Origin of the sequence: Novosphingobium hassiacum, assembly GCF_014196055.1 — a bacterium.
Lineage (GTDB): Bacteria > Pseudomonadota > Alphaproteobacteria > Sphingomonadales > Sphingomonadaceae > Novosphingobium > Novosphingobium hassiacum.
On sequence record NZ_JACICY010000012.1, the window covers coordinates 1 to 55,603 of the forward strand.

Genomic DNA, 55,603 nt, shown 5'->3' on the forward strand with positions numbered 1-55,603 from the left:
CTGGTCAGTACGGATCTGAGTTCGGAGATCAGTTCGCAATCGGTATTCGGCATTGACGGCTCCTCTGCTGGTCAAACGACAGCAGAGGTTCGTCGAGAAATAATGCGGAGCAAAGTCTGTCGCAAACTGGCGATATCTTGCGGATTTGAGGCGCTAAAACTGCGTTCCTTCACATTATCGTCACCTCGTGATTAATGAAGATCCTGCGCGGGGACAAGACCGCCATCCTGCACGCGGCCGCCAAGGCCGAGCAGGCGGTCAAGTGGCTGCGCCAGTTCGATCCGGCGCTCGGTTCGACCCTGCCCAGCGAACTCAAGGAGGCGGCCTGACGGCGGCCGGGAAGCGGAGGCACTACGATCGCTCGCACGGCGAACGGGAAGGGGAGGGGGTGGGAGCCCGGTGCGCCAGGGGGCGCAAAGGGAGACTTCACCGATGAACTACGATCTCGACTTCCGCTATCGCCGTGCCCTGCAGCCTGATGGCCTCGCCACCATTGCCACCGCCACCCAGGCCGTGGTCGATGCCATGCAGGACGCACGCAACGCCGGTATCGATCCGGCACGCGATCCCGCGACCATCCTGCTCGCGCGCCACGTCGGCCGCATCGCGCTCGGCCACGCGCCCGATGAAACCTTTGCCGAAGACCTGCCGCTGCGCCGGCAGTGCCTCGCTAAAATCGACGAACTGAAATCGAAGCCCGCTCTCGTGGCACTCGCGCGGCGCGGAATCGGCTACGATCCCGAAGCCAAGCGCGCCTTCCACCGCGAAGCACGCTCGGCTCTGCGGGTCGCGGCGCGCCACCTTGGGCTGGAGCCCGACCAGTTCGACCTGCGCAGCAACTTCGCCGGTCCTGCCGTCTCGGGCGAGATCACGCTCCACGGCGACGAGATCTACGTCCAGGTCTCGATCCCCTGCGTCCGCCCGGGCCGCGAGGTGATGTTCCGCCGATGCAAGGGCCGTCAGGATTACCTGGGGATGAGCAATCACTTCTGCGACATCGCCGTCCTTGCTGCACCGCAGAGCTTCCGCGCGCTCGTCGTTCGCGAGACCGGCCTTTCCATCAATCCGCGCCAACAGGCGCTCGTCTAGGAGGCAAGCCCATGGGTTGGCTATTCATGTCCCGCGGCGGCATGGCCCCGTTTGCCACGCCGAAAGCCTATCTCGACAACCAGTGCACCTATCCGCCGGAGCCCGAGAAGGGCCGGGAAACCGGCCTGCGCGTCCTGAAGTCGACCGTTCGTTCGGGCGCCTACTACGCCGCTTGCCAGAGCTATGACCACGAACGTCCGCGCGAGACTTTCGCGATTATCTGCCTCGTTAAGTGGAACCCCGGCGCGCGCAGCGGAGAAGAGTTCGGTTACAAAGACATGAGCGAGACGATGGGCCCCTATAGCTACGACTGCCCGGCCTCGATCCTCGATCTGCTCGGGCCACCCGGCAACGAATATGCCGCCCAGTGGCGGGAGCACTGCCGCCAGCGCCTCGCGTTGACTTCACGCCGCAAGCCGGCGCCGGGTGACATGCTGGTGCTCGCCGAGCCGCTGACGTTTACCGATGGGCACAGCGAAAGGAATTTTCGGGTGGTCCAGTCGGGCAGGAAGACCATCCTGCGCCGCGTTGGCGACGGGGTCGGCGTGAAGATCAGCAAGCTGATGAGCCGTGCCTGGACGATCGTTCCGCCCCCGGCGGCACCGTCGGCGCTGTGACCCGGCATCAAGTGAGCAGCGCCATGACCGAACCCGCCCCTCCTGCGCGCTCGTCCAAGCGCGCGCGCCTCTGCAGCATCGAAAACGCCAACCGGATTGCAACCAAAGTCGCCGAGCATGTCCAGAGCGATACCGCCGTGGTGAAGACCGGAAACCCGCTGCAGCCGTTCCGCGTGGTCCTGGCGAGCAAGGCGGCACCGGGACGCACCGTCTCGCGGGTCCTCACCTGCAATGACGATGACCCTTGAAGTTCAGTAAGCCTCAGGGCCCCGCTCGACGAACCACGATCGCCCCAATTCGAAATCGGGGCTGGCCGACACGAGCGGGCCATCCGGAGCTTCGGCGACATAAGGCGAAACCAGATCCTTGCGTCGAACGCGTGAGCGGCTGAGCCAGGCTGCGATGCGCCCGCGCGCCTTGAGGAGCGTTAGTAACCAATCCATCGCCTCGGCCATCTCGACCACGCCGCGCCCAGCGAGGCAGTAGTAGATCGCCCGCTGGAAATCGTCACACTGGGTGCTGAGGATCCCGGCGAGCTTTGCACGCCCGCCGGGCGCATTTTCATGCACGAGTGAAACCGCTTCGCGCAATTCTCGCACCGACAGGTAAGCATCGTCCACGCTGACCCCGATGCATAGCGCCGCGATCGCCCGTCGCACCGGCTGCAGGTTCATGTCGCATGAGGCATCGCGAAGCACGATGTCGAGATCGAAACGGTCGAGGTGGCTGGAAGCGGGCATAGAGAGATCCTTTCCGAAAGAACGTATCGTGAACGCTCAAGCGCCGTCAACTGGTGGGCGGAGGGGAGGGGGAGCGCATCGGTTGATCACTGAAAAGGAGAGTTTGATGCAACAGCTTGCCCCGGCGGCCACTGGTAATACCGATCGAACCGCTGAGCTTGCGGCGCTCAACGATGCTGCTCGCACGGGGTCGCTTGCGACCTCGAAAACCGTGTTCACGCGTGCGCTTGCAGATATTCTTGCAGGTGAAGACCCCGACCCGGGCACGCGGCAGCTCAACCTGATGATGGGCCAGAGTTCCCTGCGTCGGCTCATCAACGAGACGCCGATCGATCCGGGCAACGATCCGCATGGCGAGCGCGACTTCGGTGTGGTTGAATTTGAGGGTCACAAGATCTTCTGGAAGGTCGACGTCTACGCCAACGATGGAACGCGCTCCTGGGGCTCGGAAACACCATGGGACGCTCAGCTAAGCTTTCGGATCGTGACGATCATGCTGGCGAGTGATTGGTGACGTGATGAGCCGATATTCATTGAAACCACTGCCTAACCGTACTGATTTGTTCGAGGTGGCGGTCGGATGGGATCCGGGCCTGAGCACCTACTTTGCCATAGTGTTTGGCGCTCCAGAGATTGCCTGCGAGCCCAAAGTGTTGCTCTGGCGTGGACGGTCGTACTGCGAGATCTACGGAGTCGCGGAACTGCTCGACATTGTGCGGGAGTTTGCCGAAGTGGCTCCAGGATTGCAATGCCGATTGGATGCCGACCGAAGCGCCGAGCCCACTAGCTAAGGTAACCCGCTTGCCATTCGCTAGTAGGAGACCCACAGCGACAGGAGAGCTTTACTGCCCTGCCAGTCTGTTCCGACCCTAACGAAGCCCGAACGCGCAAGGTTGTTGCACATGGTATTGTTGTCGGTCGTGGCAAAGAGGGGGCCATCGATTGCTTCGGTACTCGCCTTGACTAGATCGCCGGAGAGCCTTTGGCCGCGCCAATCGCTATGGACGACGACATACCCAAGTTCCGGCGCATCCTCAAATCCGTCGATCGATGCGCCGGCATTCGCAAACCGGCTTTCGCGATAGTGTCGCAGCGGTGTCTTAAGAGCGCCGACGCCAACGATGCGTCCTCCCTCAGCTTCGCGCAATAGGGTTGTAATTCTGGTCCGACGAAGTCTCTGTAGGATGTCCTCGAGGCTGCCTTGAATGGCGCCGCCTGATTTGACGAGTTCCGCGACGGCACGCTTGTCGGAAAGACTCAAGTCAGCAAATCTGCCGGACCAAACTGCGAGCCGGTTCCCGAATTCGGGCCCTCCGCTCATCACTTGGTCGGCCGATAGTAAATAGCGTAGAGCATGGCTACACTTAGCGAGCGTCTTGCGGCAGGCATAGGTTTTAAAGCACAGCGGGCGGCAATTCCGTGGGGCAACACTGGATTTCTAGCAGTTCTGGCGTTTCCGAGCCTCGCCGACGATAGCAGTTGATGGGGGCCTCCGATTGAGTTCCGGATGACGCGTAATCAATCGGACGCTACACAGATCGTCAAAATTGGGGGGAGATGCAATTGTCTGATTCGGATGCCGATTTGCCGGATGCGTCACCCGTACGCGCACTTCACTTGTTAACTACTGACCTGCTTCTTGCAGAACTGGTTTCCGGACGTCCAATCGCCACAGATGAAGGTCACCGGCTGGCGCTTGAGAGCGATGCCGCCCGCGGCGTACTGTCCTGGTATCGCGGTGCACGGGCCAAGTGGGCGGGGAATGTCATGACGCCCGACTGCGAAGCAATCATAACCAGTATCAGCGCAACTCCAGCCCAGGTGCCACCCCCAGCCGTTGCCGTTGATCGGGAGCGCCGGGTTCTCCGGCTTGCAAAGATCGTCGCTCACAGATTTGCCGGCCTCCACGCATACGGGTCGGCAGACGAGCCGAGCACGGATTTCGTGTTCGAACCAAACAGCCCTATCACTGTCTTCGAAGGCTGGAACGGGTCGGGCAAGACCAGCCTAATGAATTCGGTGATCTGGTGCCTCACCGGAAAACTGCTTCGGCCGCAGCGATTGCCCGAAAGCGGTGACGCCGAATTCGACTGCGAGATCGATCGTGGGGCGACAGATGCCTCGCAGCACAAGATCAGTGCGGTGACACCGCTGCCGAGCGCTCAGCACTGGACACCTGCGGCTGCCGCCAAAACTGTCCCTGCTGACACCTGGGTTGAGCTGACCTTTGAATTGGAGGACGGGACGCGCCTTCCGCCAATCCGAAGGACGCAGTCACGAAGGACAAACGGCAAGCTAGAAGAGGTCGGGCCTAGTGCGGTTGATCTGGGCCTTGATCCGATCGCTTTCAACCTCGGCACTACCATGCCCGGTCTGCTGCCCTACCTGCAGGTCGGCAACCCATCGGAATTGGGGTTGGCTGTGGCTAAGCTGACAGGTCTTTCCGAACTAGTAGCTCTTGCGAAGCACGCCACGCGTGCCAGAGCAAAGATTGCGGGAGACATTACCCAAGAGCGCAAAACCGAGCTCGAGCGGATCGAGGCAGACTATCGGCAGCATCGCAGCGATCTCGAGCAGCGTGTTTCGGAATTCCCGGAAATGGCGCCTGTTACTGCTCTCCCAGTGATTACTGACGAGCCAGCAGAGTTCATCACGCTAGGACAGCATTTTGAGGACCTGAAGGCCAGCGGCCTCGCGCATGCTAGAGACGTGCTCGGCGATACGTTTGATGCCTCGGAAGCAGCGCAGCGGCAGAGCTTGGAGCAATGCATCGCACCTGCGCTGGAACAGGTTCGCCGGTTGTCACAGCTGCCATCGATGGAACGGCTGGGCGCTCTCAAACTGGAGACCAATGCCCGCCAAGAGGTGGATTCCCTCATTGATCGTCTGTTCGAGGAAGCGGCGACACTTGAGGAACTATCGGCGAACCCGGTGCTGGAGCGCCGAACCCAGCTTTACGCGCGCGTCACAGACTGGATGCGCGAGCATGGGAAGGCGCATGATGATCATTGCGCTGTTTGCCAACATTCCCTCGCAGGCGTAGTCGATGCTGAGACAGGTGGTCTGGTCTCCGAGCATCTTCGTCAGGTTGCTGAGGACAGTGAAATCCTGTCCAAGACCGTCACCCAATGGGCGGAGGCCTGGACCGGCAAACTAGCCCGGGATCTGCCCGATGCACTTCGACGTGACCTGCAAAAGGATCTGCCAGAGGCTCCCAGTGCGATTTTGCGAGCCGCCTTACTGGACGACCTTTTCAGCACCGAAGGCTTCACAGGTGTCCTCGCCTCGCTGCGGCGCAAGGTGGAAGCGCTAACCGACCAAGCGATGATGGGCCTGCCTGCGTTCACGGAACCGGCGCAACGGGTTCTGCCCAGCCGGGTTAGCGCCCATGCGGAAAAGCTGAGCAAGACATTGAACCGTTTGATCCGGGCGTTGGCATTTGTCGATTGGATGGCGATCCATCGCGACGAACTTGTTGCTGCGCTTGAAGAGGTTCGCGGCAAAACCGATGGTGGCGATGGTCAGGCGACGGGCCTCAGAGAACAGCTGACGCGCCTCGATGCCATAGTCAAAGGCGTCGCGCCCATCAACGCGGCCATCGACCTGTCGAAACGCATGAGCACCGCTCAGGCCGCGCACAAGCGCAAGCTGAAAGCGATTGAAGATTGCGGGACCGCCGCAGCGGCGCTTGACGAGATTATCCCCGTCGGCGGTCTTGCCACCGCGCAGGTTGAAGGTTTGCAGGCCCGTCTGCATGATCGGGCGGAGTATTGGCGAAACGCGATTTACCAGAACGCGACAACCCTATCCCCCAAACCGCACCGAACCGGGATGACACCCCAAGGCACTATCGCAATCCAGGTCGGGCGTGATGGTGTTCATGCACCAGCACAGCATGTGTCGAACGCCTCTGCTCTGAGGGCGTCACTATTGGGCTTCTATCTCGCGTTCCGTGAACATGTCCTTAGGACAGATGGCGGCCTCTCACTTATGATCCTTGATGATCCCCAAGATCTTCTCGACTATGACAATCGTGCTCGCCTAGCGCGGGCGTTGGACCAGCTGGCAGCGGATGGCGCACAGATTCTGACGACTACATATGACAGGAGCTTTGGCCGTATCCTCGTGGCCGAGGCACGAGGCAGCAATCGCGTAGAGCACCGTGCTGTTCATCCGGTGCACGCATCTCGCGGTACCCTAGAGACGTCCCTGGCTATCGAAGATTTGGATCGGAAGCGAAACGAGTTCGTCTCAAATGTTGATTCGGCGCCTCATGCTCAGGACTACGCCAATCAAGCTCGTATTTTTCTTGAGGCACGCCTCGGGGACTTGTTCGACGACCCAGCCTATCCAGCGTTTTCCGCTCCAACCGACGCGCCAACTTTGATGCCACTAGTGGGACGGCTGCGCTCGCTGGTCACGGCTCGCGGCAATGAGCTTTTCCGTAGCCCCGTACTATCGCGATTCTGCGATGACCCTGCATTAGCTGACGGCGCTGAGCCGCGGCGGGTACTTAACCAGGCACACCACCGCGATGCCAATGCTTTGACCTACGTTGATGTACAGAACGTCGATTCAGACTTGAAGCGGCTGCGCTCGGGAGTTGAACGCGTTCACGAGGAATTCCGACGCTATCGCTGGCGGGAGCCGCTTCAGGAGGCTGTTCCAGACAATGTTGTACCTCTGACTGTCGTCTCGGCACCCGCGTTCAATGTCCCCATCGTTCAGGACATTGCAGCATTCAGCCGCCACGTACCGAGCGGCGGCAGCCAAGATGATAGTCTGGAGATGCTCTCCAGCCAGTGGTTCGATGACAAGTCACTATTCTACGTTCGCAGAGACACGATGGGCTTCACAATTCCTGCCGGATCCATCGCGATCGTGGAGGCCGCGCCTTCGTCTCCGGCCGATCATGACCTAGTTATCGGTCGACGCGGAACGCAGGCTTTCGCTCGTAGGCTTTTACGCCCACGTAACGGCGAAGGATACTCCTTGGCTGCTGAAGCGACCGACCCTCGCAGTGGCCGACCGACACTGGCCTTCGACAATCACGAGCTCGATCTGCACCGTGTCGTGGGAGCTCTCTTCGTTCAAGTTCCGCCGCCAGCTGGGCGGGAAGAGGCGGTTCTACTCGAAGGACATCCCGCCCTCGGACGTGTTGAGGTCGCGTACCGCGTCAGAGAAGACAGCGCCGTTCCACGGGTGATGCCCGGTCAGATTATCCTCGGTGGCGCGGTTCTGACCCCAGATCAACTCGATGCCATGGAAGGTGAGATGGTCGCGGTAACACTGGAGGATGGCGACAGCATTCTGAAGCGGATCGGTGCACCGCTGTCGAGAAGTATGCCATATTTGCGGCAGTTCGAAACTATCGGTGGCCTTGGAGCCTCTGTAGTTCTTGCAACCGAACGGGTCGAAGGGGCACCGGACCTGCCGATGATGCTAAACGCCCGCCTAGTACTGGGAGTCGTCTACATCACGTAGGGGATCAAAACCTGCGCTTCACTCAAATCTTCTCGACAATATAGGGTTGGTTCTGACCTTTTGTGTTTGGCTCAATTGGGGACCATGCCCGCGAGCTCACGGATCAGCTTGGTCATCGGTTCACGAAGAGGTTCGTGTCGCCGGATCCAAAGCCGACGTAGGAGTTCTTCCGGCACATAAGCATCGTATTTCTCAACTACGAGATTTTCCACGAACCGACCCAAGTCTTCTATCGGAGGGCAACCATCGAGCGATGCTATCACATCAACAGCGTCATCGATTGGACAACCGGTCAAAGTGATTCCGACATCGAATGTCTCGCAGGCGAAGCCCATTGACGTGAGCAGCACGGCGAGCAGAGCATTTGCTGATGTACCTCGCCAAGTAAGGACGTGCGTCGCGGAGCCCGCATCGATGAAGTGGGATTTCTGTAGAACGAGCTGGGCGAAGGCCGCGCGGCCCGCTGCCAAGAATTCTTTGGCATTGTCGTCGAGATAGTCTGGGAGTTCATGGCTCAGAAAAACAGCCAGCATTTCCGCTGCGAGGCGGTCATGGACAGGCTCTTGACCGAGGCGATCGAACTTTGGAACACGCCCCGCGCTATGTGCTACGACTTCAACAACCTTCGCTCTGTCATCCACATCGGTTGCCCGCCAACGACGTCCCGCAAACCCAATTATTGATCCGACAACAAGCGCGTTGACGATCGGCAGCGTTCCAAGTGTTCGTCCGGTATGGACAAGGCGCCATTCCTCGTCAGTCGCGAAGTTGGCATAAAATTCTCGCGATGCAGTTAGCCTTTCACCTTCTGCGCCGAGCATTAGCGAACCGTCGGGTGCTTGCTCAATCAATGCCGCATCGCCATTGCCCATTCCTCGGAGCAGGTCGACGAAATCGGTCTTCGTGAGTGTTGTGAATGGTCCTTGTCGGCATAAGGTCAGGTACAGTTTCCCGGCGCTGAGGGCACCCAACTGGACGATCAATGACAGAATCTGGTGGACACTGACCGAGAGCAGTGCCGGGTCGGTTTCAGGGGGCTCAACGAACTTCGATCGAAGCAGGTTCAGAGCGGCCACGGCCTGGATTACGGGAAAGTGCAATTTGTCCAGCGGATCTGCGTCCGCAGCTGGATATGGTTCACGCAAATAATTTCGGAAGATCGCGCTGGATCCCTCACGCCGACCTGACCGGCCTAGCCGTTGCCGTAATGATGCGAGCGAGCGCGGCGCGCCAAGCTGCGACACTGCAACGACCGAACCTATATCGATACCGAGTTCCAACGTGGTTGTCGCAACTGCCGTAGTTGGCAGGCGTCCGTCCTTCAATCGCAGCTCGAGTTCCTCTCGCAAGCCTTTGCTCAAACTGCCATGATGAGGGAAGAACTCGTTTGGCACATGCGCATTCTCGCTGATCATGCGGAGGCGGTCGGCTAAGGTTTCGACATTGGCCCGAGAACCGGCAAAGAAGAGGTTGTTGCTCCCACGTAGAGCTTCAAATGCGTGTTGAGCGATCTTAGCCAATGCGGATCCAGCGAGCGGATCATCAATCATCACATCACCGCTAGGATCGCCTTCGGGTGGTTCCACATAAGTCCGGACTTGCACCTTAAGCGGTGGGGCGCCGCCTGCAACTGCAAGGATTTGCGCTGGCTTTGGCGCGGTTCCGCTCAACCATCGCGCGGCAAATTCGAGATCGCCTATTGTAGCCGACAATCCCACTCGCCGTGGTCGCCGATCATTGAGTAACTCGATCCGATTGAGCAAGCTCGACAGGTGCAGACCTCTTGGTCCCTGAAGAAAGGAATGAAGTTCGTCGATGATGATTGCATCGAGCACGCCGAAAAGCGCTTCCGCAGTTGCTGGGCGCCGCAACAGCATCGCCTCGATCGATTCTGGGGTAATCAGCACCACGCCGGCGGGCGCCTTCATGACCTTGGTCTTGGGGCCTTGCGGAGCGTCGCCGTGCCAGCGAACAAGTGGTAATTCGATCTTATCGCACAGATCCTCAAGACGGCGGAACTGATCGTTGATCAATGCCTTGAGCGGTGCGACGTAAAGAATGGCGACACCAGGCTGCTCACGCGTCGCTGAAGAGCCGAGGAGCGGCAAGAAGGCAGCTTCGGTTTTGCCGGCAGCAGTCGCGGCTGAAATCAGGACGTCCTCGTCGCTGCCACAGATTGCAGCAATTGCCTGCTCTTGCACATCTCGCAAACGAGACCAGCCCTGCTGTCTGACCCAGCGCTGGATCTGCGGATGAAGCAGATCGAACCCGGAACCGCCTTCAGAGCTCGAACGTGGCAAGCTGATCATCGCCGTCAATTGCAGTGGCAACGTCTTCGCCAGGATCGTCATCCACCGAAACACTTCCGATCAACGTTCGCCAATCGAGACCAGGGTTCTGCTCCAAGATTGCAAGGAGCTGGACGAAAGCCTTGATGGTGTTGCGGGGCGTCCGGAAATAGGCTTCGCCAATGCGTTGGCTGCAATGCGCCATGAATGCGTCGAGTGCTTCATCCGGTACGAGATGGTTCGCCGGGTCACCTAAAGCAAAGATCGCACGGATGTTGCCTAACAGGATCAAAAATTCTTCAGGCGAAAGATTCTGCAAACGCACAACTGGTCCGCTCAAGTCCACTAACCCGGGTGTGGCAAACTGGTTCTCTGCAAGACGGGATTGCAGGGCCTCATAGCTGTAGAGCCCGCGACGGCTGTCCATGAGGAATTCAGGCGTGCCACCAAAAACGAAGCCAAGCCCTTCGGAATTGCCCTGAAGCATATCGTTGACCATGCGCAGGATCTGCTCAAAATTTTGGTTTCGTGCTTGGGAGCTCTGCAATTTATAGATGTTGACCATCTCGTCGAACACGACAAGCAATCCGGTGTAGCCAGCGAGACGAGTGAAGCAAGCAAGGAGCTTCAAGCTGTCGTAAACATCGGCGTCGTCGATGATTGATCGCACCCCTAGAGCTTGCCGCGCCTCGGTTTTCGTCGGAAACTCAGCGCGCAGCCAACGCAGTGCCGAATTCTTCAAGGCCTCGTTACCATCCTCACTGCCCTGCCAGTAACTCTTGAGCACATGTGCAAAATCGTGACCGCCCACCAGCTCTTGGATCGAAGCGAGCCGTTCATCGATGACCTGTTCCACGGGCCGTTTTTCGGTGTGCGCCACCTTCACGCAGTCGCTAATGAAGCGTTCGACAACGCTGGGTAGTGCGCCGCCATCCGGTTTGGTCCGTGTCGCCATGTTGCGGATCGCTTCAGCATAAAGTCCGCGCGCCTGACCGCCGGTCGCGTGAATGCGACGATCGGGAGCTAGGTCGGCGTGAATGGTAACGCACCGACGTTCCAGCGCGATGAGCCGCACGAGGCTCAGGAAGAAGGTTTTACCGGCACCGTATTCGCCGATGACGAACCTGCATGATGAACCGCCGTCGGCAATCCGGTCTATGTCCTTGATCAGAGCTCCAACCTCAAGCATCCGCCCGACCTGAATGTGCTGCAAGCCCACCCGCGGGACAACGCCAGCAGCGAGTGCTTGGACTATTGTGTCGCGGTCGCGAGGCCGAATTGGTGTTCGCTCGGTCATGCGTAAGCCATGCTCCTGATTTTCTCGATAAGGTGCGGTTGAATCGAAACGATATCTTCGCATTCGATCGCGATGTCGTCGAGGGCGTCAAAAGCCCAATCGTTTATGGTTTCAATGGCTCCGTCGGGAAGCAGCCGTTGTGTACGACAAAGGGCCTCAAAAGTTTCGGCTTCAACCGGTTGTTCCGCGAGCTGCAGAAGTACGTGCGAGTGTGCGGCATCAAGGCCAGGCAGGCTCCGTTCATCTGGCTGAGTTTGGGCCGCAGGTTGTGTCGAGACCACTTCCTCTTCACGGAAAATGTTCGACAGCATGCTCGCAACAGCGGTTGTCTCCTGCCGAAGCCGCTCCAATCTCTCGCCATCAACAGCGTGCGTCGGTTTGTTGGTGCTTGCGCGTTGCGATCGAGGGCTGTCTACTCCCGCGTGCAGCCTCGCATAAACCTCGTCCTGTGACTTCCCAAGTGACTTGTAGAGCCCTTCCAGAAAGCGGACTTCGGAAGGCAATACGCGTTGATCAGCAAGGATTGCGCGAACGGCAGTGGTCAACACCCGGTCTTTCTCAGCCTCAGGCAGCGCAAGCAGCCGAGTGGTCGCAGCGCGCATTTTTGAAGGATTCGATGCCAACGCCTGTGCGTGAGCGCGCAATCTATGATGGTCGCTCGAATCCAGCCCTGCAATTTGTGCGACGTCTTCGAGGATCACGCTCATTTCCGCGTCGACGACCTGGTCGTCTGCCTTTGCAGCTAGAACCGCAATTTCGACCATCGTGCGGGCCGAACGGTACTCATCACGGTCTTGATGCGCCTTCATCGGCTTAGCCATTTCGAACAGGCACAACATTGTGTCGTCGCTTAGAGTGGGGGCTGGGCCAAATCGCTTGTCTGGTTCGAAGCCGATATGCATTGCATCTAGGATTTCTGGCAGGCGCTTGGACAAGAACGCCCTTCGATCTTCGGCCAGCGGCCCTGGTTTCCCTGCCAGCACTTCCAATACTTCACCAAGAGGCTTCTGCGCCAAACCGTCTTTGCTCGTTCCGTCAAATAGGCGAGTTCGCGCTGCCGTGAGGATTGTCTTGGCGCTATCATCCAGCGCCTCAGCTGGACAAAGTGCAGCAGCGAGCAAGGTCGCACGCTCTTCTGGATTTCGGCCTAGGAACCGGCTGAGCGGGTCGAGTGCCTCAGTGCATTCCGTCAGCAAAGCTTCCAGCTTGGTTACAGGCCCTGCGATAGCTCCAATATCAGGCAAGTCCTCTATATCGGCTTGAGCGTTGAACTCGCTGCTTGCTGCTCGATAATTGAATTGCAGACGCGTTTTACCTCCGCGGACCTTGATGCCGTCGGGGAACCGTTCGGTGAAGCGATAGCGCCACAACGCGCAGAACTGATCAAAGCAGCGACTAACGGCGGTTCGCGGATAGAGCTGCGGATGCGTCAAAGCCCAGCACAAAGCGTCATCGGGGTCTATTGCTACCCCGTCACGGACTTTGCGCCCAAGCCGCACCCGGATGCCAATGGGGATTTCCCAACCTCGCCGCATGTCGAGCGAGATTGCATTGTCCATGGGTGCAATGTTGAAGACCAGTTCGCCGGCCTCAATCAGCGCGCCGCAATAATTGCGGAATGAGTGGTTGTCGCCATAGAGATCAAGCAGGCGTCGCGCTTCCGCAAGGATCGCGTGTGCATCCTTCTCGCTCTTCTCCGCGATCAAGCGACGCTCGAGCCCATAGAAATAGACGAAAACGTACCCCATGGGTGCGTTTGGCGCGCACCGCCCGGAAGCCAGCCATTCTAGATATGCTCGACGTGCTGAGGGCGTTAATTCGCTATAGTTCGGCCAGTAACCCAGAGTGGTCCCCAGCGAGTCTGGATCGGACGCGACCGACAGCGTCGGATCCACAAGTGCTCGATGGTTCAACCGTCGATCGGCTTTCCCGTAGTAAAGGAGCTCACCTTGGAATTTGATCCCTGCCACCTCCACCGCGGTTGGCTCGGAGATCCAATGCGCAGCTGGTGCAGGAGCGAATGGCTTGGCGAGCTTCGCGATGAAGCTTTGAGACGTTTCCCTTCTCGGGGCGGGCAATGACTGAGGCTTCGCCGTCGAGACTGGCCGATGGCCGTAACCAACGGCCGCCATTCGCGCATCGTCTAGCTTGGTATGGGCATACCCACGAACATAAAACTGACCATCCCTACCCAGTTTGATGCCAGGTTCGATTTCAGCCCAGCTCTCTTTGGGGCCGCTGTACGCTACGGGTTGGGGAGAATTGTTGGAAAAGCCGACGGTTGCCTCGTTTGAGCTAATGGCCTGTGAAGATGCGACTGCTCCTCGGCGCCGTTGCGCATAATTCTCAGCCTGTGCCCTAGTAATGAATGTATAGCCACCGGACATGAAGCGACCATCCGAGGTTGGAGTGACATCGTATTTGTCAGCCCTAGTACTCATCGAAGGGACGCGATTTTCTGAGGCCTGCTCCTCTGAGGCTGGATCTGCCCGCCCTTCGATAGCAGCGTTTCTCCGCTCGCCATCGTTCTCTTCAATTGATCGCCGCGAAAAACGTCGATCCTCGGTGACGCCGAACTGGTAGGCTTCCCGGTAACTGCCGAATGCCACTCCAACACATTCGAAGCTCCCGTCCGGCAAACGCAGCACACCATTCTGGTCGCGGGCTGGCCGCTCGTGCAGAGCTTGAAGGTCATCTTCGGACGACATGCCGACCGGGCCGGACGCTGAATTGGCCGCCTCGGGTGTTTCGCCATATCGGTTCCTCCCCTGTTCGCCCCGCAGCGCCATGAGTCCAAGAGAAATGGCCAATAAGGCCATCCCCACCAGCGGTTGGATGAAAAGCGCTGCATAGCCAGCGATGTTGATCGAAACGAGCCAACCACTTCTACCTTGGTCATGTAGGCGGCGCACCTGCAGTGCAAACCATGGCACTGCTGTAACTGCCCACCAGAAAACGTATGCCAGCGCCCAAGTCGGAGTTGCTTTGGAGCCTGATTCCGCGCTGAGGCCGGTAAGAAGGACCGTGGTGACAAATACAGCAACCGAAAGTGCAAAGAACCACCAAAACTCGCGCGCGCTCGCACGTCCGGAAAAGTCCGAGTACTTTCGAAAAGGTGTTAACGCGTTGTGCATGCAGCTGAAATTCACCTATGCTGCGGCAATGTCAAACATCACTGCAATCTTGACTCAATGACACTTCCATTCACGCCTTTTCGAACGCTGAAGCCATTGGGAACAGCCTGCTGAACCAGCGGCACATGTGAAATCAATCCGACGGATCGGCGGTCACCCACGATGTCTTGCAGGACCTGCAGAACCTGATCCAGCGTGCCAGCGTCGTTCTCGGTATCCAAACTGCCGAAGCCTTCATCGATGAAGATTGTGTCGAGCCTTATGGCTCCGTGGGTCATTTCAACAACATCAGAAAGGCCAAGCGCCAGAGAGAGCGCTGCGATGAACGTTTCGCCCCCCGACAGCGTTATGATCTCACGTGCCCGGCCCGTTTGGATATCGTGAACGCGCACATCGAGGCCGCGCTTCGATCGCCCGCCGACACTCACAGTGTCCCGCTCGAACCGATATCGACCACCGGTCATCGGATCGAGTCTCAGATTTGCGGCTTCCAGGACTTGGTCGAACATGGCGCCGATGGCAAACGTCTCAAGGGTGGTCCGCAACTCGTTTTGCCCATCGAAGGCTTCGGCCAGACCGCGCAACGAGCCGGACGATTGCTCGAGGCTCTGCAGGTTCTTCAATTCGTCGGCCAAACTGGTCTGCAGCTCCAGAAGCGAGCGATGCTTCTGCTGTGCTTCGGCGCTATGCCTTGAGGCATCGTTAGCCGTTGCCTGCGCTTGATTGCAGCTGAGCCGGAACGGCTCCATAGCGGGTCGCTGCGCACTGCCGACCGCATTCCTTGCCGCTATTTGCCGTCCCCGCGCTGCCGCCAGATCCTTGTCGAATTCGACAATCGACCCTTCCAGCTCCCCGATCAAATCGATGTCGGGAATGGCAGCGCGATAAGCATCTTCGGAAATCCCGAGCTCGATCAGTCGCGACTCGAATTCAGCCTGCTTCCTTTCGACTGCATCCGCACAATCGTTGAGCGAAGCCGAGGCGTTCTGAAGGACGGCCTCGGCCTTGATCCGAGCGGCCTGGGAACTCTGTTGTTGCTCCAGGGCGTCAGCGATCGCTTTTTTGCGCCGATCGAGATCGGCTCTTGCGGCGTCAATTGCGGCCTGCAGCACCGTAGCGTCGCGCAGCGTCTCCGGAACGGAAGCGATGCGATCAGCATAACCTTGGCGGGACAAGGCTTCGGCAGTCGTTGCGTCGCCCAAAGTGGAATTGGCTTGCTGAAGCTTGGTCGCGGCTGTCAGCTTGCGATCACGCAGTTCGTCCACCTCCTTTGCGAGGAGGGTCACATCGGCGACGCCGCCAAGCTTTTCGATTGCGGCGAGGGCATGCTGATACTCGGTGTCGATCTCGCTGATGCCGCGCTGCGGCACCACAAGATCTGATACTGTCGCCTGGCGCGCCTCCAGCGTTGCCTTGGTCGAACTGGCGCGCGATTGAGCCTCGCGATCAATTTTCGCGGCAGCGATGGAAGCGGACTGCGCCCCTCGCCATGCTTTCTCCAGAAGGCCCGCATCACCTGTCCCGTGAGCAGGTTGAGGATGATCGCTGCCGCCGCAGACCGGGCAAGGCACACCGTCTTCCAGCCGCTCGGCAAGAACGCTCGCCTGGGCGGAAATGTAGTCGCTTTCGCGCGCGGCTTCCTCTTCACCGGCGTGATGATATCGGGTTTGCGCGTCCAATGCCGCAGCTGCTGCAGCGTCGTACTCAGCCTGCGCCTTCTCCAGTGCCTGGGTGGCACTAAGATGTGCATGCGCGCCATCAAGTTCGATCTTCAGCTTATCGCGCCGCCCGATCAAACCCTGCCGCTCAAGAGCATCGCGTTGCGCAGCAGCAAAGGCGGCGGACTTTTCCTCGAAGGTCCGCTCGGCCTGCTGTTGATCCAAGGCGGCCTGGTCATGCCCCTGCTTCGCACTGTCCAAAGCGCCCAGAGCCTTTTCATGCTCCGTGAGGCGCTCGGCTGAATCGACCAACACTTGCTTGTGGCGGCCCATTTCGTCGACCTTGCGCGCCAAGGTCTCGATTTCATGTTCCTGGGACCGCAGGTCGGCCAGCAAAGCAATCGCAGCCGATGCTGCGTCGCGGGCATGAACTTCTGCGTCGCTGGCGCTGGCCTTGGCGGTTACGGCCGCAGCATGGCGCTTACGAGCGTCCGTCAGACTACTGTCGAGATCTGCCATGCGTCGTGCCAGCTCCGCACGGGACTTACGCGCGCGGACGGCATCGAATTCAAGAAGCTTGCCTTCCAGCTGTTCCAGCGCAGCGCCAGCGGCTTCCACTTCTACAAACAGTTTTTCTTGGGAAACCGCTGCTGCAAAGGCATTGTTTGCCAAGGTGAGCACCGCCGATGTCTCGGCGACAGCCAACTGGCTGAGTTCGTATTGCTCAAGCGCGGACGCAATCCCGGCGCGGAGTTCATCCGAGCTGGCAAAGCCTTCTGCCGCGAGACGCTGCCCGTTCAAACGATAGCCGTCTTCGATCTCGCGCCGGATATCAGCAGCGTCCACTTTGAGTTTTTCCGTTAACTTCCGGTACAGTGACACGTCGAACAGTTCGCGCAGGATCTCGAGCCGGTCCTTGCTGTTAGAAACGAGGAACCTTTCAAAGCGGCCTTGCGGGAGCAGCACGATCTGACGAAACTGCTGAGCGCCGTAGCCGAGTAGCTCCTCAACAAGCCGCGCGACATCGCCGACCTTGCGCTCGGCGAGCGGGACGCCGCAGCAGTCGGGGCTCACATCGTCGATTGCGACTGATGACACGTCGAAGAGCCAGGCTGCATGCGGCTGCATGGTTTGCCCTTCCCCTCTGGTCTTCGGGCGGGGCTGGTCGGGGCACCGCCGGACGTAATAGCGCTTGGTACCAAGCTCGAACTGCAGGGTTACTTCGGTCAACAGATCGTCGGGTGCAAAGTCCGAACGCATCGTGCCGATGCCCTGTTCTTCCTTCGCACCTTCGCCGAACAGGGCAAAGGCGATCGCGCTGAAGATCGACGACTTGCCCGATCCCGTCGGTCCGTAGATCCCGAAAAGACCAGCGTCCGTGGCTTCGCGGAAATCGATGCTCTCGGTGCCGCCGTACGGTCCAAAAGCACTCAAGGTCAGCTTGATCGGCCTCATTGACCTACCTCCGTCGTCGCGAACGCATTGAGCGCGGAGGCTACGATTCCCGATTCTGCTTCAGACAGCGGGTCGCCCCGAACAATATCAAGGAATGTCGAGGCAAGTGCGTGCGGATCGTCTATCGCCGCTCGTTGCTCCTCCAGGCGCTGCGCAACGGGCCGCTCATTCCGTTCATAGGCGAGCTGGACCGCATTGGGGTAGAGTGCCCGGATTCGTTTCATCGGGTCGATTTGCGGGGTTTCGTCCGTCAGAACCACACGGACGAGATCGTTGGACATCTCGGTAGCAGCCAGCAGTTCCAGAAGCCTGCCACGGATCGTTCGCACATGCCGCAGCGGTTTGATGGGGAATTCGGTGACCTCGACGCTTCCGTCAGGTGCAAGGTCGATAAGGCTGACGGACTTCTCCTGGCCTTCTTCATCGAACCCGAAAGCCAGCGGCGCGCCTGAATAGCGAACATGATTGAGTCCTACCGATTGCGGACGGTGCAGGTGCCCCAGCGCAACATAGTTCGCCCCGTCGAATGCGGCCGAAGATACAGTTTCAATCCCGCCGACCATCCGCATGAGCGGGCGCTCGCTCTCGCTCGTGGCGGCACCATCTACGAATGCATGGGCAACCACGACCCAGCGCATTCCATCGGCAACGTGTTTGCGCGCGCTGGCGAGCTGGGCACGAATAACATCGGCCGGGCATGCAATGTCCTCGTCTTCGAAGCACAGCCGCGCCGCATATTCGAAAGCGAACGGTAGAGCGGAAATCGCTACCGGGCCATGAGCGTCGGATAGCACCAACGGCCTTTCATCCTCATCCAATGGACCTCGCACGATGGCTTCGCCGTCGGTTGCAAGCACACCCAATGCTCCGATCTGCGCCGCTGAGTCGTGATTGCCCGCAATCAACACGATGGCGGCGGACGACGTTGCTCTTACCGTTCTCAGAAATTCGGAGAGTCTCTTCAGCGCGTTCTGGGGCGGGTTGGCCCTGTCGAAGATGTCGCCCGCGACAATGAAAACGTCTGGCTGATGATCATCGATTATCGACAGGATCTGGACGAGTGCGTGATCATGGTCGTCCTCCAGCGCGACCCCGTGGAATTGGCGGCCCAGATGCCAGTCACTTGTGTGCAAAATGCGCATTCGCAGAACCTCGAATCTCAATACGTATAAAATTTATATAGACAGTCGGTACCGAGTCAAGTAGCGTTTGCCTCAATGAACGATCCCACCCTCAAGCCTGCGATGTTCGCCCGTCTGGTCTATCTTGACCAATGTCTGACATGGCGCGGGCAAGTGAATCGCAAGGACTTGATCGAACGATTTGGGATATCCTCGCCACAGGCAGCGATCGACTTCCGGCAGTATCTGGAACGGGTAGCCGAACCAAAGCCCAGGTATGATACGGTCCGCAAATGCTACGTTGCTGACAGCGAACACCGTGGGTTGCCGATCACGCATGAAGCCGGCTCACCGGATGAGCTTGTGAGAAGCGCTGCATCCGATGGCTTCTCTTTGCTGCCATCGCCCGTTCGGCAGTGCCCGCCAATTGTAATGCGCTATCTCTATCAGGCGCTCGAGCAGCGGTTGAAGATCGAGATCGACTATGTCTCGATGTCCAGTGGGCTCCGCCAGAACCAATGGATCGCACCTGCGCACTTCGCGTCGGATGGAGAGCGGCTGCACGTCCGGGCTTGGAGTTTCCATCACCAGGAGTGGCGCGACTACCTTCCCGTCCGGGTGTCTCCGGAGAGCAGTTTTTCAGTTTCGCCAGTCGGCCAAGAACTTCCGCGAGATGCGGACTGGGAAGACCTGGTTGATATCCGTCTCAGACCAAGGATCGACCTGACGGATGAGCAAAAGGCTGCAGTCCGCCTTGAGTATGGCTTTACTGAAGAAGTTCTGAGCTTTCAGATTCGCAGATCGCTGGAGTTCTACATTGAGCGGCGCTGGGGCCTCAATCGACCCGGCGCCAGACTGGAGCGTTGCTAACGCTTGACCAAAGCTGACTTCGGATTGAACTGACGAGGCGCAAGGGCGACTTATTCTCATGCAAGGCAGAAACCCTCTCGGCTACGCCGACCACCGGCCATTCACAGGCTTTTCCGACGAACTCGTTTACGGGATTAGGCGTGACGGCGGTACAGTGCATATATCGGAGGTCGTGCGGGGCCTGCTTTGCGATTGTCTGTGCCCGGCATGCGATCAAGTTTTGGTCGCCAAGAAGGGTCCGAAACAGCTCCATCACTTCGCTCATCACAACAAGGGAATTGCTTGCAGCCACGTAGCGGAGACCAATGCGCATATATGGGCCAAACAGGTTCTTGAGCGCGAGAAGCGACTCACCATTCCTCCGATTGTTGCCGAACATGGCGGACATACGGAGATTGTAAGCCCAGCCAAAGTCTATGTTTTCGCTCATGCCAGGTTGGAAAAGCGGCTCGATACAATCGTGCCGGATGTGGTTCTTTTCACAGAAGACGGCACACAACTGATCGTCGAAGTCCGCGTCACTCATGCCTGTGAAGAGGCTAAACTCACTAAACTAAAAAACGATGGCCTTTCGTCCATTGAAATAGACCTAAGACGGTTTCGAACATCGACTGATCAAACAGCGGTTGAAGAGGCTCTGCTCACAAGTGCGCCGCGCGAGTGGCTCATGAACGCAAAGCAGGCGTTATTCAACACGCGTTTGCGTGATCAACTCGCGGCCGAGGCGGCGAGAAAGGCAAAGGAAGCCGAGGATCGTGCCAAGCGCATGGCGGCGGCCGAAGCTGATAAGGCTCGGCGCGAGCACGAAGCGGTTGCCCGCTCTGCGGATCGCCTCATTCGAGCTGTCCGAGAAAACAGGCGCAATTTGCGCCGCGTGCCGGAACAGATGGAAGCGCTGCTCAACGAATTTTATGACGTACCATGGTCGCAGGCCCCGACGGTTGGCTTCACGGTTCATCCACTGGCCTGGCAAGCGGAGATAGTGACGGCGTTCCTGACCTATCCAAACGCGCTAGACTATCAATGGGCGGATCATATTTCGACTGGCGTCGCGCTGACCAAGATCAGTCATCTCCTCATCCCAGCATTCCGCGACAGGATTTCGGAGCAAGTGCGCAGAAAATTGCGCGACGAGTTGCCTGGTCACTATGTCCCAGACGAGGCGGTCGAGAGGTTTCTTGATGGCTTGGCTGGCGCGGGCTATCTGTGGCCAACACGAGATGGCGAATTCTGCGTTGCCCAGGAATATGCTGATCGGCTGTCCGAACGCGAGCGTCGCCGCCAAGCCTCCCAACGTCGATGCGATGACGTGAAGCAGCGTGTAGCCGTCGTTCTCGCTCGCTTGCCCAAAGTAGAGCAAGCCGAATTTGATCTCGAAAATTGGTTCACGACCCATCTCAGATCGCAGAATGGCGAACCCCGAGCGCTCTGTTGGCTCGGGGACGAATCTTTCCGCAATTTCGAGCGGGCCCTCAAGCGCGTCGAACTATTAAGTGAAGGTGGACCGGTAACGGAGGAATTACTCGGGCTTCCGCTACCGGGTGAGGTGACCCGCGCGCAAATCCGCGAGCGCGACAAACTCGTCCGTGCGGCTTCGCAGCGGCGTTCGAGCTTGGCCGATGCGGCCCAGGCGGAGTTGGGCGAGGAAGCAGATGCATGGCTTTCAAGCGCATCGCAAGACGATGAAGAATTGACTTGGATCGATCAGGCTGGGCTTGATGATTTGTCGTATCAGCGGGTCCGCGGAGCGCTGGCAGCGGCCTCGGCTAAGCGACAAGCAGCCATTCGTGCGCGGAATGAAGCATCATCGCGAAGAATTGCCCTGCGCGAGGCTGCCGGGAAGATCTATGATCAGGATCATCTCGAAGTGTTTTTGCGCGCATCGCACCCGAGGCTTGGCAAGTCACCATTAGACCACTGCGTGGACCAGCGAACGCTTCAAGAATGCTTGGCGCTCCTGCCGCGCATTCGGCGTGCAAGGCTGCGTTAGCATCGCGCAGTGCAGCAATCCTTAGCTTCTGCGGGCGGAGCCCGCAGCTTCGGCCTGACGGCCGGGAGGGAAGGGGGGTGGGAAGAGAGTGATCGGACAAGGGGTTCGGTCGCAATCAATCCTACCAGGAGACAGTCCATGAACATTGGTGAAATCCGCAAGAACGCCAACGGCCAGCTGATCGGCTCTGTCGAAACGCTCACCATCACGCGCACCATCGGCCTGCGGCCGGTGACCTCCAGCAACCAGCGCGCGCCCAAGTTCGAAATCGTCGCACTCAACGACCAGCGTCGCTGGGTGATCGTCGGCGCGCTCTTCGAACTCTCCTCGAACTCGACCGGCGAGAGCTTCTACCAGGGCAAGATCGACGATCCGTCGATGGCGCAGCCGCTCTACATCGCCGCTTTCCCCCGCGAAGACGGCACCATGGCGGTCGCCTGGCAGCGTCCGCGTCGCCGCAACAGCCAGCTCGGCTCGAGCGAATACGGCGAGAGCGACATGTTCCCGGCTGACGACACCGGTGGCGACGAGCGCGGCACCGAGCAGGCCGGCGATGGCCTGGGTGACAGCACCGCGACCCCGCCCGCCAAGCGCGGCCGCGCCAACGCCAAGGACGGCGCCGAACACGACGGCGCGCTGCCGCCCCTCGTCGACGCCTGATCGGCACCTCCAACTCCAACCGGCGGGGGCCGCTGCTGCGGTTCCCCGCCGTCCTCGCATAGGCCGCGGATGAGCCCCCCGCGCGGCCTGAGGCGGAACGTCGGCACTGCCCCCCGCCCGGCGTTCCGCCTCTTCATTTGCCTGGAAAATTCCGGAGACCACACATGCTGACGATGAGCGAACGCTTCGCTTTCACCACACGGCGCCATCATGCCTTTGCCAGCACCGGCAATGCCTATGATGCCACGCAATGCGACGAGACTATTCAAACTGGCGACACGCTCATCGTGCTGGCCGAAAACGTGGTCGGCGTGGCCATGACCTGGCCATTTGCGGTCACGACGGCGCAAGGAAAGCTCCATGCCCTGTCCGCACCGCGTGACGGCGAGACGCTGGCGGATCTCGCCTGTTCGCTCCACGTCAGCCTTGACGACTTCGAACACGCTGCCGAGATCGCCAGGCGTCTTGGTTTCTCGCTCGATCCTCAGGTCGAAAGGCTGCTCGCGCGCTCGGCCCGCTGAGGCCCCGCGGGATCAGAGCGGCAGCGAGGACTGCTCGGGCGAAGGCGCGCTTGCCGGCGCATCGACCGCATCGGCAATCACGCGCGCGAGTTCGAGCGCCGCATCCTCGCGTAGGCACGAGCTTGGGGCAGTGATACCGACCCGCGCCCAGCCCGGGGCGTCCAGGATGGCATGAGCAACAGCAGACGTATCGATTCTTTCCATACCTGCACGTGAACATATCACGAACACAATTGCAAGATCATCGGTGCTGCTCCCGGTCGCGATTGACAGGGAAGGGTGGTCCGAAGACCATCAGCCCATGTGCAACCTGTACCGTATGACCAAGGCCCCTGCAGAAATCGCCCGGCTGTTCGGCGCGCGCGGAGGCGAGGGCGCCAATTTCGCCGCCGAAGTCTATCCCGGCTATCCCGGCCTCGTCGTCGCTGAGGGCGCGGCGCGGGTGATGACCTGGGGGTTTCCCTTGGCGCTCAAGGGCAAGAACGGACAACCGCTGAGGCCCAAGCCCGTCAACAACGCCCGCGAGGACAAGCTCGGCACCGGGTTCTGGCGGCCGAGCTTCGAGCGCCGTCGCTGCCTGATCCCGGTCACCGCCTGGGCAGAGGCCGAGGGGATCAAGGGCCAGATGACCCGCACCTGGTATTCGCTCGCCGGCGATGACCTCTTCGCGGTCGCAGGCCTGTGGCGGCCGACCGAGGAATGGGGCGAGGCCTATTCGATGATCATGGTCGATGGCTGTCCGCAAATAGCCGAAGTACACGACCGCATGCCGGTCGTCCTCGCTAAGGAGAGCTGGGAGCAGTGGCTTTCAGGTACGCCCGCCGAGGCTTTCGCGCTGTGCCAAACCTGTCCCAGCAAACTCGATGTCGATCGCACAGCCGAGCGCTGGGGCGCGAGGCGCCCCGCAGCGAAAACAGGCTGAGGGGAGGGGGGTTTCGCGGGTCGGATCAGACCCAAGCGAAAGGACCTTGCCCATGGGCGACCGTGCCCCTTTCCACATCACCATCGGCGGCACTTTGCCGCGCGAACATCTCGCCACCTTCGCCGGCCACGCCGCGGACTATGATCTGCGCACCGAGTGGGACGGCGAACCCTTCGATCCCGCCGTGCTGCCCGAAGGCGAGCCGCTCGAACTCTACGGCACCGAGCTCAATGGTGGGCAGATCCCCGACATTGATAACTTCTGCGCCGAGCACGGCCTGCCGTTTCGCCGCTGGTCAGGCGGCTGCCTTGGCGCCTTCCTTCCCGAGATCATTCTCTTCGACGGGGCGAGCCGGATGCGCGATTACACGGCGAGCGAAGACGAATATGTCCTCTTCCCGCCGTCGTGGATTCGCAGCTTCACGCGGCTGCGCGATCTGAAACGCGCGATCGACCGCGCTGAAGTGACGATCCCGGCTTTCGTCGTCTCCGGAAATGTCTCCAATGACCGAGACTGAAGCTGCCCTCCTGGCCCGTTCGCGCGCGGCGCTGCTCGCCCGCTTCCCGCTGTCGCGGGTGAGTGAGGCATTCTTCGACGACATGCTCGGCGTCCTGCCGCCCGCGCACATCCAGGGCGTGCCGGGATTCTTCGTCACCGAGGCGGTGAGTGAGGACGTCCACGCCCATTTCGTCCATGCAGGCGGTCGATTCTATGGCGCTTATGTCGCTCTCGGGGATCCTGCGACCTTCATCACCTATGCGCGGATCGCCGCCTTCGATGCGGTGAACCCGGCGCCGCCGGTGCTTGCCTGGTATCCAGACGACTGAGCCAGCGGAGGGAAGGGGGGCTGGAGCTGGGCGTTCGTCAAGGAGACCAGCCCATGCCTCGCTTCTACGCCGGGATCGGCGCGCGCGCGACGCCGCCGCCCATCCTCAGCCTGATGACCCGTGCGGCCTTTGCGCTGTGCAAGCGGGGCTACGTCCTGCGCTCGGGCCGCGCGATTGGCGCCGACAGTGCCTTCGAACGTGGGGGCGGCCGCGATGCGCAGATCTTCCTGCCGGCGCCAGGCTGGCGCGGTTCGGTGAGCACTCTGCATCCCGAAGCGCTGGGCGCAGAGCTCTGGGGCAGGGCGCGCGACATAGCCGCCGCGCATCATCCTGCCTTCGCGGGGCTCTCGCCTTTCGTCCAGGCGCTGCACACGCGCAATGTCTTCCAGGTGCTGGGACCGAGCCTCGATAGCCCTGCGGAATTCGTGCTGTGCTGGACCGCCGACGGCGAAGCCTCGGGCGGCACCGGCCAGGCGCTGCGTATCGCTGCGACCCACGGCGTGCCGGTTTTCAATCTGCAGCGGGACCGCGAGCGCGCCCATGTCGAGCGCCATCTGGTCCTCTGATCCGTTCAAACTCCCGTGATTGCGCCGTTCTACGCATTGCCATGGCGATGGGACGGGGCACGCGCGGTTCACAACTGAAAGCCAATACCATGTCCTCGATCACCCTCTCTCTTGAGCTTGCCTGCAGCCGCGACGAAGCAGCGCGCTTTGCCGCGGTCGAACTGTTCCTCGCCGAGGGGGCGCAGGACGCCAGTGCCGAACCGCCGGCCGAGCTCGACGCCCTGTTCGGTGCAAAGGCACGCGAGACGATCCTCGGCCTTGCCGGACACCCGCAGCCGCTCGGGATCACCTGCCGGTACGACCGCGACACGTCCGTGATGACGCTCGTCGCCATCGATGGCCGGCCCAACCTCGGCGCGCTCCCGGTGCTGCTGCTCTGGCTCTATCCCGAGAAGCTGCCGATCGCCTACTCGGTCCACGTGACCGAGCGGCCCGAGCTCGCGGTCTGGACCATCGTCGGGCTGAACCGGATTGAGATCACCCAGCACGAGGGCGAGGTCGCTGCCCGGCTCGAAGCCCTGCGGACGATCGGCGAAGTGCCCAGGCGCCTCGACCTCCTGCCGACCAGGCCGCTCCCGACCAGCGAGGACTGACCGCGCTCACGCCGCTTCCTGGCGCTCCCAGTTTCGCCGCGGCCGCCGACTGACGCGGGCCGGAAGCGGCTCGCCCTCCTTCCACAGCAAGTGCGCGACGCCTTGCCCGGCGAGCAGCGCTTCCAACGGCTCGGCCACCTCGTTGTCACGGTCATGGATATGGATCGCGCTGGCTTGCTCGCCAGTGTCCTTGAGCACCAGGCTTGCGATCGGCGTGTCAGTGTCGAGATTGACGCGAAGGCCCTTTACGAACCGCCGCTTTTCCGCAACCGCCTTGCCGATAAGGTAGCGCTCGTCGCTGGTTTCGTAGGGGAGCCACTCGGGCGTCACCGGCATCAGCGCGACCTCGATGAGGTCGAACGTTCCTTCGCGGCGCCGCGCGAACGAACCGGCGAGCACGAGATGACCACTTTTGCCATGTGGACCGTCCTGAGCCTGCCACAGGGCAAGTTCGCCCGCGAACCGCTTGTGAAAGCGCCGCGCCATGTCCTGGTCCATCATGAAGGGCATGTCGCCGACATGGCGCAGGACGATCTTCTCGGCGCCGTGCGCGGGGACGATCTCCTTGATCTCGCCCACCACCACCATCATCTCGTCGCGCGAGGCATAGACCCTGGCCAGCGCCGCGCGGCGGCGCGCCCGGATCTCTTCCTTTTCTTCAATCTTGAAGCTCTCGGGCACGAACAGGACGTGCGGCAGGGCTTCCTCCTTTGCCCGGCAGCTGGCCGCTGCCTCGAGCAATGCGCGGCGCACCACGAACCATGTGCGCTTGCCCGCCATCTTGGGATGCCAGTGGGTCAGCTCCGCCCGATCCCACAGCACGTGCAGAAGCCCGCGCATCGAGAGTTTCTGCCCCGACGATTTCACCGTCGGCTTGTCGTTGGTGAGCGCCGAGGGAGCGAGCCGGGCTGATCCGCGTGATAGCGGAAAGCCGAGCTTGAGGCTGGTCTCGCCGCTCGTCTCATCGTCGATGACGGCGCTCCCACGCACCTGGCCCATGCCGGTCAGGTAATCGGGCGCCTCATAGTGATCGCAGGCGGTCGCATGGCGCGCGCCCGAGCCTGGCCAACGGGCGAGCACGTAACGGGTCTGGCGGTGCGAGATGTAGAGTGGAAGCTCGGTCCCCTTGCGGCATTCGCACAGAACCTTGCCTTTGCGCTTATAGGCGTCGCGCAGCACGGACTGAAGTTCATCGCCTTCGGCCACGCTGCGGCCGAGCACACGGTATCGCTGGATCATTGGTGGTCCTTCCAATTTCTCGCGATCGACGCTGCCCGTTCGACCTCTCGCGCATCTCCTTCGGTTTGACGCGGCCCCGGATAGGCACGCTGGGGTCAGTCTAAGCTGGCCTTGCGGATGCGGCAAGGTTCGGCTCCCGGGACGGGTGTGCGGGAAAGATCGCTTCACCCTGGCTTGCGGGTGTGCGCGGCGTGGACCTTGGCGGGTTGCGTCTGGTCGATGCCGCACTGTTCCGCGGTGCGACCATCTCTTGCGAGCAGGCCGGCGAGCTCCTCGGCGAACTCGGGCTCAACGTCCGCCAGGCTGCTGTTTGGCTTCAGAGTCCTCAGCTGTGATCTGCGTCGTTCCTGCCGAGGTTCTCGGCAACGCCATCGGCCAGCCCGAGGCACAGCGCTGCTTCCTCGCGGGTGAGGCTGATCGTCACGGCGGCTAGATCGGCGAGCTTGGCGCGCAGCACGTGTGACAGCGCCTGTGCAACCTGCAATGCGCTCGGCATTTCCGGTCCATCCGTCATTGGCTTATCTCCTCTCCTGCGGACACGGCTTGGCCCCGTATCGGCGGCTCCATTCGGGCAGTCCTTTTGGACTTGCCGCCGGCACGCTCCTGCCTGCGGCAGTGGGCCTTGGCATCTGCGCGAAGAGCGCAGCATATCGGTGTTGGCGGTAATTGATAAGGTGGTGATGATGTCTTTCGAGCAAAGGGGAAGGGGGCACCCCTGCGCCCGCGCCCCGCGCGGGACTTGGGGCGACCCGCTCTACTCGCTAAGGTGAGGCAACGCCGCTCTCGCGCCGCTGCTCACCCAAGCTCGCCGGCATGAATGCCGGCCCTTTCGGGTAACGATCGGGGCCAGTGGAGTTTTCGCGCGGGGAAAGGTTGGTTGGCGCGCCGCCCGGTTGACGATAGGGTCTTGCACCATGTCCATTGTCCTTGCCGCCGCCGCCCTCTGTCTTTCGCCCAGCGTCCACGATGGCGACACAATCCGCTGCGGCCGCGAGCGAGTGCGCATCGCCAATATCGATGCACCCGAATTGCCGGACAGTCCCAAGTGTCAGGACCGTCGCCGGTCCTACGCCTGGTGTGATTTCGCTGCCGGGGAAGCATCGCGCGTCGCGCTCATTCGGTTCGTCTCGCGCGGTCGGGTCATGATCACGCGGCATGGCACTGACCCCTATGGGCGGACGCTTGCCACCATCTCGGTGAACGGCGTGGACGCCGGTGACCACCTGATCGCGCAGGGCCTCGCGAAGCCCTGGCGCTGACGCGCCCATTCTCACTCGGTTGCTCCCTGATATTCCCGGACCAGCCCCGCTCTTCGTGCACGCGCGGACGCTCAAGGCCGTGTCGGTTGGGCGGAGAGAAGTCGGGGTCTCTCGCGCGATCTCGTTCTGACTTGCCTCGACATGCTCAGGCGGAGGCCGGAGCGGGGGCGGGTGACTGCGATTGGCGCACTGGCGTGGTGCCGGGATGCCCTGACGGGATGCAGCCAAGGCTGACGAGCCCGGTTGGCTGGGAAACCCGCGGCTTGAACTGACGAAACCGCCCTTCGCTTGCCGATGAACCTGTGCAGCGCCAGTCCCTGGCCGCAACCCAAAAGCAGCGGACCGTGAAGCCCTGCGGGCTTGCCGCACCACTCCTCGCTTTTGGGTTTCCCTCACGCCCGTTTGATTTTTGGCGTTCGGTGCGGGCCCGGGCCTTTGGCCCTGCCTGTGGTCTTCATCGGCGGGCGGTTCCGCCGAATTCAAGCCACGGAGAAACCCCATGAAGAACCTCGTCATCCTGATCGGCCGCATCGCTAGCCAACCCGAAACCCGCCACGCCGGCGAGACCGCGATCACCTCTTTCACCCTCGTCACCGACCGCCCCAAGCTGGTCGATGGCAAGACGGTCAAGAACGAGGCCGGCTACACCGAGACCCTCGCCGAATTCCACCGCGTTACCGCTTTCAACGGCCTCGGCACTTCGGTCGCCAAGCACAAGAAGAAGGGCGACATGGTCGAAGTCCAGGGCCGCCTCCACTACTCGAAGTGGACGGACCGCGAGGGCGTCGAACGCTACGCGGTCGAGATCGTCGCCGAGGAGGTCCTCTTCCTCTGACCGGAGCCCGGGAGGCGGCAGCACCGCCTCCCGAAAGGGCGCAAAAATGCGCCCCCACTTCCTCACAGAGACGAAAGATCAGAGCGATGATCATTACTACTGACACGCCGGTCTGGGATACGCCCAGCGGCATGGGCGGCACCTTCACGGTGACCCTGCTTGAAGACGATCCTGCCTCTCCGACCGTCCTCGCGCGGGTCTGCTACGGCCGCCTCGATGAGGCGGGCCGGTATCACCCCTGGCGCGAATGGGACGGCTACACATTCCTTGTCGCCCGTACCGAACTTGCCAATCCGCGCCGGTTTGCCGATCCGACTCCACCCTACCGGCCGCCGGGGTGAAGGCAGATGCGCGCGTTGCACAGAATGCAACTGCCGGATCTTATTTCGCACTTGCAGCATTTAAGGCATCGCCCCATATCAGGAATGCCTTTCAGGCATCCTCTCCCAAAACTTTCCAAGGGGCCGGCGCAAGCTCGCCCCATTTTTTTGCGCATGCCGATCTGGAGCGCAAGCCAACGGCACTGGCATTTGGCGGCCGCGGCCCATAGGGTCCGCCATCGCCAATTAGAGAAAGACCGCACGCCATGGCCGATGAAATGCTCCTGGATCACGTCGCCGACATCGTTTCTGCCCACGTCAGCAACAATTCGGTCGCGGCGGGTGATTTGCCGGGCCTGATCCAGTCGGTCTACGCATCGCTGGCTTCGCTTGGTCAGGTGCCCGAGCCGACCGAGCAAGTGCGCATACCCGCTGTCTCGGTCCGCGCATCGATCAAACCCGATGCGGTGACCTGCCTCGAGTGCGGCGCGAAGTTCAAGATGCTCAAGCGCCACCTCAGCACCGATCATGGCATGACGCCGGCCGAATACCGCGTACGCTGGAACCTGCCTGCGGACTATCCCATGGTCGCACCCGACTATGCCGCCAAGCGCAAGGAACTGGCCGTCCGGATCGGGCTTGGCCGCAAGCCCGGACAAAGCCCGAAAGCGCAGGCCAAGGTTGCTGCGGAGCCCAAGGCGCGCAAGAAGCTTGGGGTCGCCTTCAGCTAAGCCTGATGCTCCGACACCGGGTGTCAGCCTCATTTATTGGCTCCATTTTCTGTCGACCTATCGGCGCATGCCCTGCCGTCTGTGACACTTTGCCCTCGGGGCAGAGTGTCATCATCGACATCAGCCTTGGCAGGAACATGGGATCGCCCGGGCCGCTCTGGCTGATCTGCCATGCCATTTGGCCGAACATGCAGGTTCCGCCCCTTCGCGGGCGGTGCCGGGCAAAGTGTCACGGGCGACAAACGACATGGCTTGAACGAAAGGGGATTCACAGGATTCACCTTTTGTGCTCAATGCTGATCCATGGAGCAACAGACAGCGATCACTGGCGTTGGCGGCATTTACGCGGTGCTGGCTGAGGTCTCGAACCGGCCGCGCTACGCTTTCCTGGTTCTTCAACTCGTTTCCGAAGCCGCTGACGGGCGAGGGCAGGCCGGTCCCTTTGTTTGCCGGGATGGAAAGCCCGCACTCCTGCGCGATTGGCTCTGCACCCAGCTGCTGCCCTTGAGCGAACAGCAGGGCCGCCGCGCGGCGCTGCGCGCGCGCGTTGCTGCCTCGCTTGGGCGTGAACTCTCCGGCGATGAGGCCCGCGATGCCGCTCAGATCGACCAGGCAGTCGAGGAGCAGGTCCTGGCCGTGGGCCGCGCCAATGTCAGCCGCGCGATCTCGGATCTGGCGCGTGCCGGTCTAGTAACACGCCATTACGCGGGCTACGCCACCAACCACCGCAATCGCGGCGGCGGCCGCCACGCAGTTTATGTGGTCAATCCGGGCGTGTTGAAGCTGCTGCGCAGGCCTGCGCCAATGATCGGCGCGGTTCGAGCGTCCGGTACGGGCCAGGGCGAACTGTTCGCAGCCTGATGCCCAGCTTGACAATTTTCCAAACACGCCGCATATAATGCCCCTAATATTTGGCATATGGTGAGGCAAATGGCGAGCGCGGCATTCTTGAGTGAAGTCTCCGGTGACAAGGGCGTCTCGGTCGACAGGTTGTCGGCGGCGCTTCATATCACCAAGTCCGAACTGGCGCTCGCCGCTGGACTGTCACGCGATGCCGTCTCGAAGGCTGCCCGCAGCAGCAGCATCGCCACCCAGTCGCGGCTGCGTGAGATGAGCGAAATCATCAACCGGGTCATTCCCTGGGCGGGTAGCGAACTTGCTGCCTATGCATGGTACCGATCGCAGCCGTTGCCGTCCTTCGGCGACGCCACGGCGGAAGAGCTTGTCCGTCAGGGACAGGGCGAGAAGGTTCGCACCTATCTCGGCCGGATTGCCGCTGGCGGCTTTGCCTGACCATTGGGCCAGATTTCGAAATCGGCTCTGCCGTTCACCCGGTTCGACGGCCTGGTCTATCGGGCGCATCATCCGGCCTGGGCTTATGATCCGGAATCGGGCGAAGGCGCGAAGCTTCACGGCGGCCGCTTCAACCGCGTCGGCACGGCGTGCTTCTATGCGGCGCTCAGCCTCGAAACCGCCTGGCTCGAGGCACAGCAAGGGTTCGCCTTCAAGGCGCAGCCCCTTACGATCTGCAGCTACCGCGCCGATCTTTTGGAAATTCTCGACCTGACCAGCCCTGACGTGCGAGATGCAGCGCAGGTCACCTTGGCGCAGCTCAGCTGCGCCTGGGAGCGTCATGCCGGCGACCGCAAGTCCGTTCCGACCTGGGAACTGGCCGATCGGCTCATTGCCGCCGGCTGCGCCGGCGTGATCGTGCCAAGCTTCGCTTCGCGAGCTACGGTCGATGACCGCAATCTGGTGCTGTGGTCCTGGAGCCGCGAGGCCCCGCATCGTCTTGAAGTGATCGACGACGAGCAGCGATTACCGCGCGACCAGTCATCGTGGCCTGACAATACGTGATTCATCTAAATCATTGATTTAACATAAGAAATATTATCAATTTGGGCGATCATGCCACGTTGGATCATCCGTGACATGTTTTCAGATTTATGGCATAAGCTGAAAATCATGTCCGAATGCTGCCTTTCGCAGGACGTTCTCGGGCGAACTGGAGCACTGCCATGACGGTTCAAGTGACGATCACCCCGAACGGCCGAATGAGCTTGCCGGCCGATATCCGCAAGCGGCTCGGCCTGGCTGCCGGTGGCGCCTTGCTGGTTGAGGAAACTGAGGACGGGGTCATCCTGCGAACGGTCGCGCAATCGATCGCCCACGCGCAAGCGCTTGCCAAGAAGTACACCGGTTCGAAGCCTGAGGCTTCGGTCGATGCCTTCCTCGCCCGCCGCCGTGAGGAATCCGGAGAATGAGCGAAGTGGTGCTTGATGCTTCGGCACTCCTTGCCTTGCTCCGGGACGAGCCCGGTGCGGGCAAGGTTGCCGAGGCCATTGCGGATTCGCGCATGTGCAGCGTCAACTATGCGGAGGTTGTCAGTCACTTTATCCATGCCGGAATGCCTGCGGGAGAAGTCGATGCGATGCTGAAGCCCTTGCCGATGGCCATCGTCGACGCCGACCAAGGCCTCGCGACGATCGCCGGTCGCTTGCGCGCCACGACGGCCGAGGCCGGCTTGTCGCTCGGCGACCGGTTCTGCCTTGCGCTGGCCCGACGCGATGGTCTCACTGCCCTCACCGCGGACAAGCAATGGAGAATCGTCGCCGATGCCGCCGGTGTCGCCGTTTCGGTGATCCGCTAAGTCCTGCAGAATGGCGGCAGCACCTTCCAAGATAGGCAGGAGCCAGCCTCTGAAGCAATCAGGTCCTGATCTCAATCGCTTCCCAGATTGTGCCGAAATGCGCGAATTGGTGCGGTCAGCTGGTCGTGGTACGAGCACCGAGGAGTTAAGGCGTGCGCAGGACCTCGCCTATGATGCCTGGGAAGAAGATGACCGGTCTCGGCGCAATGCCCTTGCCCGTAAGGCGTTAGCACATTCTCCGCTTTGCGCTGATGCCTGGCTGCAGCTTTCGCAATTGCGCAATCTGTCGGATGAGAGCCGTCGGGAATATCTCTTGCGCGCTGTCTGTGCGGGCGAACTCGCCATTGGCGAGAGCCGCTTCGCCCAAGACAGGGGTGAGTTCTGGCTGGTTGTGGAAACCCGACCCTACATGCGTGCGCGTCATGCCCTGGCCGAGGATTTGTGGTTCTCGGGCGCTCGACAGGAAGCCATCAATCACCTTCGTGAGATGCTCGAACTGAATACGAACGATAATCAGGGTGTGAGATATGTTCTTTTGACCTGGTTGGTCCGGGCTGAAGAAAACCAGACCGCGCAGCAACTGCTTGACGAACACGGCGAGGAAATCTCGACTTTCATGGAGTTTACGCGTGTGCTGCTCGCGTACAAGGAGACCGGAGATAGCGAGCAAGCTCGCTCCAATGCGGCGAACGCGCTGCTGGCGAACCGTCATGTCGCCAAATATCTCGCCGATCCGGGGCTCTGGTACGCCACAAGCGACCATTATTCTCCCGGGCAGGAGAATGAAGCGGCTTGGTATGCTCAGGAGCTTGGCATCGACTGGTATCGGACGCCTGGCGCGATCGCATGGCTGGTTCAGCAATGCGACAAGGAACCCCTCCGCAATCGCGACGGAGAGACTCTGCACTGATCATCTTTCTCATCGCTTTGACATTCCCGTTCGGGAATTTTTGCATGAACTGATGCCTAGATCTGTGCATTTGTTCCCGAGCGGGAATAAATGACTTGAAATCGGCCACAATCGAGCCGAATTTCCCGCTCGGTAATATGGACAGCACTTCACTTGGTCTCCTCGTGCGCCGCGAACGTAAGGCGCAGAACCTGAAGCAGGCAGAGCTTGCGGCAGTGAGCGGCGTTGGTGTCCGCCTCATTGTCGATCTCGAAGCGGGTAAGCCGACACTGCAACTCGGCAAAGCGCTTCAGGTCATCGCGACGCTCGGATGCGACGTCCAGATCGCCTCTCCTGCGAGCCGCCGGTCATGAGCGACAGGCTCCGCGAGCGGGCCGGGCTGCTCGTTGGGAAATTGTGATCGCCGCGCCATTCGCAGCGGCCAGTCCGAGAAATCGTGCTTTAAGAAGCCCATTTCCCGAGAAAACGAGATTTAGTGACCGGTCCGCCCGAGATTTTGCGATTTACGGTGCCGGCTCACGACAGGCCTTGCTGAACGGTTTCTGGTCCTCAAGGACTGCGCACTCTTGTTAGAAATATCACTGAATTTTTCTAACAGAAATGGCCGGTCGACTGTTACAAAACCTATGATTAGATCGTTCATAGATAGAGGTTTTGTAACATAAGAATCCGCTCAACGGCGGCGAACCTGCCTGTACCGCGACGGGTCGATTGTCAGGACGACATATATCCCAGCGCCGTCCGTCAGCCTGATGCAGTCAGCTGCCCTCGCCGACATCTCATTGGCGATCCCGGGTTGCGCAAGACCTAACTGCTCACTTCCGCTGCGGTCTTTTCGCCGCCCAAAGCTCAAAATGTGGCTTCAATGCATCGGGCAGTTCTTCGAAAAAGGTATTGTCCATTGGATAGTGCCGCATCGTCAGCCAAATGGCGTCGAGCAAGGCAGTGCCCTGCTTGTGATCCTTGGGCTTCTTTTGCGGGTCGCGTTCCGGTTTTTCCGCCATCCACAGTTTCTGCAGGGCAAACCATCGCGGATCAGGAACCACCATGCGGGCCGCTTCGCCATCGCGCACGCCGACGACCCGATCAACCTGCCGACCGTTCAGAAGCCATTCCTGCTCCGGGAGCGGGATTGGTCGCGGGCGGTCTTGCGCAATTTGCCCGCCTATCCGGCTCGGTGCCGAGAGAATCTCGACTTCGTACGCCTTTGCGTTGCGTGCCTGAAATGGCCGCTCGGTGTTCACCGAGTAGGTCATGTCGGTTTCCTTGAGGACCTTCCACAAGGTTGGTCGATCTTCGTCGGCATTGATCCCGGTCAGTGCCATATCGAAATCCATGGTTTCTTGCGGCGCATCGCGGATGAATCCGTTGGCTTCGAGAGCGTAGGCGATCAGCGCGTTGGTGCCAACGACCATGGCCTGGTCCCCAAGAAATCGGAGTCGATCGGCCTCGCGCAGAATTTTGCCGGCGTCCGCGGGGAGCATGGGCAAACGTAGCGCCCGATAAAGGCTGGCTTGTTCCGTGAGCGTTTCCCTCGAATGCGCAAGACGGTCCTTCAGTTCGGCTTTTTCGGTTTTGTACTGGTCGAATTCTGCCTGCTTCTCCGGATCGATCGGCCCCTTGCTTTTCATGCTACCGCGACGATCGGTGACTTCGTAAAGGTACTCTCGCCCAGAAACCTCCTTGATCCGCATATTGTAAGGCATATCGTTCAGCGTGCGCAGCGCATCCATCCAGACGTGATAGGCCTGGTCCAGATTGACGATCACCCTCGCCTGTTCGTCCGAGAACGGTTGGAAGTTCATGCATTACCCTGCAATTGGAGGATTTGACCAAAATGCAGGGTAAATGCCGTAAATGCAAGAGTTACCCTGCAAAACGCGGAACTCGTCCATTTGCAGGGTAAAGATGCCTGGCAGCCTAGCCCCTTTTCGGCCAGCGGGCGTCGCTGATGCTCCATGTTCATCAGCGTCAGCCTGATGCCGTCAACTGCCCTCACCGGCATTGGCCTGATCAAGCAGGTCCATGAATGTCCGCGCCGCTTCGCGGTCGCGAGGGTCCTTGAACGCCACATCGAGGTCCGGCGCAGAACCCAGCATGTAGAGCAGCGACCACATGGCGAACCTGCGTCCCTTGTCGGTCTCAAGCCCGAACTCGACCAGCATGCGCTCGATCCCGCTGGCCAGGCCATCGGGCGAAACCGCTCCGAGATCATCGGTCCCGAAGAAGCGTCGCATCTGGTCGTCGAACTCCATGGCGGTACTTCCTTCTAACGATGCAATATGCTGCCCACGAGAGCCATTTCAGATTGAGCGGCCCTGCCAAGAATGGCGCACTCGGTCCCGCGCCCGTGCTGTCGCACCGGGCCTTGCGGGCCGACAGACAGGCTCCGGCAAGGGGTCCCTCCTTTGCTGCTGGTCGCGCCGAGGATGGCGCACCCAGGGCGCACCGCTTTCAGCCTGAGCACTAACCCCGTCCTGGGCGCAACGGCGGGACGCAGAGGATATGGCGTTTTGCGGTTAACCCCGAACGCCCTGAAGGGGTTCGGGGGCAAAACCGTAATCTCTCTCTCATCTCGGTAGCTGAGCGAAATCAGCATCGCCATAGCATGACGCCTGGGAGATTGGCGGCCGTCAAGGATCGCGGGTGCCCCCCGATTTTGACCTGCTGCGGCTACCGCCTTGCGAGCAAAAATCGGCTCCCCCCACGCCCGCTTGCCAAGCGGCGGCAGCGCGTGCGCGCCGCCGTCCCTGACTGCCTGACTCCGGCGTCCCTCCGATGGGCATCTTTCATCAGCGTGATGAGAGACAATTCCTTTTGGAGGTTATCATGACGGACCGTTTCTCGAACTTCGCCGACCTTGCCGAACACTATGCGCGCGAAATCGCCACGCCCGACTACGCCCGGGCATTCATGGAGCAAACCGAGCTGGCCAAGCTCTCGATCGAGCATGAACCGAGCGCTGCTGAAATGCCTGATCCGGATGTGGCGCAGGCGGCGATCGAAATGATGCTGGCAACGGTCTTCGACCTGTTCCGTGACACCCGGATGGAGGACTTCGCGAGCGAGGTTGCCTGGGGCATCGCCAACAGCTTCCATGTCGTGGCGAAGCGGCTCGACGACCGCGAGGACGCGATGTCCAACCGTCTCCAGGAGAAACTGCGCGAATACGATCCAAGCGAGGTTTACGCGACCGACCTTGAGGACCTCACCATGCAGGCCCGCAGCCTTGCCGAGTGCCGCGACGCGATGGAATGCATGCGCGACCATGCCGCCAAAATCTATCTCGTCGAAACCGGCCGACCCTTCTCGCCGGTGCGCGGCTCGCGGGTTTCGTCAAAGTCCAACGCATCGATGATCGAGGCACGCGACTATCTGGCATCACAACGTGCGCAGCGGCGCGAACAGTTTGCTCCAACAGGTCCCGTCGTGGTCTTCTCGGGCGGACAGCAGTTCACCGACATTGCGAAGGTTGAAGACTACCTAGGCGCGATCCGCACACGCATCCCCTCGATGGTGCTGGCAACAACGGCCCAGAACAAGGGCGCGGACGTCATCGCAGCAGCTTGGGCATCGAGCCACAACGTGCCCGTCATCCTGTGCAAGCCCGATACCTCGCGGGGACCCTCGGCACCCTATCAGCGCAACGCCCGCATGCTCGCGTTCAAGCCTGTAGAGGCAGTAGTCTGCAGCGGCGGCGGCATTCAGGCGAACCTTGCTGATCGGCTGCGCGAAGCGCGCATTCCGCTCCACATCGTGCGCGACGCTTCGGCCCAGAGCGAGGCTCCGGCGACGCGTGCCAAAGCTCCGGCGCAGGCCGAGCGCCCAGCGATGAAGCGCGTGGCGGGTGGTGACGATCTCCCACCGTTCTGAGTGAGGCCTGCTTGCGTTCAAATCAACCAGAAGGGTGTCCGGTCTAACCGCCGGATGCCCTTCTTTTTGTCGCTCGGGAGGCACTGCACCCTGCCCGGCTCGCTCGCTTCTGGCCCCCGCCAGTGACGGCCATGCGGCCTGCTGGCGCGAAGCCTTCGCATCGGCCGGGCTGGCAAGAGCCGTTTATGGGGCCACCGGGGGTGCTGACCAACAGGGGTTAAACACTCTCGCAGAATTCCAAGCATGATGACCGCCATTGGCCCGCGTCAAGAAGGGCGGTTCCCCCAATTTTTACGCCTGAAGAAGGCGAAAAAATCGGCTCCCCCACCCCCGCTTCGCGGCGGGCCGCGGGCGGCCCGTTCCTGACCCGGGCCAAGCTCGGTCATCTTTTCGGAGGCCTCTTCAATGATTTTGACAGGAGGCTCACATGAACGCTTTTACGACCACACTCGACATCCCGGCTTTCGATCCCATCAGCTATGACGCTGCGGTACGCGCGGCCACTGTCCGGGCCCAGCACAGCTTCTTCGACCAGCACGTGATCGAGGACGACGAGGGCTGCTTCGTCGCCATCGACGAGGGCGACTACAACGCACTGCCCCAGCGCCTGATCGACCGGATCGTCCATACGGTGCAGGGCATGATGGCTGACGACTTCGACGAGGCGAACATCGCCCGTGCCGCGAGCTTCATGAGCGTGGTGATGGATCCCGAATGGGACGCGGATTGCCCGTTCTGAGATGCAGAAGCATCGCACAGCGCCGGAGGGCTCGTCAGGGGCTCTCCGGCCCCTCATTTTTGTGAGCCTGAATAAAGCGCAGCCGGGGTCCCCCTCGACTGCCTGCGGATGCAGGCAGTAACTTTGGGAACCCCGGCTGTGCTGGTCTCTTGCGAGACCGGTTTCAGCTTTTCGCCAAGCGCTTTTCGGCTTCGTCCAGGCCGAGCTTTCCGAGTGCGGCGAAGAAGCCTTCAACCCGCTCGAACGGTGCCTTGCCGAGTGCCGATTTTCTCAGCAGTTCGGCCATGGCATTTTGCTCGCTTTCCCGCAGCTTCGCTTCGCGCGCTTCCAGAGCGCTTCGCTCCCTTGCGATCGCCTGTCGTTCCGCTTCAAGACTTCCTTTCCTGGCCATGATGATACCTCGTTGGTTGGCGCTGAAACCTCCCGCGCGCGAGGATCATGTCTGTTTTGCGATTCGACAAGTCCTCACGATTCTACCGATTTTGCATACCGCAATTCACTGCGCTATTGACTGCGATTATGTCCATGGCCACCGCGAAGCAGACTTATTCCCGTCGACAGCAACGCCAGTCCGAGCGGCGTGACGTGATTCTGGACGTGGCTCAAGCCGCCTTTCTTGAGCGCGGATTTGCGGCCACCACTATGTCGGGCATTGCCGCCCGACTTGGCGGATCGAAATCGACCTTGTGGACATACTTCCGCACTAAGCAGAGCCTTCTTGCTGCGGTTCTGATTCGGGCGGCAAGTGCCCTCGAAGGACAGTTGTTCGCATCTCTCAACCTCGATGAGGGAATAGAGCAGAGCATTCATCACTTTTGCGAGGTGTACGCTCGGGTCATCTGCAGTCCGAAATCGATAGCGCTCCATCGGTTGGTGATTGCCGAAGGAGTAAGATTTCCGGAAGTCGGACAAACCTTTTCTGATTGCGCGATCGCCAATACCCGACAAATGTTGATCACGTTCCTTACCGACGCTCACCGACTGGGGAAACTGACCATCCCGGACCCTCCCACGGCTGCCGATCTGCTACTGTCTCTGTGCCATGGGAACACATTCCAGTCGCTGATCTTCAATGTGCCGCATTCGCGTGTCGAGCCCCTAGCTAACAACGACGGGGTAGTGGCGGCCGCTGCATTTCTGCAGATGTTCCGTCCCGATTGGCCTTCTCATTAATCCCCACAGGATTCAGGCGAATTCGCCCGAAACCCGCGACCTATCATCGCTACAGGATCAAGGGGAGAACAAGCACACCCTACACGGCCATGCCGTTGGATATTCGGCGGATTTGTGCGGGTGTACGATTGTCCGCCGCCGTATGACATTCGTCGGACATTATGGCGGACAACGCATTTGCGCCGTTTGTGCGTCAGACTGCGTCACACACCTGTAGTTCATGGCGCTTCACTTGCCAAGCGCTGGCCAATGGCCTAAAAAGGCTTCGCGCAATTCCCATCGGGCCCTCGCTTAGGGCTTTGATGATGACAGACGAAACCCGCGTTTCCGTTCGCCTGCCAAGGCGGCTTGCCGAAGCACTCGACCAGGCTGCTGCCGCGCAATCGGTCAATACCTCGATCATCCTGCGCGCCGCGCTCGAGACCTATCTCGGCACGCTTGCAGGAGCGGGCGATGCAGAGCGGCGTCGGCAGTTCTCGGCCGAGTACCAGTTCCTCGTCGCCGACCTCATCGTCCAGCGCGAATACCCCGACGTGCACAACGAACTGCTGCTTGAGGCCGAGCGCCGCATGGAGGCGCTCCATGGCGCGGCCTGACGTCTGGTCCGACCAGTCCCGCCCGGGCAAGCTGCAGCACCATTCGGCGCGCGGGACGACGCCGCGTAATGCCGGAAACTTCACCCGCGGCTCGCAGCTCATCACCCACGAATACCTGATGTGGTTCGCTTCGGCGAAGCTCCCGTTTCTTGTCTGGTTCTTCGCCTTTTTGTTCATCGTTTCGATCGCGCTCGCGCTGCGCCTTCACGAACACGAAGTGCAGATGATCATGATGCGGATCTACGCCGCGGGATGGAGCTTCATGGAGTTCTCGAGCGCCAAGGTCATCAATCTCACGCTGCCTTCGGGCGAGGTCATTCCCGCCCCCATCGGCATGGTGGCATCGCACCCCGACGTGGTGATCGCCTGGGACAAGATGACGCGCGCGATCCTGGGCTCGCTGTTCATATCGCTGTTCGTCACGCTGCCGCTCACGGTCTGGTTCGTCGATTACTCGAGGCGGCGCGGCAAGGCGATCCTCGAAGAGCGCCACCAGCGCGGCGCGATGCTGGTCGATGCGTCCACGCTTGCAAAGGCGGTCCACGCACACAACCGCGCCGCGCTCATCGCCGAAGTCGCCGAGCGGCTGCCCGGCAAAGGCCTCGAAGAGGTGCTCGCCATGCCCTTTGCCACGCGCAAGGCTGCCGGCATCCACCATGCCTACACGATCGCCGGTGTGCCCTATCCGTGGCGGACCGAGCAGGCCCACGCGATGATGATCGGCTCGACCGGGACCGGCAAGACAACGCAGATGCGCGACCTGATTGCGCAGATGCGCCTGCGCCAGGATCGCGCCGTCGTGTTCGATCTCACCGGGGCCTATGTCGAGGCGTTCTATGATCCCGAAACTGATGTCGTGCTCAACCCGATGGACGAGCGCTGCCCGTCTTGGTCGATCTTCGATGAAGCCAAGAACCATGCCGACTTCATCGGCATCGCCGCCTCCCTGCTGCCGAGCGACGGCGGGGCTGCGGAACCGTTCTGGATGCTGGCGGCGCGCACGCTGTTTGTCGAAACCTGCGTCAAGCTTGTCCGGATCGGTCAGGCCAACAATCAGGCGCTTGCCAGCAAGCTGATGATGGCTGACCTCAAGGAGGTCCACAAGTTCCTCGAGCATACCGTCGCCGATCCGCTGACCGCGCCCGAGGCGGCCAAAATGGCAGAATCGATCCGGGCGGTGTTCAACACCAATGCGCAGGCGCTGCGCTTCCTGCCTGAAGGCAAGGCGCACTTCTCGATCCGCGACTGGATCGGCAAGGAACACCAGCCCGGCTCGATCCTGTTCATCACTTCCTCGCACACCGAACTGGTGCTCAATCGCGCGCTCCTGTCGCTGTGGATGAACCTTGCGGTGCACAGCCTGATGCGCCTGCCGCGCACCCGCTCCTTGCGCACCTGGTTCTTCTTCGACGAGGTCCATGCGCTCCACCGCCTGCCCGCGATCGAGGACGGCATGCAAACCGCGCGGGGCTTCGGCGGCGCCTTCGTGCTGGGCATCCATTCGTTCGCCAAACTTGCCGAAACCTACGGCAAGGAAGGCGCGCAGAACCTCGCCTCGCTGGCGCGCACCAAACTCATCCTGTCGGCGGCCGATCATGACACCGCCGAGCATTGTTCGCAGTTCATCGGTGAGCGCGAAGTGCGGGTCATGGATGAGGCTTACAGCTACGGCTACTCGACCATTCGCGATGCCGCGACGATCACGCCGCGCACTGAACTCCAGCCCCTGATGCTGCCCTCCGACATCATGAAGCTGAAGTCGCTGTTTGGCATTCTGGTGTTCCCCGAAGGGTTCGATGCCGCGCGGATCAAGCTGCAGTACAAGGACTACCCCGCAGTCGCGCCGGGATACATCCTGCGCAAGAATGTCGAACCGATCGAATATGTGGCGCTCGACCTTGGCGGCGACGAAGACGAGGACAGTTCGTCCGATGACGCGGGCGGGCGCGAGAACAAGGACGCGCTCGAAGCCGACATCGCGCGCGAGGCCGAGCCTGCGCCCGAACCGGCAACGGCACCCTTCCCCAGCCACGAGGAGATTGCCCGCCAGATCGAGCAAGCTGCTCTTGCACATCCGATTCCCGCGAGCAGCATCGCCAACCAGATGCAGTACCGCTCCAGCTCTGCCGTGCGCGCCTCCGCCCCCGTGTCCCGCGAAGCGAATCGGGACACCGCCAGGTCGGCAAAGTCCGCCCCGCGCGCGGGAGGCAAGACGGGTGCGGTGCGCGCGGTCCAGGCCAACCGCGAACTTGGTGAAAATCTTGAGCCAGCTCCCCGCGATGAACGCACCCGGGACGGCGCCGGACAAGCTCCCGAACTGCCGCTCACGCCCGGCGACGGCATGGAGATGTAGCCCATGCATTCGATCGCATCGGTCCGCTCATCAGGAGGCGCTGCCGCCTACTTTGCCCAGGACAACTACTATACGGTTCAGGAGAACGCGGAGGCCGGGGCCTGGGGCGGCGAAGGTGCGCGCCTGGCTGGACTTTCGGGTCAGGTCGACAAAGATACCTTCGAGGCAGTGTTGAACGGGCGCTTGCCCGGCGGCGAGATGGTCGGCCAGGTCGAAGGGCGCAGGCTGGGTCTCGACCTTACCTTTTCGATGCCCAAGTCGGCGTCGGTCCTGGCGCTGGTCTCGGGCGATACCCGCATCTTGGACGCGCACATGGCGGCGGTCCGCTCGACTATGTCGCAGCTCGTCGAGAAGCAGTTCGCCGAGGCGCGCAACTACGAGCGCAGCCGCAGCGGCGAGCCCGAGAAGACCGGCAATCTGGTCTATGCCCTGTTCGCCCACGACACGAGCCGCGCACTTGATCCGCAAGGGCATATCCATGCCGTCGTCGCCAACCTGACCCGCGACCTCAAGGGCAACTGGAAGGCGCTGTGGAACGGCGAGATCTGGAAGAACAACACCGCGATTGGCCAGTTCTATCACGCCGCCTTGCGCGCCCAGCTGCAGAAGCTCGGATATGAAACCGAGGCCGCAGGCAAGCACGGCTCATTCGAGATAAAGGGCGTGCCTGCTGAAGTCCTCAAGGCGTTCAGCCAGCGCCGCGAGGATATCCTCAGCAAGGCCGAGGAGACCGGCATCTCGGCCCCCAAGGGGCTTGACCGGATCACGGTCAACACCCGCGATCCCAAGCTCGCGGTGGCTGATCGGGAAGCGCTCAACAGCGAGTGGCAGGACAAGGCCGAGACGCTCGGGTTCGACGGCAAGGCGCTGGTCGCCGAGGCGCGCGCACGGGCACTCGAACAGGCCCGCCCCTCGCTTCGCGAAACCGCGCGCGAGGCCTTCGCTGAAGTGGCGACCCGGATTGCAGCAGTCCTGCGCCCGCCGAGCGAGCTTGCCGCGAGCGGTCCGGCCGCGTTCCTGCTCAGCGCCTCAACGATCAAGGCCCAGCACGCGGCTGCCTCGGCGATCCGCCACCTGTCGGAACGCGAGGCGGCGTTTTCACCGCACGCCATCCTGAGCGCGGCATTGGGGTTCCAGATCAAGGGACTCGAAGGCGGCGCGGTGGTCACGCGGATTGGCGAACTGGTCCGGGATGGTCATCTCATCCCTGCCAAATCCGAACGCGCCGACGGGCACTACGACCTTGTCACCACCCCTGCCGCGCTGGCGCGCGAGCAGCAGATCCTGGACCGCATCGATGCCGGGGTTGGTCAGGGCCGCGCATTCATGGCGCCGGACATTGCCATGACAAGGCTGCAGGAGGCCGCCCGCGAACTCGGCAAGGAACGCGGGGGCAGCGACCAGTGGCAATTGAACGCCGGGCAGCTTGCCGCAGGGGTTGCGGTGCTGTCCGGCAAGGATCGCTTCCTCAACATCCAGGGAGTTGCGGGTGCGGGCAAGTCGACTCTGCTCGGCGCGCTCGACAAGGTTCTGTCCGCAGAGGGCGTCAAACTTGTCGGGCTCGCGTTCCAGAACAAGATGGTTGCCGACCTGCGCGGCGGCGGCGGCGCAGCCGCAATGACGGCCGAGCAGATGCGCGAGGCGGGGATCGAGGCCTGGACCATCGCGAGCTTTGTCAACCGCTATGCCGGGCCTGCGGCGCGCGGCGAAGGCGAACGGTTCGAGGCGGCGCGAGTCGCGCTTCGGGACACCGTCATCATCACCGACGAAGCCTCGATGGTCTCCTCGCGCGATATGGCGAGCCTCACCATGATCGCCGAGCGGCTCGACATCGCCAAGGCACCGTTCATGGGCGACCGCCAGCAATTGTCAGCGATCGAGCAGGGCAAGATGTTCGCGGTCTCGCAGTCCTCGGGTCAGGCGACGGTCAGGATGGACGAGAACATCCGCCAGAGGGGCTCGCCGCTGCTGCTCGCGGTTGCGGGGCTCTCGAACGAGGGCCATGCCGGGCTCGCGCTTGACCTTCTCGCCGCGCACGGCCGGGTAATCGAGGACAAGACCGACCATGTCGCCGCGGCCGCCGACCTCTGGCTTTCGCTTCCGCCCTCCGAGCGCGCGCGGACCGCGATATTCACCGCCGGGCGCGACGACCGCGCCCGGATCAACGGCCTCGTCCAGCAGGGCCTGCTCAAGGACGGCACGCTGACGGGTGACGGAGTGGCGCTTGCGACCCTCCAGAGCGTCAACGCCACCCGCGAAGAAATGCGGTTCGTCTCGACCTACCGGACGGGCCAGGTGCTCGAGGCGCGGATGGAGGTGCGCGAACTGGGACTGAAGCGCGGCGAATATGACGTCGTGGCCATCGGCAAGGACGGCAAGGTTACGCTCGAACGTGATGGCAGGCGCAAGGCGATCGATCCTGACCGGATCGATCCAAACCACCGGTTCGACCGGCTCGGGCTCCACGAGCGCAAGGACGTCATGCTCCACGACGGCGAGACGATCCTGTGGCGCGAGAAGGATGGGGCGCGCGACATCGCCAAATCGACTTATGCCAGGGTCATCGCGGCGCGGCCCGAAGCCGTCACGGTCGAGCTTGCCGACAAGCGGCAGCTAACCCTGCCCTCGGGCGATCCGATGCTGCGCCGGCTCGATCTCGGCTACGCGCTCAACGCCCATATGGCGCAGGGTATCACCCAGGCGCAGGCGATCGAGGTGATCTCCTCATCCCAGCGCAACCTTGCCACCCAGCGCACCCAGAATGTTCTCAACACCCGAGCAACCGATGACATGCGCGTCGTCACCAATGATCTCGAGGCACTCAAATTCCAGCTCGACCGTACGCCTGGCAACAAGACTTCGGCGCTCGAGGTGGTCGGCAGGCTCGATGTTGACCCCAAACCCGCCAATCCGATCGAGACCCGCCAGCTTCCCGAACTGAAGATGAGCCCGGAGCTGAAGGCCAAGCTTGATGCCGTGCTTGGCCCCGTTGCCGAGCTCGCTGTTCGCCAACTGCCGGTGCCCGAAAAATCATTGGGGCTCGACCTGTGACCTGCAGTTCCACCTCCCGCGCCAGATCGCACCGTCTGTTCGACGGTTGCCATGCCGTGCTCGTCTGGCTTGTCGCCCTCGCCTGTATCACGCGCGAGCCTCTTTACCGGGACCTCGCCCTTGCCGCGATGGCTGCGATCGCGCTCGTTGCCGCACTGGCGGCTCTGTTCCCGGCGCTCGTTCCATTGCCGAAGGCGGAGCACGCCGCGCCCCCTCCCCCTGCCCCGGAGCAAACCGACGATGTCCTATGACCATACTGAAATCGGCAATTTTGCGAGCGAGAAGGACGCCCAGGACTGGGCCGAACGCAACAATCTGGACCTGCGCGACCTCTCCTACGGTCGCCGGACCGGCTTTTTCTGAACTCCAGGAGACGGAAGATGAAGCGATATCTCTGCCTGATCAGGGCCATGCTCGCCGCCGCGGCTACCCCTGCCCTAGCCTCGGAAGCAAGCCCATCGGCGCCGACACCCCAGCGAACCGCCGATCACCAGGTTATGTCCGAGCAGGTCCAGCAAGGTCTCGCCCAGCTGCGCGAAACGCTCGAGCCGCGAGCGCGAAGCCAAGCTAGGGGTGACCACCTCCCACCGGACCGCGCCGCACACCACAACAGGAGTATCAGCCATGGGACGGCATGTGTGATGACGCTGATCTTGCGAACAATCTGGAGGGCAAATCGAATAGCCTTTCCTAGTGGTTCGGTGGTAATAGTGAAGCTTGGCGGCATTGGCAGGGCGATCCGCAAGCCTGGCTGAACAATATCCTCGCTCGCATCGCCGACCATCCCATCAATCGGCTCGACGAACTGCTGCCATGGAACTGGCAATCTCAGCGCACCGCCATCGCCGCCTGATCAAACTACCCTGCGGCCTTCACCGGATGGCTACGTTGAACCCGAAAGAGACAGCTTCTCGGCCTGCCAGCCAACTATCGTGGGGCTCAATGACCCGATCTCAGATTATTGGAAAATCTATATCGCTCCGTCTTAGAAATCGGTGCTGCCATGTGGAAGGTTCCGTTCACTCGTAACTCAGACCCATCGCCTCAAGTTTGCTTCGCATGTCGTAGATGTCCAAGCCCAAGGCTCCCGCGGCAAGTCGCAGGCGCTTATCGCCCTCGTTCGCTTCGCGCTTCTGCGCAGCAGATAGCACTTTAGCGGCGTCTCTGCGCTTGACCACGCACACGCCATCGTCATCCGCTACGATTACGTCACCCGGATCTATGGCGGCACCGGCGCAGACGATCGGCACGTTGACGTCACCAAGCGTAGCTTTGACTGTGCCTTGAGCGAATACGGCTTTGGACCAAACCGGAAATCCCATCTCCGTCAGATCGCGCACGTCGCGCACACCGGCATCTATTACGAGTCCCCGGCAGCCGCGCGCCAAGGCCGAGGTCGCAAGAAGGTCACCGAAATATCCGTCTTCACAGGGCGAGGTTGGCGCCAATACTAATATATCGCCATCCTGAACCTGCTCGATCGCGACATGAAGCATCCAATTGTCGCCAGGCGGTACTGAAATGGTTATTGCCGATCCTGCGATTCTCGCACCTTGGAAAATCGGCCGCAGCGCGCTGGCGAGGAGGCCAATGCGTCCCTGCGCTTCATGGACTGTGGCGACGCCCGAGGCGCGGAGGCCGTCAATGACGTCGGCTGGCGCTCGTTCGATACCACGGATCACCTTGCCGGCCATATTGATCTCCCATTATCTATTAAAAAGACGCGTGCGCAATTTTCGAAGTCGGCGGCAGTTCGTCACATGAGTATATCCTTGAGCGGTATGCTTGCGTCGCCCAGACGGCTTAAGGAGACTCGAGTGCGCTCGACAATCAGCTTGCGACCTTGGATATAGTCTTTGACCATGTTGACGCAGTCGAGCGCGATAACAGTACCGTCGCGCAAGTAGACAACCGAAAAGCTACGATCTGCAGGTTCTCCCCGCATAATTGCCGAGTCGTGCCCCGTCGACAGGCCGACGGTTTGCAGCTTCAAATCATACTGGTCAGACCAGAACCAAGGTAAAGAGTCATAAGTGGCGTCTTGGCCGGACAACATTTTAGCGACGACAGCCGCCTGATCGTGAGCGTTTTGCACCGACTCAATTCGAATAGGCAAGTCGTCAGCGTAGCCATTGGCGTGAAGCGCGCAGTCGCCGATGGCATAAATATTGGGCAGGCTGGTGCGACAATGACAATCGACGGCGACGCCATTGCCGCCCTCTGCGCCAGCCGCCAGGAGCGGCTCGACCGCCGGGACGATGCCGATGCCGACAATAACCATGTCCGCCGCCACCACCTCGCCACCAACCAATCGGACACCTGTAACGCGCTCATTCCCTTCGATGCATTCGACAGTAGCACCAAGCCGCACGTCGACGCCTTTGGCGCGGTGCTCGGCCTCGACAAAGCGCGATAGGTCCTCACCTGCGACCCGTGCGAGCACCCGGTCCAGCGCTTCGATCAAGGTCACCTGCTTGTTCAACCCCGCGAGCGCGGCCGCCGCCTCTAGGCCGATATATCCACCACCAATGACGACTGCGCGCTTTGTCGAAGGTAGCTCCGCGATTATCTTGTCGGCATCAGCCAAGGTGCGAACGGTATGTACGCCGACCATATCGTGGCCAGCACAGGTCAGGCGCCGTGGACTGCCACCGGTCGACCAAATCAGATCACCATAGCGAATCGTCGTGCTATCCGACGTCGTGATCGTCTTTGAGTCCGGGTCGACCGATACCACACTGCGGCCGAGCAACAGCGCAATCTCACGCTCCTCCCAAAACGCTTCCGGTCGAATGAGCATTTGTCTAACCGACTTCTCACCGGCTATATATTCCTTCGACAGCGGAGGCCGCTCATAGGGCGGCGCGGACTCGTCGCTTATAACGCCGATAGAGCCGGCGAACTTGGATTGCCGCAACATTATAGCCGCCTGCGCGCCGCCGTGCCCGCTCCCGACAATCAGAACGTCGTAATGTAAAACCGTCAAGGGTTCAGCTCCAGCAGCTCTGCAAACTACCTAGCGGATCTCCCACTGTTTCTTTGAACAAATATTGGAGGCACGCCATGGTCGTTTCGGATTATTCTAAGTTATTTTAATTTGTACATCTGGGAGGGAATCAATCTGGCCGATGACTTGGTCGCCTGCGTTGAGCGCTGCCACCCCCGCCGGAGTTCCGGTGTAAATCAGGTCGCCAGCCTGCAACGTATATTGTGTGGAGAGTTGTGACACAATCTCCTCGCAATTCCAGATCAATTGGTCGATATTGCCAGACTGCTTCATTTCGCCATTGACCATTAACCTGATATCACCCGCAGTCGGGAGGGCGTTGTCCAAAGGCTTGATTGCGCCGATGGGCGCGGAATGATCGAAGGACTTTCCGATCTCCCAGGGTCGCCCCGTCTTACGAGCGTTGATCTGGACGTCGCGCCGCGTGAGATCGATGCCGACTGCCAGACCAAAAACATGACGCGCGGCCTCGGCCGCGACGATGTTCGCGCCACCCGTGCCGATAGCCAATACTAACTCGATTTCGTGCTGAAAATCCTCGGTAATCGGAGGATAAGGCACGTCGCCGCCAGACCGGACGATCGCATCGGTCGGTTTCTGAAAGAAAAACGGAGGGTCGCGCTCCTCGCCGCCCATTTCCCGGATGTGCTCGAGATAGTTTCTCCCGACACAATAGATCCGGCGCACTGGAAACAGGGCGTCGGTGCCAACTACGGGCACGGCAATTACCGGCGGCGGTGAAAAGACGAAATCAGGCATTGCCGCGCATCTCCCGGAAGAAGTCGAGTTTCTCCTGCGCCACTTGATCAGAGTAGGAGAAGAGCACGGACTCTTCTGTCGCTTCGAGCCGAAGTGACGCCCAACTTGGAACTACAAAAATGTCTTTTGGCGAATATGCGAACGTAGCGTCGTTGATATGTGCCAGTCCTCGGCCTTCGACCACATTAAACACTGTCCCTGCGGTCGACCGGTATGTTTCGCTGGTAAAGTCTTTTGGCAAAAGCCGAATTGCCGTTGAAATGGTGGGCATGGCTGATCCGCCGGTAATGGGATTGATGTAGTTCATCCGATAGCCATGGCAGATGTCGGGATCGCGGAACCGCGACATCTGGCTGAGCGCCTCGCGCGACCTGCGGTAGGGGTAGTTAAAAATCGGCGAGGTTTGCGATGTACGGCTATAGCCATCGGGCAACATGTTCATCCCAACCTCTGCCATCGTGCCACCTTCCGGCTTCATAGTCGGATGCGTTTTCCCGGGATAATTCTCGCGGAAACTCGCGCTGAAAAGGTTGACCATGTGCATGTCGAGGCCATCGATCCAGACCATCGGATTGTCCGATTCATTGCCATGGTCGTGCCAGGTCATGCTCGGTGTGATTACAAAGTCGCCGACCTCCATCATGGTCTTTTCGCCCGCGATCGCGGAATAGGCATCCTTCCCCTCCACGATAAAGCGCAGAGCCGACGCGACGTGGCGGTGCGCTGGCGCAATTTCGCCGGGCAGAATGATCTGGAGACCGCAGAACAAGCTCGGAGTGATCTTCGACTGCCCGGCTAGACCGGGATTTTCGAGAACCATGACGCGACGCTCGGCCTCCTCGGTGCCGATAAGCTCGCAAGCCTCCATAAGGTATGGGCGAATGTCCTTGTAGACGTAGTGCGCAGGAAGGGCCGTGGGTTTCGGGATTTCCGTCACCAGGCCATGAAGGACTCGCCATAGCGGAGCCAGGCTCTGCTGCCGGGCGCGGCGGTAGAAGTCCATTCGTCCCGCTTCAGCCGCCCTATTCACCGTCTCGACAATTCCGTCATCGCTCATCACCATCTCCAATCATACACTCAATTTGGAGCCGACGTGGCGACTCCGATGGGGGATTCCCGGCCAGACTATCGATTTCGTTGGGTCAAGCCGTCGCGCCTGGCACTGTCATCCGTGCGCCATCCGCCTGCGCCGTGACGGGCAGCTGGCAACTCAGTCGGCTTTGCTCAGTGCGCAGCGTTTCGGTGGAATCGAGAACCGCGTCCTCGATGTGTCCGATCGCGGGAAAAGCATCCCGGAAGGCTTCGTCGACGTAGACATGGCAGGTCCCGCACGCCATCGCTCCGCCACACTCTCCCTCGATCCCTTCGACGCCGTGCGCACGCGCCACTTCCATCACTGTCTCGCCTTCGTTTCCGGCGGCAAGCACACTCGACCCATCTGGCTGGAAAAAGGTAATCGTGACCATCAGCTAATCCTTCGCGTAATCTCGGTGCCCGGCTCCATCCGTCAGCTTTGGTTGACGAATTTAGTAACCAGGCAGGCGGCAAGCCCTTCAACACCGTTTTCCGATCCGTGTCCGCTCTCCTTGATCCCGCCGAAGGGTGCCTCGACGAGCGAAATCGCGAAGTTGTTGATCCCGACCATCCCCGCTTGCAGTCCGTCGGATAGAGCCGCTGCCCGACGCACGTCGTTGCTGAAGCCGTAGGCGGCCAGGCCGAACGGCAGGCCGTTAGCCTTCTCTAGCGCTTCCTCCATCGTCGAGACACGATTGAGAACAGCGACCGGGCCGAAGGGCTCCTCGCTCATGATCCGCGCGCTATCCGGAACATCGGCAAGGACTGTCGGCGCCCAGAACCAACCCTGGTTGCCGATCCGCGCGCCGCCCGCCACGACGCGCGCGCCAGACTGTACCGCGTCTGCGATTAGCCCTTCCATCGCCTCGATTCTGCGCGGATGTGCCAGCGGGCCCATACGGGTTCGGGGATCGAGGCCGTCGCCGACCGGTAGGTTCTTAGCGCGTTCAGCGAAACCTTCCACGAACCGATCGTAAATCGCCTCCTGCACGTAGAAGCGGGTTGGCGACACGCAAACCTGGCCGGCATTACGAAATTTTGACGCGACACTCAGATCGAGCGTTTGGTTGATGTCTGCGTCGTCGCAAACGATCACCGGCGCATGGCCGCCGAGCTCCATGGTCGTTCGGATCATTCGCTCTGAACACAGTCGCACAAGGTGCTTGCCCACAGGAACCGAGCCGGTGAACGACAGTTTGCGGATGACAGGCGAGGAAAGCAGGTGCGCGGAGATGTCCGCGGGTTCGCCGAAAACCACCGAGAGCACTCCAGCTGGAAGCCCCGCATCAACAAAGGCTTCGGCAATGGCAAGTGCGGTTCCCGGTGCCTCCTCTGGTGGCTTCACGATGCATGAACATCCCGCCGCCAGAGCGGCACCGATCTTTCGCGCCGGGTTCGTTGCCGGGAAGTTCCAGGGGCAGAACGCGGCGACCGGGCCGACCGGCTCCAACGTCACACGGAGTTGCCCCTCTGGCAATGGTGTGGGGATAATCCGTCCGTAGGCTCGGCGGCCCTCTTCAGCATACCATTCGATCGTGTCCGCCGCCATGGCGATTTCGATCCTCGCCTCGGCTAAGGGCTTTCCTTCTTCCACTGTGCACAACCACGAGATGTAGTCCTGCCGCTCGCGGACGAAATCGGCTGCGCGCTTGAGGATCCGCGCTCGCTCCCGCGGAGAGGTTCGGCGCCAGAGTGCGAACCCCTCGCCGCTGGCCTCCAACGAACGATCAAGATCATGCCGGGTGGCATGCGGCAGCTCGCCCAGCACGGCCTGCGTGGCGGGGTTGTAAACCGGCTGTCTATCGCGCCCCTTGGAGCCGATCCATTCGCCAGCGATCAGTAGACGCAGATCTGGGTATGTGAAATTCATGGGTTCAACAGCCTTTGCCGCTCGTGATCAAATCGGATACACCAGATATCTTGGTGCAACCTCGCCATCGAGGATCGCACGCTTCGAGCGGAAAGTGCATTTGGGCGCGATCACGATCTCGTCTCGGTAAAAGCCGGACGCCAGCAACTCCAATTTTCCAGTTGTCGACACGTAGCTGACCAGAAAGTTGCTGTGGACCGCCAACACCCCGTCGGCGAGCCAGTCCATATGGAGACGCTGGATGAAATGCCGCGTCGGATAGTCCTCGAACGTTCCTGTCCAGATGTCGGTGACAAACTTGACTCGGTCCCGCAATCGCGCGTGATTGTCGTCCATGATCATGCCGACCGGCAGGCCGGCGTCGTCATTCTCCCGAGAGGTCAGCACATAGCCCGCTTCCTGTCCAAAGCAGTCAAGCCATGCCTGCATGTTCCTGCCGTCGAGCGCGTACGCGTAGGCAGCCTGAAGTGCGTCGACCTGCGCGCCAATCTCCAGATCCGTCACTGTGCGAACCCCATCACTTCACGATAATGTTGCCATCGCACCATATTGCCGGCTTCGTCGTTGTGCTTGAACGAGTCGGGCATCGTTTCTGCGTCGACGACGCCTTTTTGAAAAGCGACATTGCCCGGCGTTTTAGACCCGACGTGGAGGCGATTGAACACAGCGCCGTCTTCCAAGCTAATCATCCCGCTCGGTCCAAGCAGGTTAGCCGATTGCCTGACCCGGTGCTTAACCAGCGCCGGATCGTCGCTCTGCCGGGCGAAATAGGCGTAGTGCACCTCGGTGCGGTCGGCACCCTTAGGAAAGGCGTAGCGGATAGTGAGGACGTCGAGATGCTTCAGCACGATACTGACCGGGAACAGGGCGACGATCACCGACTCCGGAACACAGCTCTCGTCCTTGGTCTCGATGAGTGAATGATCGTCGAGATAACCGGGCGGGGGAACCGTCAGCGGGTTCCGAATAACCTTGTGCGCTCCAGGGGTCATGATCTGCGAACCGGCACCGCCTTTCCACCGCAGCAACGTGAACGCGGAATGCAAAAGGGGTGCGTGATACCCCTCGTTATCTCCATACTCCTTCCAGTTCGCCGCAAAGGAGACCTTCTGGTAGCCCAGCAACATTAAAGGCTCATCTTCGCCAAGGACCGCTGCCATACCATCGACGGCAGCGCCAAGATAAATTTTCAGGTCCGCGACATCTTGGCTGTATGTCGCAAATACCAGTCCGTTCGACATGTCCGATCGCAGCTGATGGAGCCCGTATTCTTCAGGTTTGAAGCCATCCGGAAAATCGACTTTGCCGGGGCTACCTAGTAGCTCGCCGTCGAGCGCGAAGTTCCACCTGTGATACGGGCACTCAAACTTGGCGGCCTGGCCGCGGAAGCACGTTGCGAGTTGAGTTCCCCGATGCGTACAGCTGTTATCGAATACCCGGATGTTCCCATCGTTGCCATGGACGACGATGACTGGGGACTCACCGATGTAACTCGTTTTGTAGTCGCCAGCATTCGGAATCTCAGAGCGATGCGCGAGCGGATGCCACTCCGCTCCTCGAAAAATTCGCTTAAGCTCCAGCTTATAGACATCTTCGCGATGGAAAATCTCCTTCGGCACCTCATTGATCTGGCGCGGCCAGATGAGAGGACGCTCCGTGGCAGAAACTGACGCCATGTGTTGCATGTCCTTACATTTTCTCAAAAGCGGGAACGTGAAATCCGGTGGTCAGGCCCCCATCGACGACAAGAACGGATCCGGTGACGTAAGAAGCCTCGTCGGATGCCAGGAATAGCGCGGGAGCGGCGACCTCTTTCGCGTGCGCCGAACGGCGCATCGGTGCCGAAGCCGCAAGTTCGCTGTCGCCTGTCGGCGAGGATTGCCAGTATCCTTCGGTTCTCGGCGTGCGGGTCGAGCCTGGACAAACGGCATTTACACGAATGTTATCTCGCGCGAAATCCATCGCCATATTCCGGGTCAGCAGAACAACCCCTCCCTTGCTCGCCGAATAGGCGCTGCAGCGGTTCTCGGCCATGATACCGGCGATCGATGCGATGTTAACGATCGCGCCGCCTCCGCGCGCACGAAGGTGGGGTATTGCCTGCTTACAACATCTGTAAACCGAACTCAGATTCGTCTCGAGGATGCGATGCCAGTCCTCGTCTTCGATTTCTTCCACGTTCTGAGGAAGGTTTGTCCCCGCGACATTGAAAAGGGCATCGATCCCGCCCCAAGCAGCTGCGGCCGCAGAAACCGTCTCTGCAACAGCAAAACGATCCCGGACATTAAGGACGTGTGCGATGATCCTGTCCGCGCCGACCTCTTCGACAAGTTTCGACAGCCCGTCAGCATCGATGTCGGTGGCGAAGACGTTGCCCCCTCTTTTCGCCCACCCGGACGCGATCTCGCGACCGATGCCCGCCGCAGCAGCTGTGACGAAAGCAACACGACCCGAAAATTCGCTGTCCCGGGAGTGCGTCACGCCGCGCGTTCCAGTTCCATGAATCCGATTCCGGTAATCCATTCCGCGACCGGCTCATAGGCAATCAGGCGCCCACGCGCGCTACCGAGCGCTGCCATGGCGCAAATCCAGCTCTTCACCTCGAGAGCGCCATTGCCGCCCTCTCGGACGATATCCTCGTCGCTAATTTTGACTAGTCCGTCGATGTCACCGCTTGCGACCAAAGAAAGGATGCGCCGATCAAACTCCTCGTTGGTCTCCCCCATGTCGGCCATGCCAACCCAGTGTGAGATGCCTCCCGTCCCGACGATCGCTACCCGTTCGGTCCCAGGCCACGTAGACACGGCGTCAGCAAGTGCTGCTCCGACGCGACAGGCCAACGCGCTAGAAATCACCGGATCGATTGTTTCGTTCAAATATACCGGAATGATCTTGGCGTCCTGCAGGTGCCGGTAGCAGAAATGATATGGGATGACCGTCGCGTGGTCAGCCAGCATGTGCTTGGAGAAAGCCCACGGCATCCCCATCGACTGTCCGGCACGCAGAATATGCATCGCGAGATCTTCGTGGACCGGAAGGTCGACGTGCTCGATCCCCAACCATTTTTCCCGAGGACCCGATACATCGCCAATGGCGATCAAACACTGCGGCACACATTCGGGCGAAAACATCCAGCAATGATCGTCGCCGATCGTGATGATCGTATCGACCTGGAGCTGCTTCAATCGATCGATAACGTGATCAAAGGCGTTCCAGATTTTTTGGCGTACGTCCGCCGGCGGTGCCTCAGGTTTCGCGGCGAGCAGCGGGATGTGCGGTATCGTGAAGCCGGCAACGATCTGCGCCATCAGACTTCTTCCTTCCGACTGACC

58 protein-coding genes and 1 pseudogene (1 of these 59 cut by a window edge) are annotated in these 55,603 nt (G+C 60.8%); 35 read left to right on the forward strand and 24 right to left on the reverse strand.

Annotated features, from left to right (window positions below; genetic code table 11):
• The 5 genes from GGQ88_RS21110 to GGQ88_RS17590 all read left to right on the forward strand — a co-directional run.
• Positions 1–195, forward strand: a 195-nt coding sequence (locus GGQ88_RS21110; protein WP_221214755.1) for a hypothetical protein, incomplete at its 5' end; no start/stop codon positions are given.
• Positions 195–329 carry a hypothetical protein gene (locus GGQ88_RS21570; protein ID WP_281372513.1) on the forward strand — a complete coding sequence of 45 codons (135 nt, stop codon included), beginning with the start codon at positions 195–197 and terminating at the stop codon, positions 327–329. The genes GGQ88_RS21110 and GGQ88_RS21570, both read left to right, overlap by 1 nt.
• A 103-nt stretch (positions 330–432) precedes the next feature.
• Positions 433–1,089 carry a hypothetical protein gene (locus GGQ88_RS17580; RefSeq protein ID WP_183614783.1) on the forward strand — a complete coding sequence of 219 codons (657 nt, stop codon included), beginning with the start codon at positions 433–435 and terminating at the stop codon, positions 1,087–1,089.
• Positions 1,090–1,100: 11 nt separating this feature from the next.
• Positions 1,101–1,706 carry a DUF6927 domain-containing protein gene (locus tag GGQ88_RS17585; RefSeq protein WP_183614784.1) on the forward strand — a complete coding sequence of 202 codons (606 nt, stop codon included), beginning with the start codon at positions 1,101–1,103 and terminating at the stop codon, positions 1,704–1,706.
• A 23-nt stretch (positions 1,707–1,729) separates the two neighbouring features.
• Positions 1,730–1,954, forward strand: coding sequence for a hypothetical protein (locus GGQ88_RS17590; RefSeq protein WP_183614785.1), 225 nt, complete (start codon positions 1,730–1,732; stop codon positions 1,952–1,954).
• Between the two features lie 3 nt (positions 1,955–1,957).
• Here the strand turns inward: GGQ88_RS17590 and GGQ88_RS17595 are convergent, their stop codons facing one another.
• Entirely contained in the window at positions 1,958–2,446 is a 489-nt protein-coding gene (locus GGQ88_RS17595; protein WP_183614786.1) for a hypothetical protein, read from the reverse strand.
• Positions 2,447–2,552: 106 nt separating this feature from the next.
• On the opposite strand from GGQ88_RS17595, the gene GGQ88_RS17600 reads away from it, so the two are divergent.
• The gene (locus tag GGQ88_RS17600; RefSeq protein ID WP_183614787.1) at positions 2,553–2,960 is read left to right on the forward strand and encodes a DUF3768 domain-containing protein; all 408 of its coding nucleotides are present in this window, start codon (positions 2,553–2,555) and stop codon (positions 2,958–2,960) included.
• A 297-nt stretch (positions 2,961–3,257) separates the two neighbouring features.
• Here GGQ88_RS17600 and GGQ88_RS17605 read toward each other — a convergent pair whose 3' ends face one another.
• Complete coding sequence (locus GGQ88_RS17605) at positions 3,258–3,707, reverse strand: hypothetical protein (protein WP_183614788.1); 450 nt, start codon at positions 3,705–3,707, stop codon at positions 3,258–3,260.
• Positions 3,708–4,009: 302 nt separating this feature from the next.
• On the opposite strand from GGQ88_RS17605, the gene GGQ88_RS17610 reads away from it, so the two are divergent.
• Entirely contained in the window at positions 4,010–7,930 is a 3,921-nt protein-coding gene (locus tag GGQ88_RS17610; protein ID WP_183614789.1) for an ATP-binding protein, read from the forward strand.
• Between the two features lie 71 nt (positions 7,931–8,001).
• On the opposite strand, the gene GGQ88_RS17615 is transcribed toward GGQ88_RS17610, so the two are convergent.
• Genes GGQ88_RS17615 through GGQ88_RS17635 form a run of 5 tightly spaced genes read right to left on the reverse strand, consistent with a single transcriptional unit; the run spans position 8,002 to position 18,904 of the window.
• Positions 8,002–10,281 carry a DEAD/DEAH box helicase gene (locus GGQ88_RS17615; RefSeq protein WP_246386266.1) on the reverse strand — a complete coding sequence of 760 codons (2,280 nt, stop codon included), beginning with the start codon at positions 10,279–10,281 and terminating at the stop codon, positions 8,002–8,004.
• Complete coding sequence (locus GGQ88_RS17620; RefSeq protein ID WP_183614790.1) at positions 10,211–11,515, reverse strand: ATP-binding protein; 1,305 nt, start codon at positions 11,513–11,515, stop codon at positions 10,211–10,213. The genes GGQ88_RS17615 and GGQ88_RS17620 overlap by 71 nt, the downstream gene beginning before the upstream one ends.
• Positions 11,512–14,649: a TerB N-terminal domain-containing protein gene (locus GGQ88_RS17625; protein ID WP_183614791.1), complete on the reverse strand. Its 3,138-nt coding sequence runs from the start codon at positions 14,647–14,649 to the stop codon at positions 11,512–11,514. Before GGQ88_RS17625 ends, GGQ88_RS17620 begins: the two co-directional genes overlap by 4 nt.
• Before the next feature lie 38 nt (positions 14,650–14,687).
• Positions 14,688–17,762, reverse strand: a complete 3,075-nt coding sequence (locus tag GGQ88_RS17630) for an AAA family ATPase (protein WP_183614792.1) — start codon at positions 17,760–17,762, stop codon at positions 14,688–14,690.
• Positions 17,759–18,904: an exonuclease SbcCD subunit D gene (locus GGQ88_RS17635; RefSeq protein WP_183614793.1), complete on the reverse strand. Its 1,146-nt coding sequence runs from the start codon at positions 18,902–18,904 to the stop codon at positions 17,759–17,761. The genes GGQ88_RS17630 and GGQ88_RS17635 overlap by 4 nt, the downstream gene beginning before the upstream one ends.
• A gap of 75 nt (positions 18,905–18,979) precedes the next feature.
• Between GGQ88_RS17635 and GGQ88_RS17640 the strand changes: the two genes are divergently transcribed.
• The 4 genes from GGQ88_RS17640 (at position 18,980) to GGQ88_RS17655 (ending at position 22,924) form a co-directional block, all read left to right on the forward strand.
• Entirely contained in the window at positions 18,980–19,753 is a 774-nt protein-coding gene (locus GGQ88_RS17640) for a BrxR family transcriptional regulator (protein WP_183614794.1), read from the forward strand.
• A gap of 220 nt (positions 19,754–19,973) precedes the next feature.
• Positions 19,974–21,743 (forward strand): competence protein CoiA family protein, encoded by a 1,770-nt coding sequence (locus GGQ88_RS17645; protein ID WP_183614795.1) that lies wholly within the window; start codon positions 19,974–19,976, stop codon positions 21,741–21,743.
• 138 nt (positions 21,744–21,881) lie between these two features.
• Positions 21,882–22,403 (forward strand): DUF736 domain-containing protein, encoded by a 522-nt coding sequence (locus GGQ88_RS17650; RefSeq protein ID WP_183614796.1) that lies wholly within the window; start codon positions 21,882–21,884, stop codon positions 22,401–22,403.
• A 173-nt stretch (positions 22,404–22,576) separates the two neighbouring features.
• On the forward strand, positions 22,577–22,924 hold the full coding sequence (locus tag GGQ88_RS17655; RefSeq protein WP_246386268.1) for a hypothetical protein: 348 nt from the start codon (positions 22,577–22,579) through the stop codon (positions 22,922–22,924).
• A 12-nt stretch (positions 22,925–22,936) separates the two neighbouring features.
• Here GGQ88_RS17655 and GGQ88_RS17660 read toward each other — a convergent pair whose 3' ends face one another.
• A complete protein-coding gene (locus GGQ88_RS17660) occupies positions 22,937–23,128 on the reverse strand; it encodes a DUF6771 family protein (RefSeq protein WP_019054459.1) in 192 nt (63 codons plus the stop codon).
• A gap of 97 nt (positions 23,129–23,225) precedes the next feature.
• Here GGQ88_RS17660 and GGQ88_RS17665 point away from each other — a divergent pair, with 97 nt between their 5' ends.
• The 5 genes from GGQ88_RS17665 to GGQ88_RS17685 are packed head-to-tail and all read left to right on the forward strand — an operon-like array spanning position 23,226 to position 25,832.
• Complete coding sequence (locus GGQ88_RS17665) at positions 23,226–23,846, forward strand: SOS response-associated peptidase (protein WP_019054460.1); 621 nt, start codon at positions 23,226–23,228, stop codon at positions 23,844–23,846.
• A 52-nt stretch (positions 23,847–23,898) separates the two neighbouring features.
• On the forward strand, positions 23,899–24,363 hold the full coding sequence (locus GGQ88_RS17670; RefSeq protein WP_183614798.1) for a hypothetical protein: 465 nt from the start codon (positions 23,899–23,901) through the stop codon (positions 24,361–24,363).
• Positions 24,350–24,673 (forward strand): hypothetical protein, encoded by a 324-nt coding sequence (locus tag GGQ88_RS17675; RefSeq protein WP_183614799.1) that lies wholly within the window; start codon positions 24,350–24,352, stop codon positions 24,671–24,673. The genes GGQ88_RS17670 and GGQ88_RS17675 overlap by 14 nt, the downstream gene beginning before the upstream one ends.
• Positions 24,674–24,726: 53 nt before the next feature.
• Positions 24,727–25,239: a hypothetical protein gene (locus tag GGQ88_RS17680; protein WP_183614800.1), complete on the forward strand. Its 513-nt coding sequence runs from the start codon at positions 24,727–24,729 to the stop codon at positions 25,237–25,239.
• 41 nt (positions 25,240–25,280) lie between these two features.
• The gene (locus tag GGQ88_RS17685; protein WP_246386271.1) at positions 25,281–25,832 is read left to right on the forward strand and encodes a hypothetical protein; all 552 of its coding nucleotides are present in this window, start codon (positions 25,281–25,283) and stop codon (positions 25,830–25,832) included.
• Between the two features lie 6 nt (positions 25,833–25,838).
• On the opposite strand, the gene GGQ88_RS17690 is transcribed toward GGQ88_RS17685, so the two are convergent.
• Complete coding sequence (locus GGQ88_RS17690) at positions 25,839–27,071, reverse strand: DUF1173 domain-containing protein (RefSeq protein WP_183614801.1); 1,233 nt, start codon at positions 27,069–27,071, stop codon at positions 25,839–25,841.
• 325 nt (positions 27,072–27,396) lie between these two features.
• A complete protein-coding gene (locus GGQ88_RS17695) occupies positions 27,397–27,585 on the reverse strand; it encodes a hypothetical protein (protein WP_183614847.1) in 189 nt (62 codons plus the stop codon).
• 400 nt (positions 27,586–27,985) lie between these two features.
• Here GGQ88_RS17695 and GGQ88_RS17700 point away from each other — a divergent pair, with 400 nt between their 5' ends.
• From GGQ88_RS17700 to GGQ88_RS17750, 11 genes are all read left to right on the forward strand, one after another.
• Positions 27,986–28,330: a thermonuclease family protein gene (locus tag GGQ88_RS17700; protein WP_183614802.1), complete on the forward strand. Its 345-nt coding sequence runs from the start codon at positions 27,986–27,988 to the stop codon at positions 28,328–28,330.
• 499 nt (positions 28,331–28,829) lie between these two features.
• Complete coding sequence (locus GGQ88_RS17705) at positions 28,830–29,165, forward strand: single-stranded DNA-binding protein (protein WP_066213939.1); 336 nt, start codon at positions 28,830–28,832, stop codon at positions 29,163–29,165.
• Between the two features lie 86 nt (positions 29,166–29,251).
• Positions 29,252–29,506, forward strand: a complete 255-nt coding sequence (locus tag GGQ88_RS17710) for a hypothetical protein (RefSeq protein WP_183614803.1) — start codon at positions 29,252–29,254, stop codon at positions 29,504–29,506.
• 245 nt (positions 29,507–29,751) lie between these two features.
• Positions 29,752–30,216, forward strand: a complete 465-nt coding sequence (locus GGQ88_RS17715) for a Ros/MucR family transcriptional regulator (protein ID WP_183614804.1) — start codon at positions 29,752–29,754, stop codon at positions 30,214–30,216.
• A gap of 303 nt (positions 30,217–30,519) precedes the next feature.
• The gene (locus tag GGQ88_RS17720; RefSeq protein ID WP_183614805.1) at positions 30,520–31,077 is read left to right on the forward strand and encodes a hypothetical protein; all 558 of its coding nucleotides are present in this window, start codon (positions 30,520–30,522) and stop codon (positions 31,075–31,077) included.
• An 87-nt stretch (positions 31,078–31,164) separates the two neighbouring features.
• A complete protein-coding gene (locus GGQ88_RS17725) occupies positions 31,165–31,509 on the forward strand; it encodes an antitoxin Xre/MbcA/ParS toxin-binding domain-containing protein (protein WP_230190342.1) in 345 nt (114 codons plus the stop codon).
• Positions 31,510–31,512: 3 nt separating this feature from the next.
• Entirely contained in the window at positions 31,513–32,073 is a 561-nt protein-coding gene (locus tag GGQ88_RS17730; RefSeq protein ID WP_221214756.1) for an RES family NAD+ phosphorylase, read from the forward strand.
• A 161-nt stretch (positions 32,074–32,234) separates the two neighbouring features.
• Positions 32,235–32,480 (forward strand): AbrB/MazE/SpoVT family DNA-binding domain-containing protein, encoded by a 246-nt coding sequence (locus GGQ88_RS17735; RefSeq protein ID WP_183614807.1) that lies wholly within the window; start codon positions 32,235–32,237, stop codon positions 32,478–32,480.
• On the forward strand, positions 32,477–32,866 hold the full coding sequence (locus GGQ88_RS17740) for a type II toxin-antitoxin system VapC family toxin (protein ID WP_183614808.1): 390 nt from the start codon (positions 32,477–32,479) through the stop codon (positions 32,864–32,866). Before GGQ88_RS17735 ends, GGQ88_RS17740 begins: the two co-directional genes overlap by 4 nt.
• Positions 32,867–32,963: 97 nt before the next feature.
• The gene (locus GGQ88_RS17745; protein ID WP_246386274.1) at positions 32,964–33,776 is read left to right on the forward strand and encodes a hypothetical protein; all 813 of its coding nucleotides are present in this window, start codon (positions 32,964–32,966) and stop codon (positions 33,774–33,776) included.
• 95 nt (positions 33,777–33,871) lie between these two features.
• Positions 33,872–34,129, forward strand: coding sequence for a helix-turn-helix domain-containing protein (locus tag GGQ88_RS17750; protein ID WP_425490460.1), 258 nt, complete (start codon positions 33,872–33,874; stop codon positions 34,127–34,129).
• Positions 34,130–34,591: 462 nt separating this feature from the next.
• On the opposite strand, the gene GGQ88_RS17755 is transcribed toward GGQ88_RS17750, so the two are convergent.
• On the reverse strand, positions 34,592–35,581 hold the full coding sequence (locus GGQ88_RS17755; RefSeq protein ID WP_183614810.1) for a GSU2403 family nucleotidyltransferase fold protein: 990 nt from the start codon (positions 35,579–35,581) through the stop codon (positions 34,592–34,594).
• A gap of 180 nt (positions 35,582–35,761) precedes the next feature.
• Entirely contained in the window at positions 35,762–36,031 is a 270-nt protein-coding gene (locus GGQ88_RS17760) for a hypothetical protein (protein ID WP_183614811.1), read from the reverse strand.
• A gap of 574 nt (positions 36,032–36,605) precedes the next feature.
• Between GGQ88_RS17760 and GGQ88_RS17765 the strand changes: the two genes are divergently transcribed.
• Both GGQ88_RS17765 and GGQ88_RS17770 read left to right on the forward strand, forming a co-directional pair.
• Positions 36,606–37,649: a DUF2493 domain-containing protein gene (locus GGQ88_RS17765; RefSeq protein WP_183614812.1), complete on the forward strand. Its 1,044-nt coding sequence runs from the start codon at positions 36,606–36,608 to the stop codon at positions 37,647–37,649.
• Between the two features lie 427 nt (positions 37,650–38,076).
• A complete protein-coding gene (locus GGQ88_RS17770; RefSeq protein ID WP_183614813.1) occupies positions 38,077–38,388 on the forward strand; it encodes a hypothetical protein in 312 nt (103 codons plus the stop codon).
• Between the two features lie 163 nt (positions 38,389–38,551).
• On the opposite strand, the gene GGQ88_RS21575 is transcribed toward GGQ88_RS17770, so the two are convergent.
• A complete protein-coding gene (locus tag GGQ88_RS21575) occupies positions 38,552–38,674 on the reverse strand; it encodes a hypothetical protein (RefSeq protein WP_281372519.1) in 123 nt (40 codons plus the stop codon).
• Between the two features lie 239 nt (positions 38,675–38,913).
• Here GGQ88_RS21575 and GGQ88_RS17780 point away from each other — a divergent pair, with 239 nt between their 5' ends.
• The 6 genes and pseudogenes from GGQ88_RS17780 to GGQ88_RS17800 all read left to right on the forward strand — a co-directional run.
• Positions 38,914–39,561 (forward strand): TetR/AcrR family transcriptional regulator, encoded by a 648-nt coding sequence (locus tag GGQ88_RS17780; protein WP_221214757.1) that lies wholly within the window; start codon positions 38,914–38,916, stop codon positions 39,559–39,561.
• 302 nt (positions 39,562–39,863) lie between these two features.
• The gene (locus GGQ88_RS17785) at positions 39,864–40,157 is read left to right on the forward strand and encodes a ribbon-helix-helix protein, CopG family (RefSeq protein ID WP_246386277.1); all 294 of its coding nucleotides are present in this window, start codon (positions 39,864–39,866) and stop codon (positions 40,155–40,157) included.
• Complete coding sequence (locus tag GGQ88_RS17790) at positions 40,144–42,510, forward strand: type IV secretion system DNA-binding domain-containing protein (protein ID WP_183614816.1); 2,367 nt, start codon at positions 40,144–40,146, stop codon at positions 42,508–42,510. Before GGQ88_RS17785 ends, GGQ88_RS17790 begins: the two co-directional genes overlap by 14 nt.
• Positions 42,511–42,513: 3 nt before the next feature.
• On the forward strand, positions 42,514–45,561 hold the full coding sequence (mobF, locus tag GGQ88_RS17795; RefSeq protein WP_183614817.1) for a MobF family relaxase: 3,048 nt from the start codon (positions 42,514–42,516) through the stop codon (positions 45,559–45,561).
• Positions 45,562–45,801: 240 nt separating this feature from the next.
• Positions 45,802–45,924, forward strand: a complete 123-nt coding sequence (locus tag GGQ88_RS21580; RefSeq protein ID WP_281372521.1) for a hypothetical protein — start codon at positions 45,802–45,804, stop codon at positions 45,922–45,924.
• 373 nt (positions 45,925–46,297) lie between these two features.
• Positions 46,298–46,414, forward strand: a pseudogene (locus tag GGQ88_RS17800) (transposase domain-containing protein); the annotation flags it as partial.
• Between the two features lie 166 nt (positions 46,415–46,580).
• Here GGQ88_RS17800 and ligK read toward each other — a convergent pair.
• The 11 genes from ligK to GGQ88_RS17855 form a co-directional block, all read right to left on the reverse strand.
• Entirely contained in the window at positions 46,581–47,255 is a 675-nt protein-coding gene (gene ligK, locus GGQ88_RS17805; protein WP_183614818.1) for a 4-carboxy-4-hydroxy-2-oxoadipate aldolase/oxaloacetate decarboxylase, read from the reverse strand.
• Between the two features lie 62 nt (positions 47,256–47,317).
• Positions 47,318–48,547, reverse strand: coding sequence for an NAD(P)/FAD-dependent oxidoreductase (locus GGQ88_RS17810; protein WP_183614819.1), 1,230 nt, complete (start codon positions 48,545–48,547; stop codon positions 47,318–47,320).
• 96 nt (positions 48,548–48,643) lie between these two features.
• The gene (locus GGQ88_RS17815; RefSeq protein WP_183614820.1) at positions 48,644–49,327 is read right to left on the reverse strand and encodes a fumarylacetoacetate hydrolase family protein; all 684 of its coding nucleotides are present in this window, start codon (positions 49,325–49,327) and stop codon (positions 48,644–48,646) included.
• Complete coding sequence (gene gtdA / locus GGQ88_RS17820; RefSeq protein ID WP_183614821.1) at positions 49,320–50,384, reverse strand: gentisate 1,2-dioxygenase; 1,065 nt, start codon at positions 50,382–50,384, stop codon at positions 49,320–49,322. Before gtdA ends, GGQ88_RS17815 begins: the two co-directional genes overlap by 8 nt.
• Before the next feature lie 85 nt (positions 50,385–50,469).
• Complete coding sequence (locus tag GGQ88_RS17825) at positions 50,470–50,793, reverse strand: 2Fe-2S iron-sulfur cluster-binding protein (RefSeq protein ID WP_183614822.1); 324 nt, start codon at positions 50,791–50,793, stop codon at positions 50,470–50,472.
• Between the two features lie 41 nt (positions 50,794–50,834).
• On the reverse strand, positions 50,835–52,271 hold the full coding sequence (locus tag GGQ88_RS17830) for an NAD-dependent succinate-semialdehyde dehydrogenase (protein WP_183614823.1): 1,437 nt from the start codon (positions 52,269–52,271) through the stop codon (positions 50,835–50,837).
• A gap of 27 nt (positions 52,272–52,298) precedes the next feature.
• Entirely contained in the window at positions 52,299–52,775 is a 477-nt protein-coding gene (locus GGQ88_RS17835; RefSeq protein ID WP_183614824.1) for an aromatic-ring-hydroxylating dioxygenase subunit beta, read from the reverse strand.
• Positions 52,772–53,947 (reverse strand): aromatic ring-hydroxylating oxygenase subunit alpha, encoded by a 1,176-nt coding sequence (locus GGQ88_RS17840; RefSeq protein WP_183614825.1) that lies wholly within the window; start codon positions 53,945–53,947, stop codon positions 52,772–52,774. Before GGQ88_RS17840 ends, GGQ88_RS17835 begins: the two co-directional genes overlap by 4 nt.
• 13 nt (positions 53,948–53,960) lie before the next feature.
• Positions 53,961–54,794, reverse strand: coding sequence for an SDR family NAD(P)-dependent oxidoreductase (locus GGQ88_RS17845; protein ID WP_183614826.1), 834 nt, complete (start codon positions 54,792–54,794; stop codon positions 53,961–53,963).
• A complete protein-coding gene (locus GGQ88_RS17850; protein ID WP_183614827.1) occupies positions 54,749–55,579 on the reverse strand; it encodes a DODA-type extradiol aromatic ring-opening family dioxygenase in 831 nt (276 codons plus the stop codon). The genes GGQ88_RS17845 and GGQ88_RS17850 overlap by 46 nt, the downstream gene beginning before the upstream one ends.
• Positions 55,579–55,603, reverse strand: partial view of a hypothetical protein gene (locus tag GGQ88_RS17855; RefSeq protein ID WP_183614828.1) — the end only. It continues 269 nt past the right edge of the window; 25 of the gene's 294 nt are visible here — the last part of the coding sequence; the start codon falls outside the window, past its right edge — the gene reads right to left on this strand; its stop codon occupies positions 55,579–55,581. The genes GGQ88_RS17850 and GGQ88_RS17855 overlap by 1 nt, the downstream gene beginning before the upstream one ends.

What these genes read in the sequence shown, in the direction of transcription:
- GGQ88_RS21570 (WP_281372513.1), top strand. Translation starts at nt 195, where the DNA reads ATGAAGATCCTGCGCGGGGACAAGACCGCCATCCTGCACGCGGCCGCC.
- GGQ88_RS17580 (WP_183614783.1), top strand. Translation starts at nt 433, where the DNA reads ATGAACTACGATCTCGACTTCCGCTATCGCCGTGCCCTGCAGCCTGAT.
- GGQ88_RS17585 (WP_183614784.1), top strand. Translation starts at nt 1,101, where the DNA reads ATGGGTTGGCTATTCATGTCCCGCGGCGGCATGGCCCCGTTTGCCACG.
- GGQ88_RS17590 (WP_183614785.1), top strand. Translation starts at nt 1,730, where the DNA reads ATGACCGAACCCGCCCCTCCTGCGCGCTCGTCCAAGCGCGCGCGCCTC.
- GGQ88_RS17595 (WP_183614786.1), bottom strand. Translation starts at nt 2,446, where the DNA reads ATGCCCGCTTCCAGCCACCTCGACCGTTTCGATCTCGACATCGTGCTT.
- GGQ88_RS17600 (WP_183614787.1), top strand. Translation starts at nt 2,553, where the DNA reads ATGCAACAGCTTGCCCCGGCGGCCACTGGTAATACCGATCGAACCGCT.
- GGQ88_RS17615 (WP_246386266.1), bottom strand. Translation starts at nt 10,281, where the DNA reads ATGACGATCCTGGCGAAGACGTTGCCACTGCAATTGACGGCGATGATC.
- GGQ88_RS17620 (WP_183614790.1), bottom strand. Translation starts at nt 11,515, where the DNA reads ATGACCGAGCGAACACCAATTCGGCCTCGCGACCGCGACACAATAGTC.
- GGQ88_RS17625 (WP_183614791.1), bottom strand. Translation starts at nt 14,649, where the DNA reads ATGCACAACGCGTTAACACCTTTTCGAAAGTACTCGGACTTTTCCGGA.
- GGQ88_RS17630 (WP_183614792.1), bottom strand. Translation starts at nt 17,762, where the DNA reads ATGAGGCCGATCAAGCTGACCTTGAGTGCTTTTGGACCGTACGGCGGC.
- GGQ88_RS17635 (WP_183614793.1), bottom strand. Translation starts at nt 18,904, where the DNA reads ATGCGCATTTTGCACACAAGTGACTGGCATCTGGGCCGCCAATTCCAC.
- GGQ88_RS17640 (WP_183614794.1), top strand. Translation starts at nt 18,980, where the DNA reads ATGAACGATCCCACCCTCAAGCCTGCGATGTTCGCCCGTCTGGTCTAT.
- GGQ88_RS17650 (WP_183614796.1), top strand. Translation starts at nt 21,882, where the DNA reads ATGAACATTGGTGAAATCCGCAAGAACGCCAACGGCCAGCTGATCGGC.
- GGQ88_RS17655 (WP_246386268.1), top strand. Translation starts at nt 22,577, where the DNA reads ATGAGCGAACGCTTCGCTTTCACCACACGGCGCCATCATGCCTTTGCC.
- GGQ88_RS17660 (WP_019054459.1), bottom strand. Translation starts at nt 23,128, where the DNA reads ATGGAAAGAATCGATACGTCTGCTGTTGCTCATGCCATCCTGGACGCC.
- GGQ88_RS17665 (WP_019054460.1), top strand. Translation starts at nt 23,226, where the DNA reads ATGTGCAACCTGTACCGTATGACCAAGGCCCCTGCAGAAATCGCCCGG.
- GGQ88_RS17670 (WP_183614798.1), top strand. Translation starts at nt 23,899, where the DNA reads ATGGGCGACCGTGCCCCTTTCCACATCACCATCGGCGGCACTTTGCCG.
- GGQ88_RS17675 (WP_183614799.1), top strand. Translation starts at nt 24,350, where the DNA reads ATGACCGAGACTGAAGCTGCCCTCCTGGCCCGTTCGCGCGCGGCGCTG.
- GGQ88_RS17680 (WP_183614800.1), top strand. Translation starts at nt 24,727, where the DNA reads ATGCCTCGCTTCTACGCCGGGATCGGCGCGCGCGCGACGCCGCCGCCC.
- GGQ88_RS17685 (WP_246386271.1), top strand. Translation starts at nt 25,281, where the DNA reads ATGGCGATGGGACGGGGCACGCGCGGTTCACAACTGAAAGCCAATACC.
- GGQ88_RS17690 (WP_183614801.1), bottom strand. Translation starts at nt 27,071, where the DNA reads ATGATCCAGCGATACCGTGTGCTCGGCCGCAGCGTGGCCGAAGGCGAT.
- GGQ88_RS17695 (WP_183614847.1), bottom strand. Translation starts at nt 27,585, where the DNA reads ATGACGGATGGACCGGAAATGCCGAGCGCATTGCAGGTTGCACAGGCG.
- GGQ88_RS17700 (WP_183614802.1), top strand. Translation starts at nt 27,986, where the DNA reads ATGTCCATTGTCCTTGCCGCCGCCGCCCTCTGTCTTTCGCCCAGCGTC.
- GGQ88_RS17705 (WP_066213939.1), top strand. Translation starts at nt 28,830, where the DNA reads ATGAAGAACCTCGTCATCCTGATCGGCCGCATCGCTAGCCAACCCGAA.
- GGQ88_RS17710 (WP_183614803.1), top strand. Translation starts at nt 29,252, where the DNA reads ATGATCATTACTACTGACACGCCGGTCTGGGATACGCCCAGCGGCATG.
- GGQ88_RS17715 (WP_183614804.1), top strand. Translation starts at nt 29,752, where the DNA reads ATGGCCGATGAAATGCTCCTGGATCACGTCGCCGACATCGTTTCTGCC.
- GGQ88_RS17720 (WP_183614805.1), top strand. Translation starts at nt 30,520, where the DNA reads ATGGAGCAACAGACAGCGATCACTGGCGTTGGCGGCATTTACGCGGTG.
- GGQ88_RS17735 (WP_183614807.1), top strand. Translation starts at nt 32,235, where the DNA reads ATGACGGTTCAAGTGACGATCACCCCGAACGGCCGAATGAGCTTGCCG.
- GGQ88_RS17740 (WP_183614808.1), top strand. Translation starts at nt 32,477, where the DNA reads ATGAGCGAAGTGGTGCTTGATGCTTCGGCACTCCTTGCCTTGCTCCGG.
- GGQ88_RS17745 (WP_246386274.1), top strand. Translation starts at nt 32,964, where the DNA reads ATGCGCGAATTGGTGCGGTCAGCTGGTCGTGGTACGAGCACCGAGGAG.
- GGQ88_RS17755 (WP_183614810.1), bottom strand. Translation starts at nt 35,581, where the DNA reads ATGAACTTCCAACCGTTCTCGGACGAACAGGCGAGGGTGATCGTCAAT.
- GGQ88_RS17760 (WP_183614811.1), bottom strand. Translation starts at nt 36,031, where the DNA reads ATGGAGTTCGACGACCAGATGCGACGCTTCTTCGGGACCGATGATCTC.
- GGQ88_RS17765 (WP_183614812.1), top strand. Translation starts at nt 36,606, where the DNA reads ATGACGGACCGTTTCTCGAACTTCGCCGACCTTGCCGAACACTATGCG.
- GGQ88_RS17770 (WP_183614813.1), top strand. Translation starts at nt 38,077, where the DNA reads ATGAACGCTTTTACGACCACACTCGACATCCCGGCTTTCGATCCCATC.
- GGQ88_RS21575 (WP_281372519.1), bottom strand. Translation starts at nt 38,674, where the DNA reads ATGGCCGAACTGCTGAGAAAATCGGCACTCGGCAAGGCACCGTTCGAG.
- GGQ88_RS17780 (WP_221214757.1), top strand. Translation starts at nt 38,914, where the DNA reads ATGGCCACCGCGAAGCAGACTTATTCCCGTCGACAGCAACGCCAGTCC.
- GGQ88_RS17785 (WP_246386277.1), top strand. Translation starts at nt 39,864, where the DNA reads ATGATGACAGACGAAACCCGCGTTTCCGTTCGCCTGCCAAGGCGGCTT.
- GGQ88_RS17790 (WP_183614816.1), top strand. Translation starts at nt 40,144, where the DNA reads ATGGCGCGGCCTGACGTCTGGTCCGACCAGTCCCGCCCGGGCAAGCTG.
- mobF (WP_183614817.1), top strand. Translation starts at nt 42,514, where the DNA reads ATGCATTCGATCGCATCGGTCCGCTCATCAGGAGGCGCTGCCGCCTAC.
- GGQ88_RS21580 (WP_281372521.1), top strand. Translation starts at nt 45,802, where the DNA reads ATGTCCTATGACCATACTGAAATCGGCAATTTTGCGAGCGAGAAGGAC.
- ligK (WP_183614818.1), bottom strand. Translation starts at nt 47,255, where the DNA reads ATGGCCGGCAAGGTGATCCGTGGTATCGAACGAGCGCCAGCCGACGTC.
- GGQ88_RS17815 (WP_183614820.1), bottom strand. Translation starts at nt 49,327, where the DNA reads ATGCCTGATTTCGTCTTTTCACCGCCGCCGGTAATTGCCGTGCCCGTA.
- gtdA (WP_183614821.1), bottom strand. Translation starts at nt 50,384, where the DNA reads ATGAGCGATGACGGAATTGTCGAGACGGTGAATAGGGCGGCTGAAGCG.
- GGQ88_RS17825 (WP_183614822.1), bottom strand. Translation starts at nt 50,793, where the DNA reads ATGGTCACGATTACCTTTTTCCAGCCAGATGGGTCGAGTGTGCTTGCC.
- GGQ88_RS17830 (WP_183614823.1), bottom strand. Translation starts at nt 52,271, where the DNA reads ATGAATTTCACATACCCAGATCTGCGTCTACTGATCGCTGGCGAATGG.
- GGQ88_RS17840 (WP_183614825.1), bottom strand. Translation starts at nt 53,947, where the DNA reads ATGGCGTCAGTTTCTGCCACGGAGCGTCCTCTCATCTGGCCGCGCCAG.
- GGQ88_RS17845 (WP_183614826.1), bottom strand. Translation starts at nt 54,794, where the DNA reads ATGGATTACCGGAATCGGATTCATGGAACTGGAACGCGCGGCGTGACG.
- GGQ88_RS17850 (WP_183614827.1), bottom strand. Translation starts at nt 55,579, where the DNA reads ATGGCGCAGATCGTTGCCGGCTTCACGATACCGCACATCCCGCTGCTC.